General features: G+C 47.3%; 57 protein-coding genes and 1 riboswitch (1 of these 58 cut by a window edge). Of the genes, 48 read left to right on the top strand and 9 right to left on the bottom strand.

What is annotated here, in order from left to right; translation table 11 throughout:
• Window positions 1–386: 386 nt before the first annotated feature.
• The 16 genes from ACR8BL_RS09750 (at window position 387) to ACR8BL_RS09675 (ending at window position 14,809) form a co-directional block, all read left to right on the top strand.
• Window positions 387–812: an organic hydroperoxide resistance protein gene (locus ACR8BL_RS09750; RefSeq protein ID WP_434752434.1), complete on the top strand. Its 426-nt coding sequence runs from the start codon at window positions 387–389 to the stop codon at window positions 810–812.
• Between the two features lie 222 nt (window positions 813–1,034).
• Window positions 1,035–1,280, top strand: a complete 246-nt coding sequence (locus ACR8BL_RS09745) for a zinc ribbon domain-containing protein (RefSeq protein WP_434752433.1) — start codon at window positions 1,035–1,037, stop codon at window positions 1,278–1,280.
• Between the two features lie 104 nt (window positions 1,281–1,384).
• The gene (locus ACR8BL_RS09740) at window positions 1,385–1,663 is read left to right on the top strand and encodes a hypothetical protein (protein WP_090918103.1); all 279 of its coding nucleotides are present in this window, start codon (window positions 1,385–1,387) and stop codon (window positions 1,661–1,663) included.
• A gap of 151 nt (window positions 1,664–1,814) precedes the next feature.
• The gene (locus tag ACR8BL_RS09735) at window positions 1,815–2,237 is read left to right on the top strand and encodes a thiol-disulfide oxidoreductase DCC family protein (RefSeq protein ID WP_434752432.1); all 423 of its coding nucleotides are present in this window, start codon (window positions 1,815–1,817) and stop codon (window positions 2,235–2,237) included.
• A 130-nt stretch (window positions 2,238–2,367) separates the two neighbouring features.
• A complete protein-coding gene (locus ACR8BL_RS09730) occupies window positions 2,368–3,225 on the top strand; it encodes a DUF6612 family protein (RefSeq protein ID WP_434752431.1) in 858 nt (285 codons plus the stop codon).
• Window positions 3,226–3,456: 231 nt separating this feature from the next.
• Window positions 3,457–3,840 (top strand): VOC family protein, encoded by a 384-nt coding sequence (locus ACR8BL_RS09725; RefSeq protein WP_434752430.1) that lies wholly within the window; start codon window positions 3,457–3,459, stop codon window positions 3,838–3,840.
• 159 nt (window positions 3,841–3,999) lie between these two features.
• On the top strand, window positions 4,000–5,268 hold the full coding sequence (locus ACR8BL_RS09720; protein ID WP_434752429.1) for a hypothetical protein: 1,269 nt from the start codon (window positions 4,000–4,002) through the stop codon (window positions 5,266–5,268).
• Window positions 5,265–6,560 (top strand): CpaF family protein, encoded by a 1,296-nt coding sequence (locus ACR8BL_RS09715; RefSeq protein WP_434752428.1) that lies wholly within the window; start codon window positions 5,265–5,267, stop codon window positions 6,558–6,560. The genes ACR8BL_RS09720 and ACR8BL_RS09715 overlap by 4 nt, the downstream gene beginning before the upstream one ends.
• 42 nt (window positions 6,561–6,602) lie before the next feature.
• Window positions 6,603–7,388, top strand: coding sequence for a type II secretion system F family protein (locus ACR8BL_RS09710; protein WP_434752427.1), 786 nt, complete (start codon window positions 6,603–6,605; stop codon window positions 7,386–7,388).
• 12 nt (window positions 7,389–7,400) lie between these two features.
• A complete protein-coding gene (locus ACR8BL_RS09705; RefSeq protein ID WP_434752426.1) occupies window positions 7,401–8,270 on the top strand; it encodes a type II secretion system F family protein in 870 nt (289 codons plus the stop codon).
• A 53-nt stretch (window positions 8,271–8,323) separates the two neighbouring features.
• Window positions 8,324–8,518, top strand: a complete 195-nt coding sequence (locus tag ACR8BL_RS09700) for a Flp1 family type IVb pilin (RefSeq protein WP_434753065.1) — start codon at window positions 8,324–8,326, stop codon at window positions 8,516–8,518.
• Entirely contained in the window at window positions 8,496–9,173 is a 678-nt protein-coding gene (locus ACR8BL_RS09695) for a TadE/TadG family type IV pilus assembly protein (protein WP_434752425.1), read from the top strand. The genes ACR8BL_RS09700 and ACR8BL_RS09695 overlap by 23 nt, the downstream gene beginning before the upstream one ends.
• Window positions 9,174–9,263: 90 nt before the next feature.
• Window positions 9,264–11,381 carry a hypothetical protein gene (locus ACR8BL_RS09690; protein ID WP_434756651.1) on the top strand — a complete coding sequence of 706 codons (2,118 nt, stop codon included), beginning with the start codon at window positions 9,264–9,266 and terminating at the stop codon, window positions 11,379–11,381.
• A 95-nt stretch (window positions 11,382–11,476) separates the two neighbouring features.
• On the top strand, window positions 11,477–12,448 hold the full coding sequence (locus ACR8BL_RS09685; RefSeq protein WP_434753064.1) for a pilus assembly protein: 972 nt from the start codon (window positions 11,477–11,479) through the stop codon (window positions 12,446–12,448).
• A gap of 30 nt (window positions 12,449–12,478) precedes the next feature.
• Window positions 12,479–12,970: an A24 family peptidase gene (locus ACR8BL_RS09680; protein ID WP_434753063.1), complete on the top strand. Its 492-nt coding sequence runs from the start codon at window positions 12,479–12,481 to the stop codon at window positions 12,968–12,970.
• 165 nt (window positions 12,971–13,135) lie between these two features.
• Entirely contained in the window at window positions 13,136–14,809 is a 1,674-nt protein-coding gene (locus ACR8BL_RS09675; protein ID WP_434752423.1) for a DUF6382 domain-containing protein, read from the top strand.
• Between the two features lie 25 nt (window positions 14,810–14,834).
• Here the strand turns inward: ACR8BL_RS09675 and ACR8BL_RS09670 are convergent, their stop codons facing one another.
• Together ACR8BL_RS09670 and ACR8BL_RS09665 are read right to left on the bottom strand one after the other, a co-directional pair.
• Entirely contained in the window at window positions 14,835–15,746 is a 912-nt protein-coding gene (locus ACR8BL_RS09670) for a TIGR01777 family oxidoreductase (protein ID WP_434752422.1), read from the bottom strand.
• A gap of 175 nt (window positions 15,747–15,921) precedes the next feature.
• Window positions 15,922–16,389: a DUF2621 family protein gene (locus tag ACR8BL_RS09665; protein WP_434752421.1), complete on the bottom strand. Its 468-nt coding sequence runs from the start codon at window positions 16,387–16,389 to the stop codon at window positions 15,922–15,924.
• Window positions 16,390–16,557: 168 nt separating this feature from the next.
• On the opposite strand from ACR8BL_RS09665, the gene ACR8BL_RS09660 reads away from it, so the two are divergent.
• Window positions 16,558–17,664: a deoxyribonuclease IV gene (locus ACR8BL_RS09660; RefSeq protein WP_434752420.1), complete on the top strand. Its 1,107-nt coding sequence runs from the start codon at window positions 16,558–16,560 to the stop codon at window positions 17,662–17,664.
• Window positions 17,665–17,730: 66 nt separating this feature from the next.
• A complete protein-coding gene (gene purU / locus ACR8BL_RS09655; protein ID WP_434752419.1) occupies window positions 17,731–18,624 on the top strand; it encodes a formyltetrahydrofolate deformylase in 894 nt (297 codons plus the stop codon).
• Window positions 18,625–18,730: 106 nt separating this feature from the next.
• On the opposite strand, the gene ACR8BL_RS09650 is transcribed toward purU, so the two are convergent.
• Window positions 18,731–19,210: a hypothetical protein gene (locus ACR8BL_RS09650; RefSeq protein ID WP_434752418.1), complete on the bottom strand. Its 480-nt coding sequence runs from the start codon at window positions 19,208–19,210 to the stop codon at window positions 18,731–18,733.
• Between the two features lie 532 nt (window positions 19,211–19,742).
• Here ACR8BL_RS09650 and tkt point away from each other — a divergent pair.
• From tkt to ACR8BL_RS09625, 5 genes are all read left to right on the top strand, one after another.
• Entirely contained in the window at window positions 19,743–21,785 is a 2,043-nt protein-coding gene (tkt, locus tag ACR8BL_RS09645; RefSeq protein WP_434752417.1) for a transketolase, read from the top strand.
• Between the two features lie 90 nt (window positions 21,786–21,875).
• Window positions 21,876–22,193: a pyrimidine/purine nucleoside phosphorylase gene (locus ACR8BL_RS09640; RefSeq protein ID WP_110898659.1), complete on the top strand. Its 318-nt coding sequence runs from the start codon at window positions 21,876–21,878 to the stop codon at window positions 22,191–22,193.
• Between the two features lie 183 nt (window positions 22,194–22,376).
• A complete protein-coding gene (locus ACR8BL_RS09635; RefSeq protein ID WP_434752416.1) occupies window positions 22,377–23,732 on the top strand; it encodes a glucose-6-phosphate isomerase in 1,356 nt (451 codons plus the stop codon).
• A 167-nt stretch (window positions 23,733–23,899) separates the two neighbouring features.
• Window positions 23,900–24,532, top strand: a complete 633-nt coding sequence (locus ACR8BL_RS09630) for a YigZ family protein (protein WP_434752415.1) — start codon at window positions 23,900–23,902, stop codon at window positions 24,530–24,532.
• A gap of 5 nt (window positions 24,533–24,537) precedes the next feature.
• Complete coding sequence (locus ACR8BL_RS09625) at window positions 24,538–25,140, top strand: TetR/AcrR family transcriptional regulator (protein ID WP_434752414.1); 603 nt, start codon at window positions 24,538–24,540, stop codon at window positions 25,138–25,140.
• 173 nt (window positions 25,141–25,313) lie between these two features.
• On the opposite strand, the gene ACR8BL_RS09620 is transcribed toward ACR8BL_RS09625, so the two are convergent.
• Window positions 25,314–25,715: a secondary thiamine-phosphate synthase enzyme YjbQ gene (locus tag ACR8BL_RS09620; protein WP_434752413.1), complete on the bottom strand. Its 402-nt coding sequence runs from the start codon at window positions 25,713–25,715 to the stop codon at window positions 25,314–25,316.
• 408 nt (window positions 25,716–26,123) lie between these two features.
• On the opposite strand from ACR8BL_RS09620, the gene cysT reads away from it, so the two are divergent.
• The 10 genes from cysT (at window position 26,124) to ACR8BL_RS09570 (ending at window position 34,823) form a co-directional block, all read left to right on the top strand.
• Window positions 26,124–26,939: a sulfate ABC transporter permease subunit CysT gene (cysT, locus tag ACR8BL_RS09615; RefSeq protein WP_123063322.1), complete on the top strand. Its 816-nt coding sequence runs from the start codon at window positions 26,124–26,126 to the stop codon at window positions 26,937–26,939.
• A complete protein-coding gene (locus tag ACR8BL_RS09610; RefSeq protein WP_434752412.1) occupies window positions 26,936–27,733 on the top strand; it encodes a sulfate ABC transporter permease subunit in 798 nt (265 codons plus the stop codon). The genes cysT and ACR8BL_RS09610 overlap by 4 nt, the downstream gene beginning before the upstream one ends.
• A gap of 1 nt (window position 27,734) precedes the next feature.
• Complete coding sequence (locus ACR8BL_RS09605; RefSeq protein ID WP_434752411.1) at window positions 27,735–28,799, top strand: sulfate/molybdate ABC transporter ATP-binding protein; 1,065 nt, start codon at window positions 27,735–27,737, stop codon at window positions 28,797–28,799.
• 45 nt (window positions 28,800–28,844) lie between these two features.
• On the top strand, window positions 28,845–29,912 hold the full coding sequence (locus ACR8BL_RS09600) for a sulfate ABC transporter substrate-binding protein (protein ID WP_434752410.1): 1,068 nt from the start codon (window positions 28,845–28,847) through the stop codon (window positions 29,910–29,912).
• Window positions 29,913–30,246: 334 nt separating this feature from the next.
• Window positions 30,247–30,693, top strand: coding sequence for a hypothetical protein (locus ACR8BL_RS09595; RefSeq protein WP_434752409.1), 447 nt, complete (start codon window positions 30,247–30,249; stop codon window positions 30,691–30,693).
• 191 nt (window positions 30,694–30,884) lie between these two features.
• Window positions 30,885–31,679 (top strand): MBL fold metallo-hydrolase, encoded by a 795-nt coding sequence (locus ACR8BL_RS09590; protein ID WP_434752408.1) that lies wholly within the window; start codon window positions 30,885–30,887, stop codon window positions 31,677–31,679.
• Between the two features lie 133 nt (window positions 31,680–31,812).
• The gene (locus ACR8BL_RS09585; RefSeq protein WP_434752407.1) at window positions 31,813–32,778 is read left to right on the top strand and encodes an RNA polymerase sigma factor; all 966 of its coding nucleotides are present in this window, start codon (window positions 31,813–31,815) and stop codon (window positions 32,776–32,778) included.
• A complete protein-coding gene (clpP, locus tag ACR8BL_RS09580; RefSeq protein WP_434752406.1) occupies window positions 32,744–33,379 on the top strand; it encodes an ATP-dependent Clp endopeptidase proteolytic subunit ClpP in 636 nt (211 codons plus the stop codon). Before ACR8BL_RS09585 ends, clpP begins: the two co-directional genes overlap by 35 nt.
• 153 nt (window positions 33,380–33,532) lie before the next feature.
• Window positions 33,533–34,204 carry an AAA family ATPase gene (locus tag ACR8BL_RS09575; RefSeq protein WP_434752405.1) on the top strand — a complete coding sequence of 224 codons (672 nt, stop codon included), beginning with the start codon at window positions 33,533–33,535 and terminating at the stop codon, window positions 34,202–34,204.
• Complete coding sequence (locus tag ACR8BL_RS09570; RefSeq protein ID WP_434752404.1) at window positions 34,197–34,823, top strand: ABC-2 transporter permease; 627 nt, start codon at window positions 34,197–34,199, stop codon at window positions 34,821–34,823. The genes ACR8BL_RS09575 and ACR8BL_RS09570 overlap by 8 nt, the downstream gene beginning before the upstream one ends.
• A gap of 524 nt (window positions 34,824–35,347) precedes the next feature.
• Here the strand turns inward: ACR8BL_RS09570 and ACR8BL_RS09565 are convergent.
• Window positions 35,348–36,769 (bottom strand): PLP-dependent aminotransferase family protein, encoded by a 1,422-nt coding sequence (locus ACR8BL_RS09565; RefSeq protein ID WP_434756648.1) that lies wholly within the window; start codon window positions 36,767–36,769, stop codon window positions 35,348–35,350.
• A gap of 120 nt (window positions 36,770–36,889) precedes the next feature.
• On the opposite strand from ACR8BL_RS09565, the gene ACR8BL_RS09560 reads away from it, so the two are divergent.
• Window positions 36,890–37,813, top strand: coding sequence for a DMT family transporter (locus tag ACR8BL_RS09560; protein WP_434752402.1), 924 nt, complete (start codon window positions 36,890–36,892; stop codon window positions 37,811–37,813).
• 344 nt (window positions 37,814–38,157) lie between these two features.
• Here ACR8BL_RS09560 and ACR8BL_RS09555 read toward each other — a convergent pair whose 3' ends face one another.
• Window positions 38,158–38,961, bottom strand: a complete 804-nt coding sequence (locus tag ACR8BL_RS09555) for a Cof-type HAD-IIB family hydrolase (protein ID WP_434752401.1) — start codon at window positions 38,959–38,961, stop codon at window positions 38,158–38,160.
• 290 nt (window positions 38,962–39,251) lie between these two features.
• Window positions 39,252–40,256: a lipoate--protein ligase gene (locus ACR8BL_RS09550; RefSeq protein WP_434752400.1), complete on the bottom strand. Its 1,005-nt coding sequence runs from the start codon at window positions 40,254–40,256 to the stop codon at window positions 39,252–39,254.
• Window positions 40,257–40,518: 262 nt separating this feature from the next.
• Between ACR8BL_RS09550 and cobD the strand changes: the two genes are divergently transcribed.
• From cobD to ACR8BL_RS09495, 11 genes are all read left to right on the top strand, one after another.
• Entirely contained in the window at window positions 40,519–41,634 is a 1,116-nt protein-coding gene (cobD, locus tag ACR8BL_RS09545) for a threonine-phosphate decarboxylase CobD (RefSeq protein ID WP_434752399.1), read from the top strand.
• Window positions 41,631–42,413 carry an adenosylcobinamide amidohydrolase gene (locus tag ACR8BL_RS09540; RefSeq protein WP_434752398.1) on the top strand — a complete coding sequence of 261 codons (783 nt, stop codon included), beginning with the start codon at window positions 41,631–41,633 and terminating at the stop codon, window positions 42,411–42,413. Before cobD ends, ACR8BL_RS09540 begins: the two co-directional genes overlap by 4 nt.
• 47 nt (window positions 42,414–42,460) lie before the next feature.
• Window positions 42,461–43,441 (top strand): adenosylcobinamide-phosphate synthase CbiB, encoded by a 981-nt coding sequence (gene cbiB, locus ACR8BL_RS09535; RefSeq protein ID WP_434753062.1) that lies wholly within the window; start codon window positions 42,461–42,463, stop codon window positions 43,439–43,441.
• Entirely contained in the window at window positions 43,432–44,190 is a 759-nt protein-coding gene (locus tag ACR8BL_RS09530) for a histidine phosphatase family protein (RefSeq protein ID WP_434752397.1), read from the top strand. The genes cbiB and ACR8BL_RS09530 overlap by 10 nt, the downstream gene beginning before the upstream one ends.
• Window positions 44,191–44,364: 174 nt before the next feature.
• A riboswitch (cobalamin riboswitch) is annotated at window positions 44,365–44,501 on the top strand.
• Window positions 44,502–44,903: 402 nt separating this feature from the next.
• Window positions 44,904–45,899, top strand: coding sequence for an ABC transporter substrate-binding protein (locus ACR8BL_RS09525; RefSeq protein ID WP_434752396.1), 996 nt, complete (start codon window positions 44,904–44,906; stop codon window positions 45,897–45,899).
• Window positions 45,896–46,942 carry a FecCD family ABC transporter permease gene (locus tag ACR8BL_RS09520; RefSeq protein WP_434752395.1) on the top strand — a complete coding sequence of 349 codons (1,047 nt, stop codon included), beginning with the start codon at window positions 45,896–45,898 and terminating at the stop codon, window positions 46,940–46,942. Before ACR8BL_RS09525 ends, ACR8BL_RS09520 begins: the two co-directional genes overlap by 4 nt.
• Window positions 46,939–47,736, top strand: a complete 798-nt coding sequence (locus tag ACR8BL_RS09515; protein WP_434752394.1) for an ABC transporter ATP-binding protein — start codon at window positions 46,939–46,941, stop codon at window positions 47,734–47,736. The genes ACR8BL_RS09520 and ACR8BL_RS09515 overlap by 4 nt, the downstream gene beginning before the upstream one ends.
• A gap of 46 nt (window positions 47,737–47,782) precedes the next feature.
• Window positions 47,783–48,838 carry a nicotinate-nucleotide--dimethylbenzimidazole phosphoribosyltransferase gene (cobT, locus tag ACR8BL_RS09510; RefSeq protein WP_434752393.1) on the top strand — a complete coding sequence of 352 codons (1,056 nt, stop codon included), beginning with the start codon at window positions 47,783–47,785 and terminating at the stop codon, window positions 48,836–48,838.
• Complete coding sequence (gene cobU, locus ACR8BL_RS09505; protein WP_434752392.1) at window positions 48,835–49,395, top strand: bifunctional adenosylcobinamide kinase/adenosylcobinamide-phosphate guanylyltransferase; 561 nt, start codon at window positions 48,835–48,837, stop codon at window positions 49,393–49,395. Before cobT ends, cobU begins: the two co-directional genes overlap by 4 nt.
• The gene (cobS, locus tag ACR8BL_RS09500) at window positions 49,392–50,291 is read left to right on the top strand and encodes an adenosylcobinamide-GDP ribazoletransferase (RefSeq protein WP_434752391.1); all 900 of its coding nucleotides are present in this window, start codon (window positions 49,392–49,394) and stop codon (window positions 50,289–50,291) included. The genes cobU and cobS overlap by 4 nt, the downstream gene beginning before the upstream one ends.
• A 115-nt stretch (window positions 50,292–50,406) precedes the next feature.
• On the top strand, window positions 50,407–51,951 hold the full coding sequence (locus ACR8BL_RS09495; RefSeq protein WP_434753061.1) for a cobyric acid synthase: 1,545 nt from the start codon (window positions 50,407–50,409) through the stop codon (window positions 51,949–51,951).
• A gap of 217 nt (window positions 51,952–52,168) precedes the next feature.
• Here the strand turns inward: ACR8BL_RS09495 and ACR8BL_RS09490 are convergent, their stop codons facing one another.
• Window positions 52,169–53,869 carry a methyl-accepting chemotaxis protein gene (locus ACR8BL_RS09490; protein ID WP_434752390.1) on the bottom strand — a complete coding sequence of 567 codons (1,701 nt, stop codon included), beginning with the start codon at window positions 53,867–53,869 and terminating at the stop codon, window positions 52,169–52,171.
• A gap of 350 nt (window positions 53,870–54,219) precedes the next feature.
• Between ACR8BL_RS09490 and ACR8BL_RS09485 the strand changes: the two genes are divergently transcribed.
• From ACR8BL_RS09485 to ACR8BL_RS09475, 3 genes are all read left to right on the top strand, one after another.
• Window positions 54,220–55,617, top strand: coding sequence for an L-cystine transporter (locus tag ACR8BL_RS09485; protein WP_434752389.1), 1,398 nt, complete (start codon window positions 54,220–54,222; stop codon window positions 55,615–55,617).
• A 307-nt stretch (window positions 55,618–55,924) separates the two neighbouring features.
• The gene (locus ACR8BL_RS09480) at window positions 55,925–56,608 is read left to right on the top strand and encodes a queuosine precursor transporter (RefSeq protein WP_434752388.1); all 684 of its coding nucleotides are present in this window, start codon (window positions 55,925–55,927) and stop codon (window positions 56,606–56,608) included.
• A 225-nt stretch (window positions 56,609–56,833) separates the two neighbouring features.
• Entirely contained in the window at window positions 56,834–57,187 is a 354-nt protein-coding gene (locus ACR8BL_RS09475) for a hypothetical protein (RefSeq protein WP_434752387.1), read from the top strand.
• A gap of 140 nt (window positions 57,188–57,327) precedes the next feature.
• On the opposite strand, the gene ACR8BL_RS09470 is transcribed toward ACR8BL_RS09475, so the two are convergent.
• On the bottom strand, window positions 57,328–57,671 hold the 3' end of the coding sequence (locus tag ACR8BL_RS09470) for a M24 family metallopeptidase (RefSeq protein ID WP_434752386.1). 745 nt of this gene lie beyond the right edge of the window; the window shows 344 of its 1,089 coding nt (coding positions 746–1,089); its start codon lies off the right edge, out of view; the stop codon is at window positions 57,328–57,330.

Below are 57,671 nucleotides of genomic sequence, written 5' to 3'. Positions count from 1 at the left end.
GATGTGGTCGGCTTGCAGCCGAAATAAAATTCATTTTTTGGGGTGTGCTCTGGCACGAATACTGCCACAAATGAATGTGATGAAACGGCAGTCCATATATCTAAAATTTTATGTTCGCATTTACATTGTACACCCTCAATAATTTTTGTCTAGTGCAACTTTTGTGTAGTCGGACAAGATATAGGGTGATATTGAGAATTCTATTTTAGAAATGTCTCTTTGTATCGTACCCATTCTGCGAGAGAATACGACTTTTAACAGGGTACGCATGAAATGCGGATAAATGTAAAAGCTGATAAAGGGGACAATCTGGCGTTTCAAATCGAGCCAGAAGTTTAAAATGAATTGTAGGCAAATAAAACTTTAGTAGCGAAGGAGAGATTCTGATGGAAGCTTTATATACAGCAACAGCAACAGCAACGGTAAAAGGTGGACGTACAGGTTCGGTGGCTTCTTCGGACGGTGTATTGCAACATGATCTGAAAATGCCAAAAGAACTGGGCGGTGCTGGTGGAGAAGGCACGAACCCTGAGCAGCTGTTTGCAGCTGGATACGGTGCATGTTACGAAAGCGCCTTGGCTAATGTGGCTCGCAAAGCAGGTGTGAAACTGGAAAATGTCGTTGTGACTAGCAACGTATCGATTGGTAAAGATGCTACAGATGACGGATTCAAGCTGGCGGTGCGCCTGGATGTGAGTATGCCAGGAGTGGATCACAGTCAAGCGGAGGATCTTGCCCGTAAAGCGCATGACTTCTGTCCTTACTCTAAAGCAACACGCGGCAACATCGACGTTGTACTGAACGTAGTTTAATAAATAGGAGAACCCGAGCTCTTTCTTCAAGAGTTACAGGTAAATTAGAGAGCGGGGTATCCAGCGATACCTGATGTTCAAGCACCAAGCCCTGCTGGCGACCCAGCAGGGTTTTATTTTCTATATATGAAAATAGGGGAGGATTTTTCCCGTGTTAGCGCGTACTCTTTTACATAACAGTACAGTCACTTCATGCCACATATTCCATAAGGGGGAACGGTCATGAGTATTGAAGAGATGATCGAGAGGAAATTTGTATGCACCAAATGTCGGGGAACGGATTGCAGTATCAAGGAAGTTTCCATGTCAGGAGCGGGGCTTAGCAAGGTATTTGATATTCAGCATAATCATTATTTGTTTGTGGGCTGCACGGCCTGTGGATATGTGGAAGTCTTTAACCCGGATGTACTAAAAGGAAAAAAACAAGGACAAGTCGGTACGATTCTGGATATTCTGTTCGGTGGATAGACATGCGCGAGTTGACATCGACCTGAAATTTCTTTAATATGATTTAGTACTGAAAGTGTCAGTGTCATTAGCATGAACCAAATTTGAATTCACAGGTGATATCCATGTCTTATAGACCAAGCATTGCACAATTGCAAGTAGCCAGCAAAAACGAAAAAGACGGATTGTACGAATTTACGATGAAACTGGTAGATGGTACACAGTGTCGTGTATTCTACTCCAAATCTCCGGATTGGAAAATGACTGCGATCAGCCGTCTGCAGAAGACACCTTGTCCTGTATGTCGCAAAGACTTCATCTGCAAATGTATGGATCAATGGTCAGGTGACCTGCATCAGCAAATGATTAATGACGAGTGGATGGAAAAAGCACTGGCTGAGTAATTAGCTGACAGATATGAGCGTAGGCACTGAGCCTGCGCTTTTTTTCTATTTTCATAGTGAAGGAATGGAGATATAAAGTTCAGATCCAGTGAGAAAGATGGCTCAAAGTGGGTAAGTATTCTCACAGCACCTTATAGGAGGCCACTATACTATGACAGCAACTCAAAAGGATAAACACGAGGGACACCCGATTGTTCTTGTAGACGGGGTATGTCACTTCTGCCAGGGATTAACGAAATGGATTATTAAACGTGACCCCGCGGGGAAATATCATTTTGCTTCACTTCAGTCGGATGTTGCGAAAGGGCTGATGGAGAAGGGCGGCTTGAAGACAGATAGTATGGATACGTTTGTACTGATCGAGAATGGAAAATATTATACACGCTCAACAGCAGCGTTAAGGTTGGCCAAAGGTCTCAAGTTTCCTTATCCGTTACTCTATATGTTTATTGTTGTGCCCAAATTCATTCGTAATGCAGTATACAACTGGGTTGCACGCAACCGGTATCGCTGGTTCGGGAAGGATGACGCATGTATGTTGCCTACACCTGAGACTAAAGATCGATTTTTATAAGGATATAAGTAGCAGTTTTTCAGGAAAAGCTTCCATAAGAAAGAAGTTTCATGTAAGGTGATTAATATCGGGAATTATTGGGTAATAACAGTAGGCTGTATCATTTTTACATTATTAGGAGGATAACAACTTGAAGAAGTGGACGACATTGATCATTGGGGCGTTATTGGCAGTAAGCTTGGCAGCATGTGGAAACGATACAAACAAATCTGCAACGCCGCCAGCAGGCAACGAAACAACTAATGAAAGTAACAATACAGGGGAACAGAGTGCGGCTGTTCCTACACTGGATGAATTGCTTGCCAAAACAGGTGAAGCAACCAAAGCACTGAAAAGTTTCACTACGGAAGCTAACATTGACCAGAAGATCAAGCTGGATGCTGGTGAGCAATCTCAGGATCAGCAAGTGAAAACGTCTTTGAAAATGGATATTATTAAAGATCCGATGATGATCTATCAAGAGATGGAAATGGATATGTCCGGACAGAAGCAAAATGTAAAACAGTATATTACTTCGGACAAAATCTACTCCCAAGTGGGCGACCAGTGGGTAACTATCCCTGAAGCTCAAACGAAGGCACTCATCGAGCAGATGAAAGCAAGCATGAATCCGGAAAAAGAGCTGGATCAATTCAAAAAAGTAAAAGAAGATGTCAAGATCACCGAAGAGGGCGACAGTTATGTCCTGAATGCCGATGTATCGGGTGACAATGTCAAAGAGTTGGCTAAATCCGTTATGGAACAAAACGGCTCCGATGCCCAAATGCAGGCTATGCTTGATCAAATGAATATTAAGAGCATGAAAATGAAATATCTGATTAACAAAGAGACGTCTCTTCTGGAGAAGATCGATGTAGCGATGGTGATGGAAATGGAGCAAAACAATCAGAAAATGACGATGGACATGAAAATGGACACTTCGTTCTCCAACCATGACAAAGTTGCGGAAATCAAAATTCCACAAGAGGCTCTGGACAGCGCAAAATAAGTAAAGGCTTGAAACACCTTTGATTCTGTCTTCGGAATACCCTTAAGGGTAAGCCGGATGAGGATCGAGGGTGTTTTTTTGATTTTGATTTTGTCCGTTCTTTGGAGTGGTATAATATATCTATATATGATTTATTTATAAATATGGACATTAGCTAACAATGCGCACGGGTGTCCATTGTATCTGAGTAAAATTTATGCATCATTGTTGTACTGGGAGGGGGATACCGAGATGATTAGATATGCACATATTCATCACGTAAGTCTGGCTGTTCGAGATCTGGAGACGGCCAAAAAGTTCTATTCCGGCTTATTAGGTATGCAGGAAATCGAACGCCCGCCGTTTCGTTCTACGGGTACGTGGTACGCGATCGGCAGTCAGCAGCTTCATCTGTTGCAGCATCCAGAGGGGCATACGTTGCGGGAAGCAGGAATCGATACAACCGATGGGCATTTTGCACTTTGGGTGGTGAGTTATTCGGAGACGATTGCCTGGCTGGAAGAGCAAGGCATTGAATATGAAGCGAGACCGAATAGTGTGGCTGGTTTCGCCCAGATTTTTATCCTTGATCCTGATCGGAATATTATCGAGTTTGGGGCACCATATGCTTCCTAGGTCAATGGGATAGAATAAATCTCTTGCTCGTCCATAAATTGTATGTTATAGTGTGCATACATTCATAGCACGTGACGGAAGCACCGTCCATATCCTGCAACTTTATGCGGGTAATGGGCGGTGTTTTTTTGTGCTTTTTTGCAGGGAGGGAAGGAGAAATTGATTGTACTTAAGGCGGTACTGGTATCGAGGGACAAAGACTATATTCATGCCTGGCTTGATTATGTACAGAGTAGCTCATCAGGGGAGCACATGCGATTTACTGCCTTTTCCCAATGGGAGGCATTCAGAGATCATATGACGGAACAGGAAGAGCACGAAATGCCTGATTTGATTATTGCTGAACCTGAGTTTTTGAATCTGTGGCTAATGAATGGAGGGGAGGCCACAGGTGTGTCTTGGCTCATGCTCAGTGAAGAGGCTGACGAAGGACACGAGACAAAGCGGCTCATGAAGTATCAGCCTCTACCCGTTCTGCTGGAAGCCGTGAGGAATGCTGGCCGGCAACCGCGAAGCAAGAGGAACCAACGTCCAGGCCAAGAAACGTTGGCAATCGCAGTATTATCCGCATCAGGCGGGAGTGGTAAAACGGCTGTAGCTATGCATATGGCGAAGCAGCTTGGGCTTGCCGGGTATGCTGTGTTGTATCTCAATCTGGAGACACTGGACAGCTCGTTTCCTTTTCTGGAGAAAGGATTGAGGCAGGGCAGTCAGAGGCAACATACAGACGCAGAGAAGGGTTTATCACGGCTGTTATACGATCTGAAGGCTCATCGAAGGGAAGTAAAGGGAGGGCAGTTACAAGGACATGGATTAAGGAATGAATCAGGCTCTACACAAGAAAGAGGTGCGGGCTTACAAGCAGCAATTGAGTATGTTGTTCCACATGAGGCCTTGAAGTCGGATGTGTTTTGGCCGTTAGCTAACCGCAAGGAAATGTTGCAGATGTCTAAAGCAGACACGACGGATCTAATCTCCTATCTGGTCGACTGTGGACAGTATGAGGTGTTGATTCTGGATGGAGATTCAGGCTGGAATGAACGCAGCAATGGGATACTGGAAGCGGCAGATACCTACGTCTGGCTGGTAGAGGATGACATTGCTGCGATGCATCGCTGGGGGCAATGGCTGCAGCACGCTGAGCGTACCCAGGCGGATGCGCTTGGAATTATGCTTGAGCATACATATTTTGTCATCAACAAATATCGGGAGCAAGTGATGAATCCTTTGCCAAGGCCTGATCTGCGTGTAGATGCGGTATTGCCTTATATCCCTTCATGGAAGCAGCTGAATCAGGAAGAGGTCATGCTGAGCTCGCCTATCTTCCAGCGTGAAGTGAAGAAATTATGTGCACTGCTGATTCAAGGTGAGGGAGAAGAGAGGCGGCAGATGGGACGCATGGTTCAACAGGAGTCTCGGTCGTTATGACGGATCGTTCATGGAGCATCCCGGACCGTGAAGAACAGTTTCAGTTGATACGCAGGGAGGTTCGAGCATCGCTTGATCTGACTGCCTCTGCGGGCGACGAGGAGTTGTGGCGAGGAATTGAGAGGAAAGTCCTAGGTGATCCGAATCTGGAGGATTTGACCTCAGGAGAACGCCATACACTGGTGCAGCGACTGTTTGATTCTTTTCGCGGGTTGGATATATTGCAACCGTTGGTAGATAACCCGGACATTACGGAGATTATGATCAATAGTCATCGAGAGATCTTTGTGGAGCAGGAAGGAGAGGTTAGGCAGATTCCGTTGCAATTTCAGTCCAGAGAGCGGCTGGAGGATATTATTCAGATGATCGTGTCTGGCGTGAACCGGATTGTCAATGAATCTTCTCCAATTGTGGATGCACGCCTGAAGGATGGTTCGCGGGTTAACATTGTACTTCCGCCTATTGCGCTAAAGGGTCCAACGATGACGATCCGGAAGTTTCCAAGTGAGCCAATGAAGATGTCTGATCTGATTGAGAAGAGAGCCTTGCATCAAGAAGCAGCTGTGTTATTACAACAGTTAGTGCGGAGCAAATACAACATTTTTATCGGAGGAGGCACAGGTTCCGGCAAAACGACCTTTCTGAACGCGTTATCCCAATTCATCCCTGCCGATGAGCGGATTATTACGATTGAGGATTCAGCGGAGTTACAGATTGTGACGGTACCCAATCTCGTCTCTCTGGAGACCCGGAATGCCAATACAGAGGGCAAAGGTCTTATCTCCATCCGGGATCTCATCAAATCTTCCTTACGGATGCGTCCAAACCGGATTGTGATTGGGGAAGTTAGAGGAGCGGAAGCGCTGGATATGTTACAGGCAATGAATACTGGACACGATGGAAGCTTGTCGACTGGCCACGCCAATACGATCTCGGACATGATTAGCAGGCTTGAAACGATGGTGCTTAGTGGAGCGGAACTTCCAATTACCGTTGTAAGGCAGCAGATTAGTTCCGCCATTGATATATTTGTGCATCTGTCTCGCCTTCGAGACCGTTCACGCCGCGTGACAGAGATTAGTGAAGTGATAGGTATGCAGGACGGTGAAGTACTCCTGAACCCGCTGTTTCTTTTTCAGGAGCAGGAGGAACAGGAGGGACATATCATCGGTGGACTTGTCAGGGTGGGAAAACTCATGAATGTCGATAAGATTCGGATGGCTGGACTTGGAGAATGGCTTGATGGATACATAGAGCAGATAAATGAACAGGTCGTACAAGAAAACCAGTAGTAGCGTAAGGAATAACATGAGAAATAGGATGAGATTCAAAACATGATTATGGGGAGGGAATGCAATGTGGAGCAAGGCAGGCAGGAGTTAACGGATTACACCGTGTATATGCTCAGTTCAAGGCAACGTTTAATGTGCATGCTGGTCAGTGGTTTATTATTTTTCGGCGTGGGATTGTTATTTTATCATCATTGGTTGGCCGGGATAATGCTGGCTGCAGGTTGCATATGGGTGCCCAGGTTTTGGACAAAGGTACTGCTGGAACGCAAAAGGATGACACTTAGCCTGCATTTCAAGCAAGCTCTCTACGCACTATCCTCGGCATTGGCGGCTGGAAAATCAGTGGAGAATGGTTTTAAGGAGTCTGTTGAAGACCTGCGGATGTTGAACCCTGAAGCAGATACAGACCTGATTCGAGAGTTCACAATATTGCGAATACGTATGGAATACGGACAGCCGATTGAAGAGGCGTTACAAGATTTCTCTGAACGGGCACAGATTGAAGACATTACAAATTTTGCAGACGTGTTTGTTACTTGCAAACGAACGGGTGGTGATCTGATTGAAGTGGTACGCCGCACCTCCGCAGTGATTGGAGAAAAGCTGGATATCCAACAGGATATTATGGTTGCCGTGGCTCAGAAAAGATTTGAATCCAAGGTAATGTTTGCAGCACCCTTCATTTTTCTGTTATTTCTCAACCTGACGGCCAAGGATTTTATGGAACCACTCTACAGCGGGATAGGATATCTCATCTCCACGGGTGCACTTGCTGTATTAGTCTGCTGTTATTTATGGATTCATCGCATTATGGATATCAAAGTGTGAGGAGTTGAGAAGATGCTGCTTCCCCTCATCATTGGAGGAACACTTGGCGCGGGCTGGATTGTGCTTGATCGAGCCCGGGGGCAAACCTACAGACATTTGCGGAAGCTGACTATGGAAGGTTTACGTTTGAAAAAAATGCATGGCCCGTTTCTGTTTATGCTGGACAAGTTCGAGATCGGCCGCAGATTACCTGTACTCATGTTTCGAATGCAGCACGCCATACAGAAGATGTATGGCATACAGCACAGCGGTGAAAAAACGTTGCTCTATTGTGCTGAGATGTTGACGTACTCATGGCTGATGTTGATGGCAGGGTGTTTGTTATCGTTGGTCGGGGATGCAGGAATGGGAGGATTAGCCGGAGGATTTATTCTCGGGATCGCTTTGCCGCTTGCGATGTACAAGGATCTCTATACAAAAGTAAAGCGGAGAGATCAGGAGATCCTCATAGAGCTGCCTGAGCTGCTCAATCGAATTGTGCTCCTGGTTGGGGCAGGAGAAACAGTGCAACGTGCAATCATTCACTGCGTGAATAGCCAGAAGGAGCGAGATCATCCATTGTATAACGAACTGCGGAAAGCGGTAGCAGACTGGAATAACGGCTACTCGTTTCAGCAATCTTTGGAGCAGTTCAGCCGCCGCTCTGGTGTACAGGAAGTGACGATTTTTACAACGACGGTGCTGCTGAATTTCCGGCGTGGGGGAGGTGACTTTGTATTGGCATTGCGAGATCTGTCACATGTTTTGTGGGAGAAACGCAAGGCGGTTAGCCGGGCCAAGGGAGAGCAGGCCTCTTCGAAACTGGTGTTTCCGATGGTGTTAATCTTTTTTACAATCGTGGTTATGATCGGAGCGCCTGCTTTTATGATGATGAATATGTAGGAGGAATTGAGACGATGGAAGTAAGGGAGCAAACGATGGAAGTGAAAAGTCAGATGAGTGAAGTGGTAAAGAACAAGGCAGCTGCATTATGGAAAGAAGAGGACGGGTTGGGTACGCTGGAACTGATTCTAATTATCGGTGTGATTATCATTATTGCGCTGATTTTTAAAGATCAAATTACACGATTGATTACAAGTCTGCTTAGTAAAGTGGATACAAAAAGTAATGAATTTTTCCCGGGTAAATAAGCTGGAAAAGGAAGAAGGGAGCTTCACCGTCGAAGCTTCCCTGATCTTCCCGATCATATTGTTTATCCTTGTGCTTCTGCTTTTCTTCACCATGTACATGTATCAAAAAACATTTTTGAATCAGCATGCCTATGCGGCTTCAGAACGAGCTGCCTATAGCTGGGACAACAGTAGCAAGCAGGCACTGACAGGTGAGTATGCTGCTGGAGATTATGACCACCTGTACTGGCGGTTAACCGATGATCGGCTATTGGGCGCATTGTTTGGATGGGCAGGAGCGGATAATGAGATTAGTGTTTCTGTACCTGGAGGTGAAGATGGTAATCTTTCGGAAAAGAAGTTAATTCAAGCCTCCAGTCATATGCCTTCAGCCATGAAGGGCACAATGATGTATCAAAATACACTGATCCAGCGGAAGGTCATAACCAGGCTTGAGCAAGTCATTTCTCTGCCTCTGCCCTCATTTTTATTCAATTCAGGTAATGGTGTGCTCACACAGGGTTCCTCTGCAGTTGTAGAACCGGTTGAGTTCATCCGGACGGTGGATTTGGCCCGTTATTACGGTGCGAAGTTTAAAGGTAAAGGCGGAAAGGGAGCCGCTTCGGCTGCAGAAGCAGGACAAGTTGTACAGTATTTTGGTAAAAGCAAAAAATAAGCAAAGGAGGAGGGAGCGCTGTTTAGAAAAAAAGATGGTGAATCTGGCGCGGTAACTTTATTTCTCATCTTGATCTTGGCTGGAGTGTATATGTTTGTAGCTATTTTCATTGATTATGCCCGAATTGCGGCTTTCAAAGTTCAAACGGAGCGTATGGCACATGCTGCGATGAGATCGGTTATGTCAGCTTATGACACTTCACTTCGAGAGTATGGATTGTTTGCATATGGGGATAGCAGCGGGGATGCAATCATGGCTAAGGTATTGAATGATAGTGTGAAACCTTCGTCTGTAAAGGACGGTTTCCCGATTCTGGATATTCAATGGGACACGACTTCACTCCGCATGGAACGTGAACTGGGCAGGTATGATATTTTTAATCGTCAAATTCAGGAAGACATGAAGTATAGAGCTCCGGTTGATTTTGCTATTGAAGTGATTAATCGATTCAAGCCCATGTCGGACGAGATGAAGGAAGCGGCGCATACGGTTGACCTATTGAAAAAATTGCAAAAGCTCTATGACAAACGTGAGAAATTGCTGGATGAAGCCATCGCCAATCAGGTGAAATCCGCCGAGAAGCTGATGAAACTTCCGGACCTGATTATGAAACCGCCTGCCCAGGCCATCTATGAAGAAATGCTTGAAGTAACACCAGAGACAGCAGCAGAAGGAGCTGCACGTTATGTCGATTACTTAAGCAAGAAACAGGCAGATGAAGCATTACCTTTGAATGAACAGCAGTACATATTGGAATTGGGGCGTTACCGAACAGGTGTAAATCAAATTGTGACAGGTATCAGCATGATTATACAGCCAGCGCAGCAGGCACATCAGTCCAAGCTTACGGAAGCGCAGGCCAAGATTGAAGAGGCTCAAGAGATTAATGAAGAAATGAAACGAGTGATTGCAGAAGGAGAAAGTCGTTCCGAGAGTGCCAGTTATGAAAACGTAGGAAATTCTGCCCTGCCTGGAACAACTCCTCCATCAGCAGGTTCAGGCGATGAAGCCAAAAGTGCTCGTTCGCTCGCTTCGGAGCTTGTGAGAGAGGATACTCTGTTTGAACGGTTAAAGTCTCGTATTCATTCGCAAAATGCAGACTTCTCCAGTGTGCGAAAAGATAGCCTGGAACTCAATACACAGCTTCGTAATGTGACGGGGATGAGTGGTGTCCCCATTAAACCAGTGGTCAGGCAGGCAAGTCTGACTACAGAACGATATATGGATGCCTACGGGAGATCAGGCCCTTCCAATCTCATTACACAAAGTAAACGGGAACTTGAAAACGGCCGTGGATCGGATGCCCAGCGTAAAGAGAATGACAAGCAGTCTAAAGGGAAATTGAAAGAAATGAAACGAATATTGACCCAAATTGAAAAAGGAAGTTCCGGTTCGAGACATGCATTCAAACAGCTTGAACAGTTTTATGAGTCCAACATTGCGTTGAATGAAAGGACCTCCGAGCAAGCGGAAAAGGTAGGGATTGAAAGTGATCCTTATGACTCCAGTGGAAGCGCGATGAAGGGCATGGATCATCTGTTTGGCGAAATGTCTGGACTACTGGATCGCCTTGGGGATGAGTTGTTTCAGAATGAATATGCGCTTGCTTATTTTAACTCAATGGACTTTGGTCAACTGTTCTCTTGGACGGAAGGCAGTGGAGATGCTAAGGAGGTGTTTAAGCTGGAGAATCAGGAGCTCGAATATATCATATACGGATTCCATAATCCTTCAGGTAACATCGCGTCTGCGTATGCTGAAATCTTCGGCATGCGCCTAGCCATTCGCACAGCTGAAGGACTTGCCGAGAACAGTAAGCTGGGTAATCCGCTCCTTGTTTTGTCTGCAGCGATCCTATACGGAATTACGCACGCTATAGAAGATATGGTGAAGCTGGCGAAAGACGGTAGTGTTGAACTATCCAAATATATCAAGGTGAAACTGACGTACAAGGATCATTTGCGATTGTTCCTGCTTATACACAGCAATAATGACCGCAAGATGTCACGAATGCTTGCATTGATCCGGTTGAATACAGGTGTAAACCCGGATGAGAAGCAGACCTATGCATCCGGACAGATGCGCAGCAGCGTCAAACTATGGTTTTTACCCGGGATCGTGCGAAGTATTGGCGCAGCTATGGGCAGTGAGGATCAAGTACAGGATGGACGGTTTTTCATTGAGCGGAAGGCGGATTATTCCTATTGAACAGGTGGAAACATGTTAATGGAGGTGCGATGGATAAACGGGTTCAGGCTCAGGATGAAAGGACAAGTGTGCAGATGCAACATCGGATCGAACGGATGAGCAGATTGGAGCGCTTGAAGTCATTGAGAAAACAGATGATTGAATCCCAAAAAGAACAGGGCAGTATGGTGTTAGAGGCTTCATTGGTTCTACCTGTTTTTTTATTCTTTATTCTGTTCCTTATCTTTATTGTTCAGATGACGCTGATCTCAACTGCTCTGCAAAGTACAGCGGGTGAAACGGTAAAACAGCTGTCAACAAAGGTATATCCGGTCTCACTAGTATTCACCCCTTCCGATTCTGCAGGAGGCGAGAGCTCGAAGGAGAGTTGGAAGTGGCCTGAGCTTTCCCTGACAGAATGGGCAGATGATTACGCTTCTTCTTTACCAGTACCTCTAAGTGACTGGGTGCGAGCGGCTGCGAAGCATGGTGAAGAACCGTTACAACGAATCAAAACGTCGGCACTGGAAGCGGCACTTGACCCTGTCTTGAAGCCGTTGTTGCAACCTTTTGTTGAAACTACACTGCTGTACATGGAACGAATCCATGTTAACGGAGTGTCCGTTCCTGATCTGAAGAATAAAACAAATCCATATTTCATGCTTGAGCTAAGTTATGAGCTGCCTGTGAAGATTCCTTTTCTTAGTAATCCTCTGCGTATTCAGGCTGCTGCGGCAGAACGGATATGGATTGGTGATACAGGAGAGGGGACTGGTAACGGAGACGGGAAAGGAAATAATGCCGGAGCAGCAACCGTTTTATCGAAGCCGGATCCTGCATTTATAGGGAACAATGCAACGATAAAAGTCCAAGTCGAGCCGGGATCAACGGCTAATCTCACGATTTTTTACAAGTCTGGTGAGAGTTCTGCGAAGCATATTGGCTGGGCTGTTGCTGACGAGAATGGAATCATAGAGTGGACCTGGTTTGTCGGCACGCGAACAACGGAAGGGGTATGGAGTTTTGTTGTAGAGACGGCAGAAGGTGCCACGACGGAAACTTCGTTCACAGTAGCATCCAGAAAATAAGGAGAGATGATGTAGGTGGGATGGTTTTATATGATCTGTTGTGTATATCTTCTGGTCGCCTTCGTAACGGATATACGCTCTATGAAAATTCCAAATCGGCTGACTCTGCCCGTAACGGCAACAGGTGTGGTAACACATCTTGCATGGGGAGGTTGGGATGGTATGGTGTTCTCTTTGGCTGGATTTGCCGCCGGTTTCGGGATGTTGTTTTTGATGTACGCAATTGGTGCAGTCGGAGCAGGAGATGTGAAATTGTTTGGGGGTATAGGTGCGTGGACGGGATTTACATTTGGTGTACATGTGATCATATACTCGATCCTGTACGCTGGTGTGATTGGTTTAGTCATTCTTTTATTTCGCAGAGATGCGGCGAAGCGAATACGTAGCATGGCACTATATCTGATCAGTTTCTTTAAGCTGGGTTCTCTTCAACTGGTAAGTCACGAAAAAACGTTAAAGTTTCCGTTTATGCTTGCTGTGCTGCCGGGTTTCATCAGCTCATGGATTTATATGACTGGATAGTTATTCTGTCACAGAAGTGCTGGAGATAACAGATTTTGGAAGGTTGTTCTATTCGTCGAAGTAACTGTCCTAATCATCATTCGTTCGACTTATTAATAGCAATGGAAAGTGAGGATCGGCATGTATGGATTAACGAGGGATTTTGTGCGTAATGGTGGAGCATTTATGATTTTGGAAAAAGCAGACGGACTGCGTATGGAGGAGCTCAGCAGGGTACAGATCGGTATGTTATTGTCCAATCGAATTCCCCGCTTTCTGTCAGTACATACACGAGAGATTGATCAAAATGTTACGCTGCAATATGACATCTCTGGTTATAAGATGTTGTCCCAGATGTTAAAGTCAGGTCAGATCGGCTTGCCGGTGTTGTACCATCTTTTATTCCAGTTGGCAGATACGCTTGTAGAATGCAGACAGTACATGCTGGAGCCGAAAAATTTATGGATTCAGGAGGATTATATCTTCATTCAAGGATCTATTGAGCAGGGGGAGCTTGGTTTAGTTTACGTACCCATGATGAACACTCAGCAGAAGGATTATACTTCGCAGTTATTCCGTGATCTGGTGATCAGGCTTATGGCACATGTTCAGGAATTACAAGGCGAGGGCATACAACGTGTGTTGCAACTATGTGATGACGAGCGGTGGGATATTCAGCGGTTACGTGAGCTATTACTGGAATTGTGTACAGGCCATTTGGTACGACCAAGAGACTTTCAGCAGCTAGAAAAGGAAAACGAGGTCAACTTTAATTACAATAAGCTTGATACAGAGCAGTCAGAGGTTCCTCTGCGTCGGCAACAGCAGTTTATCCAGCGGGATTTAGATGTCGAAGATATTAAGCTCCGTCCGAATTCTTTTTTACACAGGCGAACAGCGGGGCAGACATCTGTAGTTAACTCAACCCATATTCATCAGAGACAGAACGCTACTCGCATAGAGTCTTCTTCACCTTCATTTGTTTCCATAGAACAAGAAAACGTGGAGATTGAAGAGCAAAGTTCGGCTCCTAACTCATCCCGCACAACCTATATCTGGCTAGGGTGTATGCTCACCATGGCATTAGTATGGAGATTTATCTACATGGAACAGCCAGGGCAGAACGGGATGATTCTCTCTATATCGCTAAGTCTGGGGTTAATTGCGGTGGCAAGCTGGATGTGGAAGAAAACAAACCATTTCCGAAATAAACCTGGAATTCAAAATTCTTTATCTTTATCCATCCTGGGTAGGAAAAAAGATAAGGGACCTCAAGCAGAAGAGGAGATGTTTCAGGAGGGCTGGCGCTGGAATACGGTTGACCAGATCAAAAAAGAAAAGAATCCCTCGATAGATGTTTCACCTGTAGATTCTCTTTATGAAGAGCGTATACCTTCTCGTCCAAATCTGCCTGAAACGTTATATACAGAGGAGCAGAGAGGAGAGAGCAGTACCACTTCTCGGCTCAAATTCACGGCTCCAGCCGTAGAGGCAACAGTCAATCTTCAGCAACTGGCGTCCTCAGCGACGGAAGGTAAAAGTTCTAATGTAGCATCTTATTATCTGGAACGAAACTTAAACAAAGGTGAACGGAGCGAACGTGTTGATGTGAAGGGGGCTTCATTTGTTATTGGAAGGGCTGCGGATATGGTTCAATGTGTAGATAGTTCGACAGGTGTATCCCGTGCTCATGTGGAATTGAGCCGAAGCCAGTCCGGTTATGTAATTAAAGATTTAGGCTCCGTTAACGGTACGATGCTTCAAGGGAATCTGCTGGCTCCCTACAAAGAATATCCACTGACGGACGGGGATACGTTCATCCTGGCCGAATCGGTCTACGTTTATCGAGTGGCAGGATGAACATTACAGTGCACTGTTTTCCCGTTTAATCAGACAAGCCGCGATGCTTCAAGTCCTCCAGAGCCTGGGTCAATGTAGGGAAGGTGAATTTAAACCCGTGATCCAAAGCTTTTTGCGGAATGACTCGCTGCCCTTGAAGCAGGACGACGGATAGTTCACCAACCAATGTTTTGATCAGGAAGCTGGGTACAGGGAACCAATGAGGACGATGGTAGACTTTACCTACGGTACGGCCGAATTCATCATTAGTCACCGGGTTGGGAGATGAGGCATTAACCGGGCCTGAAATTTCCTTGTTGTGAATAGTAAAATCGATCAATCGAACGATATCCATAATGTGAATCCAGCTGGTCCATTGTTTACCACTGCCGATCTTGCCGCCAAATCCCAGCATATACGGCAGTTTCATCAATGGGAATGCCCCTTTTTTGTGACCCAGAACGAGGCTGACACGGATTTTGACCAGTCTTACATCCCGGATGGCATCGGCAGCAACTTCCCACTGTTCCGAGACGCGAGAAGGGAAATTCATCGACCTTTGCGGACTGCTCTCATCAAAGGTTTCATCGGGTGAAGTTCCGTAGATTGCCATGGCCGAAGCCTGAACAACGACTTCCGGCTTTTGTTTTAGCGATTCGACCAGCCTGGCAACCCGGGCAACGGTTGTAACCCTGGATTCTACAATCTCCAGCTTAGCCTTCGTTGTCCAGCGCTGGTTCAATGTTTCACCTGCAAGATTCACCAGAGCGTCAAAACCTTCCAGTTCCTGTGGCGTTTCTTCAAGCTGTTCCCAAGAGATATATGTAAGGTTTTTACTCGGATTATGCATGTCAGGAAGTTTGCGAGTGATTACTTTCACATGATATCCGGCCTGTAGCCAGTAATCCACAAGAGCGCCTCCTACAAATCCGGTTCCCCCGCAAATGGCAATTTTCATATGGAACATCCTCTCTAATGGGGTCAAAAAGCCCCGCAGGGTAAGTTGAAAAGGTGAAGAAGACTTACCGAACGGAGCTAATATGTGTTTAATTTAACCAAATTGGTGCCATATCTAACGATGCTGGCCTGTTTTATTTTTCAACCTGTTCCACTCTGTATATTTACTCCAATGATTATTTCATCAAATGGCGATAGGCTGTATAGTCAATTTTATTTTTCTCAAGAAATTTCACCAGAAATTTGTTGTCCCGCTTTGGTGTCGCAATGATGTAGCCTTTAATGCAATGATCTCTGGACACTTCGGTGGCATGATCTTCCACGGCAATTTTACCAATCTCGGCAGCAATGGAATGTTTGGCGATGTCGCGAAAAGGGCCAGGCACAGGCTCAACGAGCTGATCCAGAAAAGCCTTCGCTTCATCCGTCCACAAGTGCCGGCTTGTTTCCACCCAGTGATTCTGCCAATCGAGCTTCGACTTTCCGTCAGCCTTCGGCAGCACCTTGAGGAACTTGCGCATCATGAAAAATCCACCTATGCACATGCTGCCAAGCAGCAAAAGCGTCCAAAACGCAATCGTATTCATAAACCAGTTACTGGGAGAGCTGTTCGTTAAAAGCTGGGCGTAGGTATTAAAAATCATCGCGGAATCACCTCGGTTTATTGATTTTCACGGCAAGATCAAAATACATCTTATGTTCCGTAATCAGCTGCCAAAAATAGCCTCTCATCTGAATTATATCGCATTTCTAGATTTATTTCGATAATCGCGTTATGATAAGGGATAATTCAGAAAAAGGGGGATCTATTGATGCTGAAAATCGGCTCCCACGTGTCCTTTTCGGACAAGGGATTATTAAGTGCAACGAAGGAAGCGTCCTCGTACGGTTCCAGTTCGTTTATGATATATACGGGTGCACCACAGAATACACGCCGTAAGCCTATTGAATCCATGTTTATTGAGGAAGGCAAGCAGGAGATGGAGGCAGGTGGATTCGAGGAGATTGTTGTTCATGCTCCCTATATCATCAATCTGGGATCGTACAAGGACAGCACATATGGACTGGCTGTGGACTTCCTTCAGGAGGAAATTCGCCGTACTCATGCTATTGGTGTGAAAAACATTGTATTACATCCCGGGGCATTTACGGACAAAGATGCTCATTACGGCATTGAACGCATTGCACAAGGTTTGAATGAAGTGCTGGATGGCATTCAGGAGACGGATGTGAATATTGCGCTGGAGACGATGGCTGGCAAAGGAACCGAGATGGGACGCAGTTTCGAGGAACTCGCACAGATTATTGAGAAAGTGAAACATAACGAACGTCTGACTGTGTGTATGGATACATGTCACATTCATGATGCAGGTTATGACATTGTCAATGATCTGGATGGAGTACTTGATCATTTTGATCGAACGGTTGGACTTGATCGTATTGCTGTAATGCATATTAACGATAGCAAAAATGCTATCGGCGCACACAAAGACCGTCATACACCGATTGGGTCAGGCTGGATTGGTTTTGAAGCCATCAACCGCATTGTAAACCATGAAAAACTGCACAATCGTCCATTCATTCTGGAGACGCCGTGGATTGGTAAAGACGCCAAAACGCAGCGGCCAATGTATGAAATTGAAATCGCATTGTTGCGAGGCGATGTGGAAGGCCGTTTTGGTCAGGAGTTCCTGAGTGAAGTAGAGCAACTGAAGCATTTCTTCAAAGGCAAAGAGCTGGATTCCCGTGCTTATGTGCTTGATGTGTGGACATTGCTCAAAAATGATGCCAAAGCCAAAAAAGCTGATCCGCGTGAACCGCTGGAACGTTTGTATGACATGGTAACGGAGGCATCATTGTTCCCGCATTTGAATGAAGAACAAATCAATCATCGCTTGATTGCTTGGCTTGCAGGGTAATCCCTGCAAGTCTTGCCTGATATAGTTCATGTATGTTTTGTCTAATTAAGGAGGAAGATTAACCCGATGGAGATTCATGCGAAACAAACACGACCTGATGATCAAAACCGCGCCAATCGAGCGCGTATGCTTATTTCCTGTCCGGATGGTCCGGGAATTGTAGCTGCGGTATCACACTTTTTGCACCAGCACGGTGCCAACATTGTACAGTCTGACCAGTATACGATGGACCCGGCAGGCGGCATGTTCTTTATGCGGATCGAATTCGATCTTCCGCAGCTGGAGAGCAATCTCGCGAAGCTGGAGGCGGATTTTGCCGAAGTTGCAGCACGCTTCAAGATGGAATGGTCTCTTTCCGCGGTGAGTCGCAAAAAAAGACTGGCTATTTTTGTATCCAAAGAGGATCACTGTCTGGTAGAGTTGCTCTGGCAATGGCAGGCGGGTGATCTCGACGCTGATATTGCACTTGTAGTCAGCAACCACCTGGACATGAAGGACTATGTGGAATCATTTGGCATCCCGTATCACCACATCCCGGTTACAGCAGATACGAAAAAAGAAGCGGAGCAGCGTCAGCTCGAAGTGATCGGCGATGATGTGGATGTCATTATTCTTGCCCGTTATATGCAGATTATCTCTCCGATGTTCATCGAGCATTACCGCAACCGCATCATCAACATTCATCACTCGTTCTTGCCGGCCTTTGTCGGAGGAAAGCCGTATGCTCAGGCTTATAACCGTGGTGTTAAAATCATTGGCGCAACGGCGCATTATGTAACCGAAGAGCTGGATGGTGGCCCGATCATTGAACAAGACGTACAGCGTGTAAGCCACGGGGATAATGTGCCTGAATTGAAACGCATTGGACGTACCATTGAACGTGTTGTGCTTGCGCGTGCTGTGAAATGGCATGTGGAAGACCGTGTTCTTGTACATGAAAATAAAACAGTTGTATTTTAAATCTAAGTTTACACTTTAATACTGCGCAAGGTTGATCCGTAACCTCGTAAGAGAATGACACGTAATCACTCAGAGAATGAAGCATTATAAGCCAAGCGGCTCCGGTTCAACGATGAACCGGGTGCCGTTTTTTGGCGTGCATGTATTTTCCACACAGACCTAGCAAAGCACCAAAAAGAAGATGGCCAACTACCCAATAGGAAATCGCAACCGCATCATTCAGATCAGGCACACGTGGGGATAACGGAGACAGAGGAAGATACAACAGGGAAGAGGCGGCACCGATAAATATTCCTCTACTGACTGGACGGCCTGAACGTCTGATCCACCATATGTAGAAAATCCCGATGACAACGGATACAGCAAGATGCAGGGAAAATTCGATCCATTCCGGCAAACGCGGAGGGAGCCCAGGCACAAAATCAATGTTCAACAACAAGGTATATACCTTTTCACCAGTTAATGTCTGAACAGCTTTCAGAAACAGTCCCAGAAAAACGCCGCTGACGATTCCGGTTATGATCCCGGATAACAAGGGTAATGATGATTTTAACGAACGAGACGGGTGCTGCACTGCATCTGACATTTCAAGCCCTCCTTGGAATGAAGCATATCTACTATTTGAAAATTAAACCGTTCACCTTGCTCTCGAATCCGGAGATACAGACAAGAACATGCAAATTTCACGTTAACCTCTAAAATGTGTATGGTTTTCGGGTTAAAGGTTATACTTCATCCGATGGATTAGGGCGTATCTTGAAACCGACTGAAGTGCATCTTTTACCGCCTTTTCGCCCCCTGCTGCGTCACTTTCCTTTGACGTGCCCCGGCACGCCTGCGGTAAACTTCCTGGCTTGGAACGAAAATTCGGCAAAATCTGCTTCCTTCAGTGTTTTCAGACACACCCTAGCAAGGTTTCATGATGATCACCTGATTTTTCCGTAACTTTCTAAAAGAAGGTTATGGAAAAGCTTCACGTCAAGTGATACAATACAAAAGTGAATAAGTCAAAATGAAACATTCAAGCGGATTCACTTATTGTTTATGCGGTTTGCTTGTATGATGAGAGGGATTCGCTTGCGCACCCGACTTATCTAAAGACATGAGGAGGACAAACCATGACTGACAAGAACGAAGCGATTCAAAAGGACGAGAACACTACAATCGACAACCTGTCGATTACAACCGTACGTACTTTGGCGATTGATGCAATTGAGAAGGCAAACTCCGGACACCCGGGCATGCCGATGGGCTCCGCTCCAATGGGATACCAGCTTTTTGCAAAAACGATGACTCATAACCCGGACCACCCGACTTGGATTAACCGGGACCGCTTTGTGCTGTCCGCAGGACATGGCTCCATGTTGCTGTACAGCTTGCTGCACCTGAGCGGATACGACCTTCCAATGGAAGAGTTGAAACAATTCCGTCAATGGGGAAGCAAAACTCCGGGTCACCCGGAATTCGGACATACAGCTGGTGTTGATGCGACAACCGGACCACTGGGTCAAGGTATTGCTATGGCTGTTGGTATGGCAATGGCTGAAGCTCAACTGGGCGCAACCTACAATAAAGACAAATTCAACGTTGTTGATCACTACACATATGCAATCTGCGGCGATGGCGACCTGATGGAAGGCGTATCTCATGAATCAGCTTCCCTGGCTGGACGTCTGGGTCTTGGCAAACTGATCATGTTGTTCGACTCCAACGACATCACGCTGGATGGCAAACTGGATCTTTCTTCTTCCGAAAGCATCGCTAAACGCTTTGATGCGTATGGCTGGCAAGTGCTGCGTGTTGAAGACGGTAACGATCTGCCTGCAATTGAAAAAGCAATCAAAGAAGGTCAAGCAGATACAACGCGTCCTACATTGATCGAAGTGAAAACCGTTATTGGTTACGGTAGCCCGAACAAACAAGGTAAAGGTGGCCACGGCGGTACTCATGGATCTCCACTGGGTGCAGAAGAAGCTAAATTGACCAAAGAATATTATAAATGGGTGTACGAAGAAAACTTCCACGTACCAGCTGAAGTTCGCGATCACTTTGCTCAAGTAAAAGAGAACGGTATTGCTGCAAACAAAGCTTGGGACGCGCAATTTGCTGAGTACAAAAAAGCATACCCTGAACTGGCTGCTCAGTTCGAAACAGCGATCAACGGCGACCTTCCAGAAGGCTGGGATCGTGATCTGCCGAAATATGCGGCAACAGACAAAGCATTGTCTACGCGTGTAGCTTCCGGTAACGCTCTGAACGGTCTTGCACACAATGTGCCTCATCTGACAGGTGGTTCCGCTGACTTGGAAAGCTCCACAATGACTCACCTGAACAACCTGACCAACTTTAGCCCGGAAGACTATTCCGGCCGTAACATCTACTTCGGTATCCGTGAATTCGGTATGGCTGGAGCGATGAACGGTATGGCACTGCACAGTGGCGTTAAAGTATTCGGCGGTACGTTCTTCGTATTTACCGACTACCTGCGTCCGGCTGTTCGTCTGGCTGCTCTGATGGGATTGCCTGTAACGTACGTCCTGACTCATGACAGTATCGCTGTTGGTGAAGATGGTCCTACGCATGAACCGATCGAGCAATTGGCTTCCCTGCGTATCATCCCGAATCTGACAGTGATTCGTCCGGCTGACGGTAACGAAACTTCGGCAGCTTGGGCTTACGCGCTTGAGAACAAGAGCAACCCGGTTGCCTTGGTGCTGACTCGTCAAAACTTGCCGATCCTCGAAGGAACGGTAGAGGGTGTACGCGAGAACGTGAAACGTGGTGCTTATGTGGTATCCGATGCTAAAGACGGCAAAGCGGTAGCACAAATTATAGCTACTGGTTCTGAAGTACAGCTGGCTGTTAAAGCTCAAGCTGCACTGGCTGAGCAAGGCATTCAAGTCCGCGTAATCAGCATGCCAAGCTGGGATCTGTTCGAGAAACAAGACAAAGCTTACAAAGAGTCCGTTCTTCTTCCGGATGTTAAAGCTCGTCTGGCAATCGAAATGGCTTACCCAATGGGCTGGGAAAAATATGTTGGAGATCAAGGTGACATTCTCGGAATCAGCACATTCGGTGCTTCCGCGCCTGGCGACCGTGTAATCCAGGAATATGGTTTCACAGTGGATAACGTAGTTAGCCGCGTAAAAGCATTGCTGTAATAGCGTTATTTCCGCAGATCAAGGGCGGCCAAGGCTGCCCTGATCTGTGTTTGCCTTTTGTTTTGATTAACTTCAGGGGAGCGGGTACGCATGTCACAATTCGATCAAGTCAGTGTAGTGAAAAAGGCCAACATTTATTATGATGGTCAGGTAACCAGTAGAACGGTTATTTTGGGGGATGGCAGCAAAGTGACGCTGGGCATCATGCTTCCAGGCAGTTATGAGTTCGGCACAGATTCTCGCGAGATCATGGAGATTCTGTCCGGCGATCTGAAAGTATTGCTTCCTGGTGAAGAAGAGTGGCAAGAGATTCAAGGCCAAGCTACATTCCATGTGCCTGCCGAATCCAAATTCAAACTGGAGATACGCAGCGTTACTGACTACGTCTGCTCGTACCCGGCGGAATAACACAAGAAGGGGAACTCGAACCGCAGTACCGCGGTTTCGTTTTGCCCTTTTTGCATCTTGACTGTTAACAGCGAAGTTCATGAAGTAAGCTTGTCAGCCCGATGGATTTGAAGTATCCTTAGGACAAGTTGTTTAACATGGAAAACGGAAATATTATACCGATATCAGGAGGTTTTTGAGATCATGGCAAAAAAAGTAACATTTGACTATAGCACAGCTCTGCAATTTGTGAACCAGCACGAAGTAGACTATTTCGCTGAACCAATCCGCTTGGCTCACGAGCAGCTTCATAACGGTACTGGAACAGGTGCTGATTATCTGGGATGGATTGACCTGCCAACAGCATATGACAAAGAAGAATTTGCCCGCATTCAAAAAGCGGCTGCAAAAATCCAAAGCGATTCCGAAGTGCTGATCGTTATCGGTATCGGTGGCTCCTACCTGGGTGCCCGCGCAGCGATCGAAATGCTGACACATTCCTTCTACAACAACTTGCCGAAAGACAAACGCAAAACACCTGAGATTTATTTTGCAGGTAACAACATCAGCTCTACGTATGTGACACATTTGCTTGATCTGGTAGAAGGCAAAGACTTCTCCGTGAACGTTATCTCCAAATCCGGTACAACAACTGAACCGGCAATTGCATTCCGTATTTTCCGTGCAGCTTTGGAGAAGAAATACGGTAAAGAGGAAGCTCGCAAACGCATCTATGCAACAACAGACAAAGAGCGCGGAGCACTCAAAAAACTGGCGAATGAAGAAGGTTATGAATCTTTCATCATCCCGGATGATGTAGGTGGACGTTATTCCGTACTTACAGCAGTAGGTTTGCTGCCAATTGCAACAGCGGGTATCAACATCGAAGAAATGATGCAAGGTGCAGCCGACGCATCCAAAGAATACAGCAATCCAAATGTAGCTGAGAACGAAGCATATCAATACGCTGCCGTTCGTAACGCATTGTATCGCAAAGGCAAAGGCACAGAGATCCTTGTAAACTATGAGCCATCATTGCACTTTGTATCCGAGTGGTGGAAACAGCTCTTTGGTGAAAGTGAAGGTAAAGACTACAAAGGGATCTACCCGGCATCCGTAGATTTCTCCACAGACTTGCATTCTATGGGGCAATTCATTCAGGAAGGTAGCCGGAACATTTTTGAAACGGTTATTCAAGTCGCTGAAGTATCCGAGCATATTTCCATTGAAGCTGATGCAGATGACTTGGATGGGCTGAACTTCCTGGAAGGCAAAACGATGGATTTCGTCAACAAAAAAGCATTCCAAGGAACGTTGCTTGCACATACAGATGGTCAAGTTCCAAATCTGATTGTGAACATTCCAGATATGACTCCATATTCGTTCGGATATCTGGTATACTTCTTTGAAAAAGCATGCGGCATCAGCGGATATCTGCTGGGTGTGAATCCATTTGACCAACCGGGTGTGGAAGCATACAAGAAAAACATGTTCGCACTGCTGGGCAAACCGGGCTTTGAAGAAGAGAAAGCAGCGCTTGAAGCGAGACTTTCCGAATAATTCTTGGTTCTGCTCATATAGTTAAATAAGGATTGTTAAGTCCATCCGGGAATGCGCCCCTTTGCAGGGGGGGTTCCGGGATGTAAATTAACCGAGGCAGTTCATCCGCAATATGCGGGGAACTGCTTTCTTGTAAAATGGATGATTTACGGAAAGTTGGATTGGAAATGATAGAACGTTATCGAACGGTTCGGGGATCAGGGCAGCTGGAAATCGTGATCAAAAAATCACGGTTTATCGGTCATATTATGCCGGTCACAACCGAGGAGGAAGCTATTGCTTTTATTGATGATATCAAGAAGAAACATTGGAATGCGACACATAACTGCTCGGCGTACATGATTGGTGAGCGGGATGAGATTCAGAAGCAGTCTGATGACGGGGAACCGAGCGGTACAGCAGGTAAACCCATTCTTGAAGTGATCAAGAATCAGCAATTAAAGAATGTAGCCATTGTGGTAACCCGTTACTTCGGTGGAATTATGCTTGGTGCTGGCGGGTTGATCCGTGCCTATACGGATGGAGCTGTGGCAGCAATTGAGGCAGGAGAAGCAATTACCAAGTTGCTGCATCGAGAAGTGTTTGTAGAGCTGGATTATACGTGGCTTGGAAAAGTGGAAAATGAGTTAAGAAGCCGGGAAGTGCGTACAGGTGAAACTGCTTTCACCGATAAGGTTACGTTAACTTGTCTTCCGCCGGATAGTGAAACCGAGGCATTTATGGCCTGGATCACGGATTTGACGCAAGGGCAATCCCGGATCACGGAGGGACAGCGGCTTTATTTTATTGAAGGGGAATAAAATATATGGCTAGAAGAGCAGTCGAACAGGAGTTGTCGAGGGAGCGGATACTGGAGGCGGCGAGGCACCTTTTTATTACCAAAGGATACCGCGCCATTTCGATGCGAAGCATCGGCCAGCATCTGGGCTATAGTCATGGGTCGCTGTATTATCATTTTAAGGAAAAAGCAGAGTTGTTCTATGCGATTGTGGTGGAGGATTTCAACCACTTGGGGCATTTGCTATTACAAGCCATGGTCAGGCCGGTTGCAGGCGGTGTGAGCAAGGTCGAGCATATCTTAATGGAGTTTATCCGTTTTGGTCTGGAGAATCCGTATCAATACGAGATTATGTTTATGATTCGGGACGAGGAACTATTGTCTTATTGTCGTACCGAGCAAGGACGTTGTTTTGAGCTGTTTGCGTCCATCATCAGGCAGTACATGAAGGATGAAGGCTGTACAGAAGAGGATATACAGCATGTGCCACGTACCTTGTTTCTAGCTATGCATGGATTCATATCTTATTATATTCAAGATCGTTTGACGTTTGGGGAGATTGAATCCTCTGCGCTGTCTCATGTGAAAGTATTGTGCCGTAACTTGGGCCAGCAGCCTGGCGAGCATTAATTGCCGCTTTTGCCTGCGCCCCTACACTTCAGGACGGTGATTGGTCATAACATTAACTCTTTATTACGTTATCATGCGAAAGATATTATTTTCATACGCAGAAGACGAAGACAGGCGATTCCAAACCCAAGTAAAGGGTGGATCGCCTGTTTGTCTTTTTCCGAAAACGAGACCTAACCTTCCATGATCTTGATAAAATACTCCCGGCTACGCGGTCCATCAAATTCGCAAAAATAGATGCCTTGCCAGCGTCCGAGGAGCAGTCTGCCTTCGTGCAGGATAACGGTCTGTGACGGACCGCTAGTTATTGATTTGAGATGAGAGGCTGTATTGCCCTCAGCGTGACGATACTCGGGATGGTCCCAGGGGTATACCTCATCAAGACGTAACAGTACATCATGTTTTACATCGGGGTCTGCATTTTCATTAATGGCAATCCCGGCTGTAGTGTGGGGACAGTAGATAAGCACGGTTCCATTCTGTACACCACTGCTTTGCACAACCTGTTTGATATCCCGTGTGATATCCTTCATTTCATCTCTTGCAGATGTTGATATGCTTTTCGTATATAACATCACAGATCACTCCTTCACGTTGTAATAGCTCCTCCATTTTAACTCTTTCGATTGTAACTTAAGCACGTAAGCGAAACAAACCGCACGGAATAACGTGTGTACATAAAGGATTTATGTATGCGTGCTAACACACAAATGTTTGATCGTATTGAACAAATTTTCGCCAATGAAATGCATTAAATTCACTTAATAAAATAAGGAAGATTTGTTTAATCCAGCATTAAACAGTTCGAATAAAAGCATTGACGATTAGCACTGCAAACTGGTAAAGTATCAGATAAGCAAAAAAACCAAGTAGACTAATGGGAATAATAATAAAGTAAACTTATCCAACTTAGGAAAATGTCGTATGAAGTCAGGTAGACTGCCGACCGGAGCTAAAGCCGGAGGCTGGGAGGGAACACAGTAATGAACACCGTTCTTCGTCACAAAGGATGGACTTGGGGTTTTCGCAGTACCGTATTGTTATATTTCATCGTACTTATTGTACTTCCAATCATCGGTGTGTACGCCAATTCCTTCTCTGAAGGATGGAGCAATTTTGCTGAGAGCATCATGGACCCGATCGCATGGAAGGCCGTGCTGTTAACGGTTCGTTTGGCCGTAGTCGCCGCACTGATTAATGTGATTCTCGGAACCATGATTGCCTGGGTGTTAACCAGATATCGATTTGTTGGCAGATCATTTCTTAACAGCCTGGTTGATCTTCCTTTTGCTCTGCCAACCGCTGTAGGTGGTCTGATGATTATGCTGTTGCTCGGACCGATCAGTGCTGTTGGGAAACTGGCTGAATCGATGGGGTTTGAAATTGTATTTCATCAGCCTGCGATTGTGATCGCAATGACCTTTGTTACCTTTCCTTTTGTCATTCGGGCAGTGCAGCCTTTGCTGGAAGAGATTGATCCGTCTGAGGAAGAGGCTTCCTACACGATGGGCGCTTCCAAGGCTCGTACATTCATGCAAGTCATTCTGCCATCTATGGCTCCTGGCATGATCAGCGGCGGGATGTTAGCTTTTTCCAGAGCGCTCGCTGAATTCGGCGCCGTTGTACTGGTTGCTGGCAATATTCCGGGCAGAACGCTAACGGCTTCTGTTTTTATCTATGGTGAGATTGAAAGTGATAACCCGACAGGGGCGGCCGCGGTATCCGTGTTGCTGCTGACGCTCTCCTTCCTGATCCTCTGGCTGATCAATCTGGTACAGATGCGGGGGAGAAGACGATGAGGAAATGGTTAATCGGACTGACATATGCTGTATTTACTCTGCTGCTGATCATTCCACTTGGTCGTATATTGATCGGAGCATTTGAGGATGGCGCAGGTGGTTTCATTAAAGGTATTATGCGTCCCGAAGCGTTGCACGCACTGATGATGACAGGGCTTGTCGTTCTGGTGGTTACCCTGTTAAATACATTGTTTGGTATCATGATGGCGCTCTATCTGGTTCGCGCAGGCTGGCTGAGTGATCGGTTGAAAGGTCTGTTGAACAGCGTTGTGGATCTGCCCTATGCCGTATCACCGGTTATTGGCGGTTTGATGATTGTTTTGATGCTTGGACCGAACAGCATCATGGGGGGATTTTTTGAAGGCATCGGATTTAATGTGGTATATGCTTTCCCGGGCATGGTAATTGCCACGTTGTTCGTTACGTTCCCGCTGATGGTGAGGGAGGTTATGCCTGTCCTGCAGGAGCTGGGTTCCCAGCAGGAAGAGGCAGCTTCGACGCTTGGAGCCTATGGCTGGCGAACGTTCTGGAGTGTTACCTGGCCTTCAATCCGCTGGGCGGTGGTTTACGGTCTGGTTCTGACGGTAGCACGCTCATTGGGAGAATTCGGGGCGGTATTGGTCGTATCCGGTAACATTATGAACAAAACGCAGACGGCAACAACGCTGGTATATCAGGATGTGGAGAATTTTAACGTGTCGGCTGCAAACGGTGTGGCATTGGTGCTGGTAACCTTCTCCGTAGGACTGCTGCTCCTGATGGAATGGGCCAAGAAGCGAAAGGAAGTGCATTGAGATGCATGTAGAAGTTCGTGATCTGAACAAACATTTCGGTGATTTTCATGCGGTGAAGGATGTCTCGTTTGATATTGCCAAGGGCCATCTGATCGGTCTGCTTGGCCCCAGTGGAGGCGGGAAAACGTCCATTCTGCGTATGCTTGCAGGGCTCGAAAGTCCGGGTTCGGGAGAGATTCGTTTCCACGGACAGGTCGTCAATCATCTGCCGCCACAGGAGCGGGGGATTGGATTTGTATTTCAGAACTATGCGTTGTTCAAACATATGAGTGTTTTTGATAATATTGCGTTTGGCCTGAAGGTGAAAAAAACACCCAAAGCCCAAATTCGTGACCGTGTTATGGAACTCGTTGAGCTGACTGGGCTGAAAGGTTTCGAACAGCGTTATCCGCACCAGTTGTCGGGTGGACAGCGTCAACGTGTAGCCTTTGCCAGAGCGCTCGCGCCTGAGCCGCAACTGCTCTTGCTGGATGAACCGTTTGCCGCCATCGATGCAAAGATTCGACAGGAGCTGCGTTCATGGCTGCGTGAGCTGATCGAACGGGTGGGCATTACATCGATCTTTGTTACCCACGACCAGGATGAAGCGATTGAAGTGGCAGACGAGATCATGATTATTAGCCAGGGAAGACTGGAGCAGAAGGGTACACCTTGGGATATTTATAAAAATCCGCAGACTCCATTCGTGGCGACTTTTATTGGTGAGTCCACGGTGGTAGAGGATGCTGCTCAGCTGAAAGGTTTTGAAGATGCGGTACAAGGTGGCAATACACGTGCGCTGATCCGACCGGAGTACATTGAGATCGGGTTGAAGAATGAATTTACGATGTTGTCTGCAACGGAAAAAGGGATCGTGAAACATCTTCATTTCCGTGGTAGTGAATGGATGGTTGAAGTTGAGGTGGAGGGCCACAAGCTCATCACCTATCGCTCTCTGGAGAAAACGACGCTGGAGATCGGGCAAACGATTCGTGTGCTTGTGCACCGCGCCTATATGTTCAACGACTCGGAGAGCTGGGTTGTTGAGAACCGACTGAAAGAAGATCCGATGCCTGTCATGATCTAGAGCCTTTTATTTTAGAATAAAGTAGAAATGAAAGAAGGAGCAGCCATGCAGACGAGCCAAAACAAAAAGAAATGTATACCTCTATACGTGATCCTGATGCTTGTGCTCGTCTGTGTGACTGCCGGATGCAGCAAACAGGAGCCTGGGCAACCAGCCACAGTATCGAGTGGAGATTCTTCGAACACGCTGGTTATCGGTGCATATAGCGTAGCGAAGGATGCGGTGGGTGAACTATTGCCCAAGTTCCAGGCAGAATGGAAGGCCAAGACGGGACAAACGGTTAACTTCCAGGAGTCCTATGAAGCTTCAGGAACACAAGCCAGAGCCATCGTTGGCGGGTTTGAAGCGGATGTAGCCCTGCTTGCCATGGAAAGCGATATCGATAAACTGGTGAAGGCCAAGCTGGTCACTTCGGATTGGAAACAAACGCCGTATGAGGGCATGATTACTCGTTCAATCGTTGTGCTGGGTACACGAGCAGGCAATCCACTGGGGATTAAAGATTTCCAGGATTTAACCAAGCCTGGCGTGAAGGTGTTGTATCCTAACCCGAAAACATCCGGCGGTGCACAGTGGGATATTAATGCTATTTACGGTGCAGGATTGAAGTTGTCGGAGGAGAAAGAAGGCAAGAAAGACCCTACCGCAGCGAAAGCATTTCTGGAAGAGGTACACCAGAACGTTGAATCGCTGGACAAGAGTGGCCGTTCCTCGATGGCTGCGTTTGAATACGGTGTAGGAGACGTTATCGTAACGTATGAAAATGAGCTGCTTGCCCGAATTGCCAAGGGTGTAGATTATGATATCGTAGTGCCAAAACATACGATACTCATCGAAAATCCTGCAGTGGTGGTGGATAAATACGCCGACAAACACGGCAATCGGGAGTTGGCTGAGGCTTTTATCGCATACTTGCGAACGCCTGAAGCACAGCGAATTTTTGCGAAACATGGCTTCCGCTCCGTAGACCCGGACGTATTTGCCGAAACAAAAGAATCATTCCCCACACCAGCGGGGTTGTTCGATATCAACTATCTGGGTGGATGGGATGAGGTACGTAAGACGCTCTATTCCAAGCGCGGAGTCTGGTATCAGGTGCTGGCGGGACTGTAGCTTATTGAACAATGAACTATATAAGTTGAACTATTTATTTACACAATAACGGAGAGGACAGAAAAAACCTGGAAAAGCGTAGCGCTCGCCTTTATCACCGGATTTTTCCCTTTGGAAAAGGGAATCCAAAAAAATCTGGGGATAACAGCGATTGGAAGGTTATTCTGTCATCGGAGTGTTCCGTGTAAGGGATATTAGTTCAACTTATATAGGAATGTGAACCTTCATTTTGCGGCATACCGTGATGGAGGTTTTTTACTGCAAAAAGGTTATAATAGGAAGTAGACTAATGCACATGTTGGCATAATTGTATTTGCAGAAAGGCGTGACAGCAATGAGTACAGAGATCAAATTATCCCAGAGCACAGCGATTCGACTGGAGCAGGCCCGAGGTAAGGGCATGCCTGAAGTGGGTATTCTAAAAGCGATTCAAGCCAAGGATGTAGCAGCATTTGATGCCGTATCGGAGGAGCATTATCGGTACGATACGTTTTTCTCTTATGCGGACGAGCATGGTGAGAATCTGGAAGCTGCTCTGCAGAACGGGTATCGAATTACGTTTAATACTCGCGGCGGACTTGGCATCTGGCTGGAAAAAGCATTTAATCTGCAAGCAGACAAGGATTTCACGGTGGGTGAGGGCATCATCACCGGTTTGCAGTTGACCGCAGCGCAGGCTGAGGTGCTGGAGCAGCGCCTGGCATGGAACTGGGTCATCACGGATGCCAAAGAAGTTCCTGTTGGCCGTGAACTGACGTTGAAACTGCGTGCGCTGGTATGAGCGGACGCATCCGGCACAATGATGTCTGAACTAGAGTCCTCTCGGGTCAGACGACAGACTTTCCCGGCCAGCAGTGATGAGCTGCAGCGGGAGAGTCTTTTTTTTGCAAAAGCGGAGGTAGGAGATTACAATTTACATAGAATATTTGGACTGAGCTGAATCGGCTTCAGGGATCGAGAGGGGAATGCGGAATGAATCAGCTCACATTTCTGGGAACGGGCGATGCCATGGGAGTTCCACGGGTGTATTGTGATTGCGAGGTGTGTACGGAGGCAAGGCTTACAGGTGAAAATCGCCGGAAACGCTCGTCTGTTCTGATTCACGAGGGCGGTGACGTTCGAGACAGGCATGAAGACAGAATGTTTATGATCGACTGCGGGCCGGACTGGCGTTCTCAGATGGAAGATCAAGGGATGCGGATGGTACACACGCTGCTAATTACACATGCGCATTTTGATCATATTGGTGGTTTGCCAGAATGGGCAGATGCGTGCCGCTGGTTAGGGGTGAAGGGCAGGCTATATGCTCCGCGTGAGGTGATTGTCACGATTCAGGGACAGTTCCCGTGGCTCGCTCGTCATATGGATTTTCGGGAAACGGACAATGGGATTGAACTCGGCGGATGGAAGGTGCGCTCATGGAAGGTGTGCCATGGGCAAAACGGATTTTCGTATGCTTATAGGCTGGATCGTAAGGGGTATGCGTGGGCGTACTGTTCGGATGCTATCGATTTGAAGCAAAATGAGAAGGAACTGTTACATGGACTGGATCTATTGGTACTGGGTACGAGTTTTGTGCATGAGCTGGCGGAGTTTTCGACGCGTTCGGTGTATGATATGCAGGAGGCGCAGGAGCTTTTGCGAGAGTTGAAGCCGGGACACACCTTTTTTACACATATGTCCCATGATATTGATGTACGGCAGGGTTATGATCTGGATCAGGGCATTACGGTAGCACGTACGGGGATGACGGTGAAGCTGGGATAGGATGCGATTGGAAAATGAGTTATTAGAAAATAAAAGAAGAAGAGCGTATCCTTTACGGGAGGTTCTTCGTTTACATAGTGAAAGTCATCTAAAATTACCATCAATCAGGAACCAGCAAAGGGGGGCCCCCGAGATGGCCTTTGTGAAGTCCGTAGAATGCGAAGTCAACAAACTACAGCATGAATGGAGTAACACGCATAGTTACTACACGACAAATTATGTTAAAAATGCAGAAAAAACCAATGGGATTTACGGAACGGTAGCAATGCATGAAACAAATCTAGCTGACAGCACAAATGACGTTGATAAGAAAAGCAGGCCAGACCTTACGTTACATGATGTATTGCCTGATCTGATGGGTTCGCTCTATGCATATTGCATGTCACTGACTAAATCGGTGACGGAGACGGAGGATCTGGTACAGGAAACCTGTCTCAAGGGCTTATCGTCTGCGGCAGTGCAAGCTTCGGAAAGAACGGTAGCGTTTAACTGGGAGGCATATCTGATCCGTATTGCACGCAATACATGGATTGATGGAATTCGTAAGCAAGAGAAGCTACGCTCTATTCTGGCAGATATGAAACTTGTCATGTCCGAATTTACGGAAGAAGAATCATTTGAAGAGCTGGAGTCTGCGGTGCAGCTTCTCGTTCACACCTTGTCACCGTGGCAGCGGACGATCTATATATTACGTGAAATAATGGGATATAAGGCGGCAGAGACGGCTGAGATGTTGAGTACAACGGAAGGTGCGGTAAAAGCGGCATTAAACCGTGCCCGCACAACCCTAAGCAAGGTGAGATATCATTCCGAGCAAGTGGGGATGGATGCTGCGTTGGAACAGGGTGCGATGGAAGGGTGTACTCAGCTGGATCAAGAGCAGCTCCGCAGCTATCTGATGGCGTTTCGCCTGGGAGATACGGCACGTCTTATTGATTTGTGCCTTAATCGCACGGATGATCCGATGGCTGTGGCGGGTACAATCCTGCAGCAAACTCTACCGTCTCTATCCATGCAGCCAGTGATGTACGGAAATGCTACTTCCGGCATGAATTTGAAGCCATATGGAGGCGGGTACACGGTCATCATGGCTGCCTAATGATAAGGAGGCGACACATATGAACGTAGTACCTTACGTTGTGGAACAGACCGCTCGCGGTGAGCGGAGTTATGATATTTATTCACGTTTGTTGAAAGACCGCATCATTATGGTGTCGGGTGAGATTGAGGATCAGATGGCCAATGCCATCGTGGCTCAATTGTTATATCTGACTGCAGAAGACCCGAATAAGGATATTCAGATGTATATTAACAGTCCGGGGGGATCGGTGACAGCAGGATTCTCGATCTATGATACGATGCAGTTAGTGCAGCCGGATATTTCGACGATCTGTACCGGTATGGCGGCGAGTTTCGGTACGATTTTGCTCGTGGGCGGCACCAAGGGGAAACGATTGGCGTTACCGAACAGCGAAATTATGATTCACCAGCCGCATGGCGGCACACGTGGGCAGGCATCGGATATGTTGATACACGCTAACCGTATTATCCAGCACCGCCAGCGTTTGAATCAGTTGCTTGCAGACCATACGGGCCAGTCACTGGAGCGGATAGAAAAAGACTCCGACCGTGATTACTTCCTTACCGCAGCCGAAGCAGTGGAATACGGTCTGGTGGATAAGGTGATTACAGGCGCATAGCATGATTCGAGATGAAAGCGAAAAACTCGACAGATAGAAAAATGAATAAATCGAATACAAGCTGCGAGAGCAACATTTGCTCTGGTTCAGCGTTCCTTAAGGGATGACAGGAGACTGTTGTCCTTTTTTTTTGTGTTATAGAAGAGAAGCGATATGCCGAGTGGTGAAGTGCATGTGAAGCAGCGACTCGGGGTTGTGTCGGATGAATGCTTTTATTATGAACATCTGACGATCCGGGAGATGGCACGTAGGATTGCTCCTTTTTACACTCGTTGGAATAAGGCCTTGTTTGAGAATTACTTGGAGCAGTTCGAATTGTCTCCCAAAAAGAAAATCAAGGATCTGTCTAAAGGCATGAAGATCAAATTTTCGCTGGCTGTGGCCTTGTCACATGAGGCTGATCTGCTTGTGATGGATGAACCGACATCCGGTCTCGATCCGGTATTTCGGCGGGAGTTGCTTGATCTGCTGGCCGACATGATTCAGGACGATACCAAATCTATCATTTTCTCGACCCATATTACAACCGATCTGGAGCGGATCGCGGACTATATCGCTTTTGTTAATCAAGGCAAGCTGATTTTTAATGAGGCTAAGGACGATGTGCTTGAATGGTACACCATTGTTAAAGGGGATATGGAACTGTTGGATGCCGATACCCGGCGTCAGTTCGTTGGCATACGTGAAACAACGGTTGGTTTTGAAGCATTGTCGGATAACAAGGAAGAGGCGCAACGATTGTTTGGAAGTGAGGCTCTTTTGCACAGACCAGCCCTGGAAGACTTGATTTATTTCACGGCAAAAGGAGGACGTCAGCATGCTTAATCTGCTTCGCAAAGACTTTATTGCACTGAGAAGTTCGTTGTGGATTATTGCTCTGTATGTGGTGATTTTCAGCTGGGCGTTTATCCCGAAGATGGAAATGTCCATGTATCTCGTAGGGATTTATACGGCTTTTGGCTCGATTATGATAACTACGATGATTGATATCAAAAACAATAATCATAACTTTTTAGTTACACTTCCAGTCAGTCGCAAACAGATCGTGCAAGCAAAGTACCTGTCTTCCATTCTCTATTCCCTGTTTGGAGTGCTGGTATCCTTCGGCATTCACAAGATTGTTAACCTGAATTATCCTGAACTCAACAAACCTCATTATTCCCTGTTGGATATCCTTATTTCTATGGGGTTGGTATTTATACTGGTATCTATTTATATGCCACTTTTCTATGCACTCAGCAAAAAGGGAGCAGGCATTATTAATACGGTTTTCTTCGTTTGTTTAATTGTTCTTGCTCAACCGACTGCGTTCATTCTTGATGTTGCGGGTAAAGAAGGGCTGATTACAACACCCATTATCGTGGGGATTGCCATAGCCATAGTGGCTTTGCTTTTTGTTTCGTATGTCTTCACGATCCGGTTATTTGAGAGAAAAGATTTGTGAGCGGAATTGACTTTAGCTATCGACTTATATAAATCTAGGTGTGTTCATGGGGAGTCGGGTGCTAACGATCACAGATGAGCCTATTTTCTACAATTCAGGTGATTTGAAAATGTAACGATCTCAGGAGACGCTATTTTAGTTATTTCTATGGAAAATGGGTAAAAATCACATGTTTCCATTGAAATAAGGTCACTGGTGATCGTTACATTTTTTAGGTTGTGAAAAACGTCAAAATAAGGTTTCTGGTGATCGTTAGCATTGGCATGAAGTGGACATCGATGTGCCCACAGAGGAAACAGCCATTTTGATGATAGACAAAAAGTTGTCTAACCTAAGCCTTTGACACATTTCCCCATTTTCGTTGACTCACTGTCAGTGGTACATTTTCAGAATTCTGCACTCTTCTAAGACTTGCCGAGGTTCAATTCACTCCTCAAACTTCCTTATCCGGCCTGGACTCCGCTACTCCTTCGTATCTCTGTTGCTCTTAGGCTCTCAATGTCGATCCCAAACGAAGTTTCGTTTTAACTTCTCGCCGCCAAGGTGATCAGTCTGTCCATACCTTCCCGAATCTGTTGCTCTCGGACGTAGGAGAAGGAGAGGCGGAGCTTGCGGCTGCCCGATGCGTGCGAGGGATCAAACACGGTGCCAGGTACAAAAGCAATGGAGTGCTCCATGCTTTGGTGCAGTAGCCTACCTGTGTCAATCCCCTCGGGAAGCTCGGCCCAGATGTTCAGACCACCCTCGGGGCGTGTCCACGTCCAGTCCGTCTCCAGAAGACACTGCTCCATCACTTCCATTCGCAGCTGAAGCGCGGTTCGCAGTTTGGACAGATGCTGATGCATGCGTTCGGATTGAAAATATCGTAGAAACAGCTTCTGATTGAGTAGCGGTGACCCGTTGTCGGTCAAAGCTTTGATCGCTTGTAGCCCTGGCATGAGATGTGGACGGCACATAATAGCTGCGATACGCAACCCCGGAACTACGTATTTACTGTAGCTGCGAATGTACAACGTATGCCCGGAGGTATCGTAAGTGAAGATGGGTGCTGGCGGTTTCTCTTTAAAATAAATATCATACGTGCTGTCGTCCTCCACCAGATAACAGCCATACTGTTCAGCCAGTTCGGGCAGCTGTTTGCGCTGCTCTACAGAAATGCTGATCCCCGTTGGATTTTGAAACGTCGGTGTCATATAAAAGAGACGTGGCTTCTCTGTTTTCATCAGATGCTCAATCTGCTCCAGATCATACCCCTCGGGATGGATATCGGTAAAAACAAGCCGTGCGCCCTGTTTGCGGAAAATTTCCATGGCAGGCCCGTAAGTTGGTCGCTCAATCAGTACCCGATCTCCGGGCTTGACCAGTGCACGAGAGATGACATCAATCGCTTGTTGTGCACCGGAAGTAATTAGCACTTCGTCAGAGGACAGGTAGAAACGTTCCTTCGCCGTCAGATGACTTGCCAGACTGCTACGCAGTTCCAGATCACCTTGAATGGTTGAATATGTGCCCAATAGACGAGGGTATTGATCCAGCAGGTCGCGCATTAACTCCCCCCAATACCGGTTGGGCAGTAGCGCAGGATCGATCAATGACTTGGAGAACTGATATTCAGCTTCCAGCGATTGCACACGATCCAGTGTATCCCAATGGAGCCATGCCGACACAGACGGATCATCCGCTTGATCCGTAAGCGCTAATGGTTTCGCAGGACTGACGAAATAACCGGACTTGTCTTTGACGTAGACAATCCCGCGTTGCTTTAATTCCTGATACGCTTTGAATACCGTAAGCCGATGTACGCCGAGCAGTTCGGACAGGCTTCGCACCGAAGGCAGTTTTTCCTGTTCAGCCCACTCACCTGCTTCGATCCGCACCATGAGATAATGGATGACTTGCTCGTACCGTTTCATGCTGTTATCTGTCATCATTAACGTTTTGCCCACCCGATCCACGCTCCTTTTGATCTTCATTGTAACAGCTAATGGGAGATAACTGTTCTGTTTTATTCATTCTGTTCTGTAGACCATGAGCTATGATGGAGAACAGATAAAGGAGTGGTTAACATGGTGGGGATTGCATTTACCGTAATGTGTCTTGTTTTTGGCACAACGTTTCTGGCGATCAAAATTGGAGTAGAGGCAGGCATGCCGCCTTTTCTATCCGCTGGACTGCGGTTTCTGATCGCAGGAGCTTTAATGTTTACATGGATGTGGATGAAGGGGAAAGTGAGCTTGTCCCTGTTGTTCCGCAAAGAAATGCTGATTACGGGTACAGGGCTGACATTTGGAACCTTTGCCACGTTATATTGGGCTGAACAGCATGTCAGTTCCGGTGTTGGGGCTATTCTATCGGCGACAGGACCGCTGATGATTATGCTTATGCAAACGGCAGTGTTACGGCAGAAAACATCTTCGCGTATGATTATAGGCTGCCTGATTGGTTTTACAGGTGTGGTACTCGTCGTATTACCAGGAGTATCGCTTGGCGCGGGTTCACTATTTTTATGGGGATGTATCGCTGTGTTAGTGGGGGAAATCTGTTATTCAGCAGGTACCTTATACTCCAAGAAGGTCATTCATCAGTTTAGCGAGATGAGTCCTGTTGCGATCAATGCGGTGCAGATGATGTATGGTGGTGTGTTGTTATTCATCCTGTCGGCGTTGACGGAATCCTGGAATATGTCGGCACTGGATGTACTGCCAGCGGTGTCCTCCGTGATCTATCTGACGGTAGTCGGCTCGATGGTCGGGCACAGTCTGTTCTATTGGATTATGTCACGCACAAATCCGCTGTTCCCGGCAACCTGGTTATACATATCACCACCAATTGCGGTTGGGCTCGGTGCGATCGTGTACGGAGAACATGTCAGCTGGGTGACGTGGGTCGGTGTGGGTCTGGTTATCTCGGGACTGCTGGCAATGAATGAGAAGGTGAGCGGTTGGTTGTGGAAAGGGAAACGTACGAAGGTGATCGTGCAAGGTTCCTAGAATACCAGGTAAATCTCCTCTATAGTATGATAGGAAAAAGTCTTACTTTGAGGAGTCGTGTAAAAATATGAGAAAAGTTTTCTTGAATTTCATCGCCAGCGTTATCATTACTATCTTTGTATTCTTTCTTGTTATATTTTTCGTTCATATCTCAGATTCCACGAATATTATGGTCTCGGTTGGGATTACTGTTTCGTTACAAATTTCTTTCTTAACGGCGGTATTGCTTGCGAAAAATAAGAAAAAATAAAAACAAAGCCCGGAACCACAAATCATGGTGGTATCCGGGCTGTTTTTTGTAACGGACTGTACTTGCTCAGAAATACTCCGTAAATACTATACCTTTACTCTGCGTTCAGTACAAACTTCTCGATCACTTCTTTTACGCCGTCTTCGTTGTTGCTCGCTGTAATATAGTCTGCCAGATCTTTCAGCGCAGGGATGGCGTTGCCCATCGCTACACCCAGTCCAGCCACTTCCAGCATCTCGTGATCGTTCCAGGAGTCACCGATGGCGATACACTCACTAAGCTGATGACCGAAATGGTCAGCCAAGAACGTCAGAGCATGGCCTTTGGTACCTTCTTTGTGCATAATTTCGAGGAAATACGGTTTGGACTTGGTGATGTGTACTTCAGATCCCAGCAGTTCACGAAGCTCAACAGCCACTTGATCCAGATAGTCTGGCTCGTCGATGATGAGCAGCTTTGGTGTTGGTTGTTCAATGACTTTGATGAAATCAGATTCGATGTAATATTGTGTGCCGTTTAACTTGGCATAATCGAGCAGCTTTTGATTTTCTTCACGAGCATAGAGCTTGTCGTCGATGTACGTTTGCAGATGCAGGTTTTTCTCCAGGCAGTAGTCGAACAATTTACGTGAAGCCTCTTGCGGCACATAGCGCTCATAGAGTACTTTTTCGTCAAGCAGGTTTTTCACCAAAGCACCTTGATAGGTGATAATCGGCACGTTCAACTTGGTTTGGCGTGCAAGTGCTTGTGCGGAAGCGTAAGCACGTCCTGTAGCGAGGGTTACCACTACATCGTGTGCCACGGCTTGTTCCAAAGCCGTTTGTGTAGCAGGTGTAACTTCTTTGTTGTCGTTGATGAGGGTGTCGTCGATGTCGATAGCAATGAGTTTGTAAGTCATGTGATGTTTCTCTCCTTTTTTATCTGGTTCTATATTTATTGAACGAAACAGCCTCACACAAAAACTCCGATGACGAATAACCTTTCAATCACTGTTATCCCCAGATTTTTTTGATCTTTATATTCTATAAGGAGAAAATTTGGTGATAAGCATATGCTTCCGATGTAGCTTTCTTGCAGAAAGCTTTTAGGCGAACGCTTTGCTTTTCCAGGTTTCTTCTGTCCTCTTCGTTGCTGTGATTCTATTTCGTTCAAACAATCTATATCCATCTATATTTCGTATTTCCTTTGTTACTCCTCCAGGAAAACAAGGCCGATAAAGTCTTCCAGCTCCAGGTTGCCGAAGTAATGTTTCACATCCAGACCTTCCAGTGCGGAGCGCACTTCAGTCTCGTCATAACGCTTGCCACGTAGCATGTCCTCGATATCTGCCACATCGCCAACCCCGAAGAAATCGCCGAAGATTTTGATATCTTCAATGCGTCCATCCTTGATGTTCATGCGCAGATCGATGATGCCAACCGGGAATTTGCGAGTGTGTTTCACATTGCTTTCCGGTGACAGACCGTAGTTCCAGTCCCAGTTGTTATAACGCTCGGCAGAGATTTCTTTGATTTTGTCCCAGTCTTTCTCGGTCAGCTTGTACTGAGGAACGTCCTGCGGCTCCATGCGGAAGATATGACGTAACAACTCATCGCGGAACTCTTCAATCGTCAGATTGCTGTCAATCAGATCACGAATGTTGGCCACCCGGCTGCGCACCGATTTGGTGCTTTTGGATTTGAACTTCTCCGGATTGACATTCAAGGATGCCTGAACATGCTCCAGATTCAGATCAAACATCAAAGTACCATGACTGAACATGCGACCACGGGTAGCAAATTGGGCGTTGCCCGAAATTTTCTTTTCGCCGACTTGCAAATCATTGCGCCCGGTCAACTCGGCATTAACACCAAGCTCGTGCAGGGCTTCAACCACAGGCTGGGTGAATTTGCGGAAGTTATGGAAGGATTGACCGTCATCCGCCGTAATGAAACTGAAGTTCAGGTTGCCCAGATCGTGATACACCGCGCCGCCCCCGGAAAGACGACGAACCACTTGTACACCGTTATCCTGAACGTACTCGATATTAATTTCTTCAATGGTATTTTGGTGTTTACCGATAATGATCGATGGACGGTTGATGTAAAACAATAGATAGCTATCATCTTCCATCGGCAGATGCTTCAGAATGTACTCCTCAATCGCGAGGTTTACAGAAGGATCTGTAATGCCCTGGTTATCTACAAACAGCATGGTCATTCCTCCATTAATGTATGTGAGAGGCGTGAAGCCCCCTATGTAGTGATGCTTGTACAAAAGAATCAGAAAAATGAAATTCCTGAAATTCCTCTTCTATTGTAAACGAATTGTCGTTGGGACACAAAGAAAACACGTTGATGCCATTTATTTTGATACAACTCTTTACAGGCGGATGAATTCAAAAGCAATCCAGGATTGACCCATCCCTCATATGCCATCCATAATAAAAAGAACAGACAGAGAGGATGACGGAAGAATGACCGGTAATATTGAAGTGTTCGGACATGGCGGAGATGTGGAGACGGCAGCTTCGCGGTTTGGAGGCCATGCGGCAGATTTCCTCGATTACAGTGCCAATATTAACCCGTTAGGACCGCCCCAAGAGGTGCTCGAAGCATTGCAGCAAGGTCTGCATTCGGTGCTTCGTTATCCTGATCCGGGCCATCGGGGATTTAAAGCACTCTTGAGCGAACGTTTGGGAGTAACGCAGGAGCAGATTTCCGTAGGGAATGGTGCGGCTGAAAGTATGGCGCTGATTCTGCTGGCACTTGCTCCGCGTAAGGTTGGAACAGTGGAACCAGGTTTCTCGGAATATCGCGCTCTGGCACAGCAATTTGGTGCAGAGGTCATGCATACTACAGGTCGGGAAGAGTTAAATTGGCAGGCGAGACCCGAAGATATCGAACAGTTGATGGAAAAGGTAGATCTGCTTTTTATCGGACAGCCAAACAATCCAAATGGGGTGCAATATCCGGCGGAGGTGATTCACAGGTTAGCTCGCAAAGCCGAAGCAACGGATACGGTGCTCGTTATGGACGAGGCCTTTATTGATTTTATTCCAGCGGCCCAGCGTCAGTCTCTTGCTCCGCATTTGCATAAATACCCGCATGTGATCATCATCCGTTCAATGACCAAGTTTTATGCGATTCCAGGTCTGCGACTTGGATACGCTATGGGCAGCGCGGAATATATACGGGCGATGACGGAGAAACAGGTCACTTGGAGTGTGAACGGATTGGCACTCATCGCAGGAGAAGCTTGTTTGCGCAGCGGTGAATGTTTCGAACAGGACACGATATCGCAAATTACGCATGAACGGACACGATTAGTTACCTCGCTGGAGGCACAGCGATTTAGCGTGATGCCGGGTGAAGCGAATTTTATTCTGGCGCGTGTGCCAGAACCTTGGACGGCAGCTTCCATGCAGGAAGCTTTGGGGCGACAGGGAATTCTAATTCGCAACTGTTCGATGTATCCGGGCCTTGATGCAGGGCATGTACGCTTCGCAGTCAAAGGGGCAGAAGCCAACGAAAGGTTGATTGAAGTGCTCAGAAGTGTGCTTGAACGAAGAGAGGGAGGGAAGCGGTTGTGACACTCCCGTTTTATAACTATTTTACATATGGAAAAGTAGAAGATAATACCTATGCGTCTTCTTCCTGGCCGGGTCTGCACATATCTGCTCATGAACGGCATATTAAAGCTCAGAGCGCAGATCCAGCTCTTGCGCTGTCCAGCGCGGTTTATGGCGGCGGGATGCTCGAATTGAACCGCGTCTTTAACATCTATGTGGACAAACACTACCGCTGTGATGATCCGCCCCGTGATATCGCGGAGGCGTTGCAGGATTGGCAGGAGCAAGCCGATCAATGTGCCGGATTATTAACTGCGGTCAGGCTGGAGCATACCTCCATTCAGGAATATAGAAGTTCGGAATTTGGGCTGTTGTGCTGTACAACTGCCGGTGTATCGAATGCTGCAAGGGCAGGTTCGGAGAGAACTGTTTTTGATGTGCATGGGAAAAAAGAAAAGCCGCCATATATCCCTGGCACGATTAATATCATGCTCTGGTTTAATGGACAGATGACCCCAGGGGCAATGGTCAATGCGGTTCAGACGGCAGTGGAGGCGAAAGCGGCAGCGCTTGCGGATGCAGGTATTGCTGATTCAGAGAACGGACTTCCTGCCACAGGCACAACAACCGATGCTATGGTGTTAGCTGTAGGTCAGCCTGCAGATCATAGCCAACCACTTCACACCTACGCGGGTACAGCTACAGCTTTGGGTGCGGCTATTGGCAGACTAGTATATGATACGGTGAAAGAAAGCCTTGAAGCTGGACTGCAATGGAAAGAGAGGGTCGGGCAGCAATGATGACATTGGAATTGGAACAGTTATGGGCATCATCGTTCTGGGTTGGCATGGCGGGAGCCTGGATCATCATTCTCGCGTACATATTAGACCGATGCATTGGAGACCCGCGCTGGATTCCGCATCCGGTTATTGGTATGGGGAAAGGCATCTCGGCACTGGAGCGTGTGATCCGGGCACGTGTGAACACAGACGCGGGGTTGAAAAAAGCCGGAGTCCTGTTCCCCTTCTTGATCGCAGGGGGTTCTTTTGCCGTCACTTGGGGGCTTTTGCTTCTGCTTGGTATGATTCATCCGATCTTAGCGATCGCAGCCGAAATCATTCTTATCGCGACGACGACTGCGTCCAAAGGTCTGCGTGATGCAGGCATGGAAGTGTACCGCCACCTGAAACAGCAGGATTGGCCTGCTGCACGGCGTTCACTCGGTATGATTGTTGGACGGGATACAGCACATCTGGACGAGCCTGAGGTCGTTCGGGGGACAGTGGAGACGGTTGCGGAAAATATTGTGGATGCCATTGTATCACCTCTATTCTATGCACTCATTGGTGGTGCTCCGCTGGCTATGGCCTACCGTGCCGTCAACACGCTGGATTCCATGGTTGGTTATAAAAACGACAAATATCTGCATCTCGGTTGGGCCTCTGCCCGGCTAGATGATTGGGCGAACTGGATTCCTGCGCGCGTTACTGCTGCGCTGTTAATTCTAGGTGCGTGGGTGTTGAAGCTGGATCCCAAAGGCGCAGCCCGAATGGTTGCCCGGGACGCGAGATTGCATCCTAGTCCCAATAGCGGTTTTCCCGAATCGGCAGTAGCTGGAGCGCTCGGCATTCGGCTGGGCGGCCATAATGTGTATCATGGTGTTGCTTCGTTTCGTGCTTATATGGGAGAGGTTACACGGCCGATGGAGGCTGAAGATATTGTGCAAACGACACGGCTGATGTTCTGGTCAGCTGGAGCCTTTGTTGTGTTTTGTTTCTTGGTGACCTTGGGTGTGTGGCTGGCAGGAGGGGCACTGTTATGGCAATAAAGGGAGGGCACGAGCAACGAGAGTCAGAACCGGATAAACCACAACAGGATAGATCACAACACTCTGGCCCGCAGCGTAGCATTGTGCTGATTCGTCATGGAACAACCCGGTGGAATGTGGAAAAAAAATATTTGGGGCATACCGACATCGGTCTGCTGCCTGATGCACAAGATGAGCTGGCTTCGCTACGGGAACAGTGCCGCGACATCACTTGGGACGATGTGTATTGCAGTGATCTGCTTCGCTGCCGACAGACGCTGGCACATATTACGCCACAGGTTGCTGCGCAGACGAAGTTTGATGCGCGCCTGCGCGAGAATGATTTTGGACTGTGGGAAGGCATGAACTACGAGCAACTGAAAAACAACCCTCAGTATCGGAACTGGATTGATCATCCACGGGAGGTTACACCACCTGAAGGTGAAACGTGGCAGGTATTTGCGGGACGGATTGATTCTTTTCTTCATGATCATATTTGGTCTGAGGTGACTATTTCACAAAGAATTCCACATAAAACGATACAAAAAACTTCACATCAAACGACACAAAGAATTTCATATGGAAATTCACATAGGACACTGATCGTGACACATGGCGGAGTTATCCGTTATATGTTATCCAGGCTCATGGATAGCGTAGAGTTCTGGGATACACATGTAATCCCCGGACAAGCCATTCAGGTTGACATGGAAAAGCAGGGGGAACACTGGCTTGGCAGACGAGTGAATTTTCCACCTGTCGGGTTGTAAGGTGATGCAATATACCCTATAATCACAACAGAAGTGTGACTCCCGTACGGACATATTTTGTGTGATGGCTTATGATGCCTGAGCTGACGTGATTCGTGCGAAGAACACTGCGACAAGTTTGATCTGAGTTAACCATCTATAACGACCAAGGGTCCCGAGTGCAACGCAGTTGCTCATGATGAGCAAGGACAAGCTCCACTATGCGCACAAGGGTAAAATGGGGAAGCTGGTGCAAATCCGGCACGGTCCCGCCACTGTGAAACAGGAGCAATCCTGTAAGTCAGATTACCAGCCCTGGACGTACAAGCCGATGTTCCTTCGAGGAAAGGACAACGTTTCGGGCTATTTCTATGCGCATGAACAGCTACCTTGCTGCACATGTACAGATGGCCATATGCGAGACGTCATCCCTGATCCCTGAATGAGGATTCAGGGATTTTTCTTGTTGCACACGATGTGATGGAGTCATCTTATACACGTATAACGGAGAGTGCAGAACCAATTTGGAGAAACGAAGTGCTCGCTTGAAAGCTTTCTGCAAGAAAGCTACATCGAAAGCATACGCTTATCACCGGATTTTCCCCTTTGAATAAGGGAATCAAAAAAAATCTGGGGATAACAGCAATCGGAAAATGGTACTGCAATCGGAGTGGCATCGTGTATATAACAAAAGCAACAACAATAGCACAGATAGAGAAGGGGAGAATGAATCAATGATTAAGAACTGGAAATCACTAGCATCCTTGCTGAGCGCAGCGATGCTGGCACTCGCGCTGGCTGGATGTGGTAATGCTGCAACAAAAGAAGGGGCGGGTAGCTCAAAGCAACCTGCACAGGAGCAGTCTCAGGAACAAACGCAAACCGACCTCAAAACCCAATATCCACTGACAATTACGGATGCAACAGGTGAGTCTTTCACTTTTGAAAAGGCACCAACCAAAATTGTTTCGGTATCTCCGGCTGAAACGGAGTCTTTGTTTGCTCTCGGACTGGACAAAGAGATCGTAGGTGTATCTGATTATGACGATTATCCAGAAGCGGCAAAAACAAAAGCGAAAATGGGCGGCATTAACAAACCGAATGAAGAAACGGTTATTGCAGCAGATGCGGATATCGTATTCACAGGTATTTCAATGAGCGAGGATGCAGTGAAAAAGCTGCGTGATCTGGGGATTACCATTTTCAAAACCAACCCTAAATCCATCGACGATGTCATGAACAATATCGAAACATTTGGTAAAATTACCGATCATCAAGAGCAGGCACAGAAGCTGATTACACAGATGAAGCAGGATGTAACAGATGTCACTGAAGCGGTGAAAACCGTAAAACCAGAGGACAAGAAAAAAGTATACATCGAGTTCTCCCCAGGCTGGACAGTAGGTAAAGGTGAGTTCATGGATGAACTGATCAATGTAGCCGGGGGTACCAATATTGCTGCTGACAAAGAGAGCTGGTATGAAATTAACGAAGAAAATGTCATTGCTTCCAACCCGGATGTTATTTTGTACGCAAATGATGTTGTAGACGAGAATTCCAAAACGCTGGATCAGATCATCAAGTCGCGTAGCGGCTGGGATCAAATTACAGCGGTGAAAAACAATGCTGTGATTGGATTGGATGCCAACTTACTGAGCCGTCCAGGACCACGTGTAACCCAAGGTTTGAAAGAAGTAGCCAAAGCGATCTATCCTGACCTGTTCAAATGAGCAGAAAACTGATCCTGTTCGGAACGATGGGCATGGCGCTGCTGGTGCTTACCGTGCTCATCTGCACGGGCATTGGTTCAGTAGCGCTGCCGATCCGGGACATCGCAGGTATTCTCATTCACAAAATGCCATGGGTGGGTGAGTGGATCACACCCGATTGGAGCAAGGCGGCCGAACAGATTATCTGGAAAGTGCGCTTCCCGCGTGTCTTGCTGGCCGTGCTTGTCGGTGCTTCGCTAGCGATTGCAGGTGCAGGTTTTCAAGGTGTGCTGCGCAATCCGCTCGCTGATCCATTTACACTGGGGGTATCCTCAGGCGCTTCAGTGGGAGCGGCGTTCCTGATATTTTTTGGACTGCAGTATGCGCTGATTGGCATTTGGACGCTGCCGCTGGTTGCTTTTTTGACCGGGATCGTTACGTTATGGTTTGTGTTGTCGCTGGCTCGTGAAGGGCGTAAAATACCAACGCATAGCCTGATTCTGGCAGGTGTGGTTATGCAAAGTTTCCTGGGTGCTGTCGTTTCTTTTCTGTCGACGATGTCTAAGCAGACGATTAATGAAATTATATACTGGACGATGGGAAGTCTGGCATTACGCGGGTGGTCGTATACGGCCATCCTTTTCCCGTATTTCCTGCTTGGGCTAATCTTTTTGTGGAGCCGTGCACGTTCACTAAATGTTCTGGCACTGGGTGAACGTCAGGCAGCACATATCGGTGTGGGGGTGGACAGACTCAAGTTATCCGTACTTGCTGTGGGTACTCTGCTCACGGCAGGGGCTGTCTCCGTTTCGGGTGTCATCGGTTTTGTTGGCCTGGTTATTCCCCATATTTTACGGTTAATTGTAGGGCCGGACTACCGACTATTGTTGCCTCTGTCTGCAATAGGTGGGGGGATCTTTATGGTATGGGCAGACACGATTGCCCGCTCCTTGCTCGCGCCAACGGAAATTCCGCTGGGTGTCGTGACCGCTTTTGTTGGCGCTCCGTTTTTCGCCTACTTGCTGCACCGAAACAAAAAGTTGCAGAGGGGGATGATGCCGTGAGTGGTGCAACAGTGCTGGTATCTGTTACAGAGGCTGGAAAAACCTATGGTGATCATTGCGCCTTACAGTCTATCGACTGGCAAGTTAAAGAAGGAGACTGGTGGGGTGTCGTCGGTCCGAATGGAAGTGGTAAATCGACATTGCTCCAGCTTATAGCAGGAACGGAATCGCTAAGTGAAGGTCAGATCAGCATTGAGGGTCGTGATATCGGATCATACAGCCGTAAGGATCTGTCACGTATGATCGCGGTTTTGCAGCAGGATGGTTTGCCTGCGATCTCCTATCCTGTCCGAGATGTTGTCGAAATGGGAAGATACCCGTACCAGAACTGGTTGGGCCGGGAATCGGCGGATGGAGCACGGGTGGTGGACAGAGTGCTTGAAGAGTTGGGACTCACGGAGCTGGCGGATCGGCCGCTCGATTCCCTGAGTGGTGGACAACGGCAGCGTGTAGCTCTTGCCAAGGTGATGGCACAGGAGCCGCGTCTGTTACTGCTGGATGAACCAACGACATTTCTTGATATCAAATATCAATTGCAATTTATGGAGTTACTGGCTGCATGGCAGCAGAAGAGCAACATTACGATTGTAGCGGTGCTGCATGATCTCAATCTGGCTGCATTGTTTTGCGATCATATTTTGGCTTTACGAGAAGGCTGTGTAGCAGGCAAAGGTACACCTCACAGCTTGATGACGAAAGAGCAGATTCATGAGGTTTTTCGTGTCAAACCTGCGATGGTGCCCCATCCGGATCATGCCGTTCCTCAACTGCTACTGCGGCGGGACAAGTATTGAATGAAGCGGGAGAACCCCCTATTTTGAAGAAGGAAGTGCGAGTTGTATGAAGAATGAACAGGTGTTGGGACAATTATTAAACAAGATTACGGCTCCTGACCAAAATATTGCTGCGGAAACGTCTGCTCATGTGGATATATTGACGAAGCCACCCGGCAGTCTCGGTAAATTGGAAGACCTGGTGATTCGACTGGCAGGCATGACAGGCAATGCACGTCCACGCTTTGATCGCAGAGCTGTTATCGTAATGGCTGCTGATCATGGTGTAGTGGCAGAGGGGATAAGTGCTTTTCCAGCCGAGGTTACACCTCAGATGGTCATGAATTTTCTGGCTGGAGGTGCTGCAGTCAATGTACTTGCTCGTCATGCCAGAGCAGAAGTGATCTGTGTTGATATCGGCGTGAATGCTGACCTTGAACATGCAGACCTGCTCTCCCGAAACATCCGTAAAGGCACTGCCAACATGGCCCAAGAAGCAGCGATGACTCGGGATGAGGCAATTCAGGCTATTTTAGTAGGCGTGGACGTAGTTACGGCAGAGGTTGCCAAAGGAACACAATTATTTGTCACCGGAGAGATGGGGATTGGTAACACCACGGCAAGTGCTGCAGTGATGAGTGCGCTCACTGGGGTTGAACCCACGGCTGCGGTTGGACGAGGAACAGGTTTGGATGATGCAGGGGTGCTTCGCAAGGCTGCTGTCATAAGTCAGGCTCTGAGTGTAAACACCCCAGACCCCGAAGATGCGCTGGATGTGCTATGCAAGGTAGGTGGACTGGAGATTGCCGGACTCACCGGTGTTATTCTAGCAGCTGCGGCCCATCGCTGTCCGGTTGTTGTTGATGGCTTCATCTCTACAGCTGCGGCATTGATCGCGAGACAACTGGCCCCGCAAAGTACAGCTTATATGATCGCTTCCCATACTTCACATGAGAATGGCCATGCGGCTCTGTTGCGTGAACTTGATTTGAAACCGATGTTGGATCTGGACATGCGTCTGGGTGAGGGAACAGGTGGAGTGCTCAGTCTGCATCTGATTGATGCGGCATGTTTGATTTTGAATGAGATGGCAACCTTTGCAAGCGCGGGTGTGTCCCGATGAGTGTATTGGTTACTGGCGGGGCGCGTAGTGGTAAAAGTTCATTTGCCGAGCGTCTCTGCATGCAGCGTTCCTCTGAGGCTTGGTATGTCGCAACAGCTCAGGCGTATGATGACGAGATGCGTGAACGCATTGCCAAGCACCAGAAGCAGCGCGAAGAATCGGGTTACCTGTGGCGCACGATGGAGGAACCGCTGGCTCTGCCTGCTCTGATCAACCGAATGGGTGAAGGGCATAGTGGGACTTCCGCCCCTACGATCCTGGTGGACTGTCTGACGCTCTGGCTAACGAATGTTTTGTTGGCCCATGAGCATGACGAAAGTCATGTATTACAAGGTCATTTGGATGCGCTGGTTGAAGCGATTCGAACCTATCCCGGTTTACTTGTGCTGGTTACCAATGAAGTAGGGGATGGCATTGTACCGGAGTATAAGCTTGGCCGCGTTTATCGTGATCTGGCAGGTGTGCTCAATCAGCGGATTGCAGCAATCTGTCGTGAAGTGTTTCTCGTTACAGTGGGCATTGCAATTGAATTAAAAAGCAAGGAGTATCGTTTATGAAAGATAGCACAGCGGGCTCAGCCGTTCCGCAGCCGAAACATGCGGCTGCAGCGGCCTTTCAGTTTCTGTCCCGATTCCCTGTGAAAATGCAACTCGAATTTGTGCCGCCATTGCTGCGTGAAAGCGTGGTGTATTATCCGCTGGTCGGCGCTGCCATCGGTCTATGCGTCTGGCTTGTCGGGGCTCTGAGCGGTGCCCTTCTTCCGGCTTTTCCCGCAGCGGTTCTGACCTTGACCGTATGGGTCTGGCTTACCGGGGGATTGCATCTCGACGGATGGATGGATACAGCGGATGGCCTGCTCAGTCACCGTAGCCGTGAGCGAATGCTGGAGATCATGAAGGACAGCCGCGTGGGAGCCATGGGTGTCATTGCCTGTGTGCTGTTGCTAATGATGAAGGCGTCACTGATCGCGGACTTTATTGCTCGGGGTAACTGGGTGTATGGTGCGCTGCTGGTTCTGCCCATGATCTGGAGCCGGTGGTTTATGGTCTATGCCATGTCAGCTTGGCCTAATGCGCGCGAGGATGATGGACTTGCCGTTTTATTCAAAGGTCTGGGTGAGCGGAAGGAAGTTCAGCGGGCACGCAGCGCTGCCATCGGACTGACGTTGATCGCAGGAGTTGTGACCATTGCTGCCGTGTGGCTGATTAAACCAGATACAGCGATCGCCGATGCTATGGTCAGCGGTTTTGGATCACTGCCGTGGTGGTTGTATCCTGTAACGGCAGTCATCATACTGCCTTTGGCTTGTTATTTTATCGGGCGATTTGTCGCTGCGCGGATTAGTGCACGGCTCGGAGGTCTAACTGGAGATACATATGGTGCCATGAACGAACTGTTGGAGGCGGCTTTATTGATGTTATTAAGCGTGCTTCAAGGGCTGTTTTGGTTGTAGAGATAAGCTGTTGGGAATTTTCGTCTGATAGTTTCGTTACACAGTAAGTTCATCTTACGGAAGACTGGGGTGAGGAAGCGTGGAGGATCAGGTCAAACAACCAGCGGCTGTACTCATGCTGCAAGGAACGGCTTCCGACGTAGGTAAAAGTGTCATTACAACAGCACTGTGCCGGATTTTCAAGCAAGATGGCTTCAAACCTGCTCCGTTCAAGTCACAGAATATGGCGCTGAATTCTTATGTCACGGAAGACGGCAAGGAGATTGGACGGGCGCAGGGTGCGCAGGCCGAAGCCTGCGGAATTGAAGCAACGACTGATATGAATCCGATTCTAATCAAACCCGTGCGAGATATGCATTCACAGATTGTGGTGCATGGTGTACCTTTTGCCCAGATGAGTGCGTCGGATTATCGTCAGCATTTCTTACCTGAAGCGAAGCAGACTGTAATGGACGCATTAAATCGGTTGCGTGACACTTACGACATCGTATTAATGGAGGGTGCAGGCAGTCCGGCTGAGATTAATCTGAAAGATCGGGATATTGTTAACATGAATCTGGCGGGCTGGGCCGATGCACCGGTTATTCTGATCTCGGACATTGACCGCGGCGGTGTATTTGCCTCGATTGTTGGTACACTGGAACTGCTGGAGCCGCATGAAGTAGCACGTGTAAAAGGGTTTATTATCAACAAGTTCAGAGGTGATCTCTCTCTGCTGCAGCCTGGACTGGACTGGCTTGAAGAACGGACAGGCATCCCTGTCCTGGGCGTGCTGCCATACATAAGAGATATTCAGATTGAAGCAGAAGATTCGGTGGTGCTGGACTCCCTGCGACATGGCAAAAAAGAACATACAGAACTGGATATCGCCGTAATCCGTTATCCACGCATTGCTAACTTCACGGACTTTGATACGTTGTCCCGTGAACCGGACGTGAATGTGCGGTACGTGACTTCGCCGGAGGAATTGGGTAGTCCAGACGCCATTATTTTGCCGGGCACAAAAGATACGATCGGTGATCTGTTATTTCTAAGGGAGTCTGGATTGGAACAAGCGATTAATAATCAGACCAGACATGAGCATGTGCAGCTTGTGGGAATATGTGGTGGGTATCAGATGCTGGGGCAACATTTGCTTGATCCATATGCAGTTGAAGCAAATCAGGCTCAAGAAGCCCTAGGGCTTGGCAGACTGCCATTATCGACAACGTTTCTCCAGCATAAACAGACAGTCAGAGCTTCGGGAAGTGTACAACCTGCACATCCCATCCGGCTGCATGGTGGAAAACAAGTTAAACCTTTTGCAGTACCTGTTAACGGTTACGAAATTCATATGGGTGTAACAGCATGTCACGAACCTGAACAGGTAACCGCCTTGTTTGAAATCGCTCATGCTGGTGGATCAGCCTTCCTGGAAGGCTGGGGGACAACAGACGGTAAAGTGTGGGGGACGTATCTGCATGGTCTGTTTGAGAGCGACCAGTTCCGGCGTTCCTGGCTGAACGGTCTACGTGAGGCAAAGGGACTAACACCGCTGGAGGAAACCTACAGTGCACAGGAGCGCAAGGAAATGGAATTTGATCGGGTAGCTGCGTCACTCCGTTCGTCACTGGATATGAAGCGAGTGTATGAGATTGCAGGTGTGAGACAGCCTGAATAATGGATTAGCGGACTTGATACGATAATGATCGAAATAGATTATCTGAAAAGTTAGTATGAGTGAGTCATAAGCGAAAAACACCCCCATGATGGGCAACCCGTTCATTCTGAACGAAATTGCTGTTATGGGGGTGTTTGTTTATTCGAGGATTCACACTGTTTAGTTTAGCTAATGTAGGGTTAAAGATATTTGTTCGTTATGGATGATGCGTAATCGTTTAGTCGATTTTAAATTTCTTCATAGCGGTTTGTAGTTCAACCGCTTGTTCATGCAGATGACGAACCGTATTGGAATGAGAGTCCATCTCACCCAGTTGCATTTCTGCGGTAGCTGCAATCTGCTCCATGTTCTCACGGGACTTGGATGTAATCTGTGCTGTTTCTTCCACCGAAGCGCTGACTTCTTCTGCGCCTGCAGAAACCTGTTGTGTGGAGGAAGAGACGGTTTGAATCGTGAGATTCACATTCTGGATCAATTCATTCAGCTGCTGGAAAGCTGAGCCTGCCTGCTGTACGACGACTGTGCCTGAACCGATCTCTTCCGTTACCCGGTTCATCGCACTCACGGAGCGTTCTGCATCTTCACGGATTGTACCGAGATAATCAGAGATTTCTTCTGTCGCCGTCTTGGATTGTTCCGCCAGCTTACGGACTTCTCCAGCGACAACGGCGAATCCACGTCCGTGTTCACCAGCACGGGCAGCTTCAATGGAAGCGTTAAGGGATAGCATATTAATCTGTCTCGTAATTTCAAAAATGGAACCGAGAATGGTACCGATTGCGATGGAGCGTTCATTCATTGTTTCAATGTAACGCAGCGATTCGCTGGCCGTCTGTCCGACACGTTCCATCTGATCCACTGCATTCTGAGCCAGTTGATTGCCGTTAAGCGCCTCGCTTGCAGCTTCATTGATCTGTTCGGATACTTCTGCAGCAGAAGTAGCGATATGCATAATTCCTTGTGTGATCTCTTCCATGGCTCTGGCGTTCTCAGATGCACTGGAAGCAATGCTGACGCTGCCCTTACCGGCTTCTTCTGCAGCCTGGCTTGAGTTCTGTACCATACCGGACATGGATTCGACACGCTCAAGCAAGTCATTCGAACCCACAACCACTTCATTGGAGGTAGAGAGGGCACGACTGATCATTTCTTTGAGATTATGTGTCATTGTCTGGAAGCTGAAGGCCAGTTGGGCGATCTCATCCTTGCCCTTAAACTGAAGCTCAGCCGTCAGATCACCTTGGGAGATTCGTTTGCTATGTTCTACGAGTGCAATGATCGGTTTCGTTACTCTTTTGATCATACTAGTAGAAATGAGCCAGCCAAGGACAAACACCAATGCTGTAATGCCCAGGCACAACCAGAAAATCTGAGCAATTTTATCCTGGACAAACTTGGCATCCATGCTGACGGCCATAAGCATATTGCTTCCGGCAATCGGTATATAAGCTGCTTTATGTATTCCGTAAGAATCAGAGAAAACAGGGCTGATAACCATTTGTTTTTTCTCGCTTGCTTCCATCATTGCAGGTTCTACATCAATAGGATCCCCGGCTTTAAGCTTGGAGTCGATGTTAGCTACAACAATGCTTGCTTTACCATCCTGCACAGCAACGACGTATGCAGCATCCAGACTATGTTCTTTGGATTGATCTGCCAGATAGGAACCTACCGTCGTAGCTGCACCTTCAGCGCCTGCTCCGCCGCCTTGGATCTGCAATATCTGGGATGAGGATGTATTTTTGTAAATATCCTGAATGGACGTATTCAAAACCTTGTCGAACTGAGGAAGCACGTAACTTTGAATAATATTCATCGATACTGCATAAAAACTGATACTGAACAACAGGGAAGCAACCAGCAACACAAGGAACAGCGTCCCTCTGATCTTGCCGGCAACGGTTCGTTTGCGAAACATAGAATCATCCTTTCACGTCATCTTGATAAAGATTCTCCCTTATTCAGTTATCTTGTGGCCTTTTTACTAACGAATAAAGACCTATTTTTCGTGTTTGTATAACTTTGTAATAAGCGGATATACCTATTTTACAAAATTAACCGAAGGTTGAATAGAAGAATTTTCATAAAACTGCATAAAAATTTTCATGATTTATGAATCCATAACATGTTTATTACATAATATCAATTAATACCTACCAGAATAGTTTGATATGTGTTATATTGTTCATTGTCTCACTTGGAGGCAGCATTTAAATAGAAAAAAAATCGGTTTAACCGGTTATACATGTCTGAGGAGGAACAAAGGTAATGAGTACATTTCAAATCATTGTGAATGTAGTGGTCATGCTGGCGCTGCTGGGTGTCCTCTACTGGATGCAGAAGAAACACATTTCGTTTACAAAACGTGTATTCGCGGGTCTCGGTATGGGGGTTGTGTATGGTGTCATACTGCAACTGATCTATACATCGGGTTCCGATGTCATTGTAAAATCAGTCGATTGGTTCAATCTGGTCGGTTCAGGATATGTTCGTTTATTACAAATGGTCGTGATTCCACTCATCATGGTGTCGATTATCTCGGCAATCATGAACCTGAAGGGCAAACAAAACCTCGGTAAAATGAGTTTTTCGATTATTGCGATTCTGTTGATTACCACAGCAATTGCTGCAGGAGTCAGCATTGTTACAAGTCTCGGTTTCAACTTGACTTCCATTGAGATTCAAGGAGGAGATCGGGAGAACGCTCAGATTCAAAAAGTGGAAGAGCGTCTGGCTGATGTGAAAGATCAGACGATTCCACAGCAGGTGCTGGAGTTTATCCCTTCCAATCCATTTGCGGATATGACAGGTGAACGCCGTACATCTACGCTCGCTGTTGTTATTTTCTCAGCCTTTATCGGAGTTGCTGTACTGGGACTGGATCGTAAAAAACCGCAGCAGGCGGAAACATTCCGCGGTATGGTGAATGCCGTCTATGCGGTTGTGATGCGAATTGTGACGCTGGTGCTGAGGCTTACGCCTTACGGAATTCTCGCACTTATCACGAAGGTCACGGCAACAACCAATGCGGAAGAAATCTTGAAACTCATTAAATTCGTGATTGCGTCTTACGTGGCACTTGCGGTCATGTTTGTCATTCACCTGATTATCATCACCCTGTCCGGCTTCAACCCGGTTACGTACTTGAAAAAGGTACTGCCAACGCTGGTATTTGCTTTTACATCCCGTTCAAGTGCAGCAGCCATTCCACTGAATGTGGAGACACAGACGAAGAAGCTGGGGGTATCGGACGGGATTGCGAACTTGGCTGCAAGCTTTGGGGCGACCATTGGGCAAAACGGCTGCGCCGGGATCTATCCGGCCATGCTGGCGGTGATGATCGCTCCGACGGTGGGGATCGACCCGCTGAGCTGGGACTTCATCGTAACGTTGATCCTCGTGGTCATGATCAGTTCGTTTGGTGTGGCTGGCGTCGGTGGTGGGGCAACTTTCGCTTCCCTGATCGTGCTGTCCACAATGAACCTGCCAGTAGCCTTGGTTGGACTGCTCATCTCTGTTGAGCCGCTGATCGACATGGGTCGTACAGCGCTTAACGTGAATGGTTCCATGACATCCGGACTGCTGACTAGCAAAATCTTGAAAGAAAACGATCGGGATACGTTTAACGATCAAAGCCGTCAATTGGATTCTCCGGCTCACGCGTAAGCTGGACGAAACTCGCGCCGCACAGCTTGTGTGCTTGGTGATGCAGAGTGCGCAGAGCGATCTGCAATAGAAGTTGATGCAAGGCCGTCCTTCGGAGACATTCCGAAGGGCGGCTTTTCCGTTTGAGATTACACGAGAATGTGCAGGATAGGCACGGGTGGTGGAAGTCTTTTTTTATAAGCTGGAGGGATTTAGTGCTGTTCAAGGGGGCAGAAATGTGATAGAGTATTCATGTTTTGGCGCTGCGTCAAACCGCGGTTCGTAACCATCCCGCGTAATCAAAACTAGGAAGGCAGTGTGTAAGTTCATGTTTAATTTGGTTTGGGGAGCGGTATTCGTTCTCGTGACGTACGGATTTTTTCTATTGTGTTATCGCTTGTTTGGCAAAAAAGGCTTATATGCCTGGATTGGTGTAGCAACAGTGATTGCCAATATTCAGGTGACCAAAACGATAGATATTATGGGGATCGTCCTGACGCTGGGGAACACGATGTATGTGAGCATGTATCTGACCAGTGACCTTCTTAATGAGAAGTATGGGGCGGATGAGGCACGGAAAGCGGTGTGGTTTGGGTTTTTCACGCTGATTATGACCACGGTTCTGATGCAGATGGTATTGTTCTTTAATGCGGCACCGACGGACTTTGCACAGGAATCGATGGAGAAATTGTTTGGCCTGCTGCCACGTTTGGCGCTCGGCAGTCTGTCCGCGTATTTTATCAGTCAGTTTCTGGATGTCCGGTTGTTCAGTTGGCTGCGTAAAATAGCACCAGGACGTAATCAGTTATGGATTCGCACCAATGGCAGCTCCATTATCAGTTCTTTTGTGGATACACTAGTTTTCTGTACGGTTGCTTTTGTGTTTATCTATCCATGGGATATTTGGCTGGAAATTTTCCTGACGACATATCTGATCAAGTTTTTGCTGACCGCGGTCGGAACGCCATTTCTGTATGCCGCACGTAACTTTAAGTTTAATGATGAGGCGTAATGCCTTAAATAGGATTAACCATTAACATCCCCCTGCGTAGCCAGTTGCAATTTGGGCTCCGCAGGGGGATAATTTATAGAGAGAACGTTCCTCGGATAGAAGGAACAATCTTTTAAGTTTTTATAAGATATTTTATAAGAAAGCTAGGGCTTATATTATGAATGATTCGTTCGTATGGGCGGTGTACCTAAGCCAGGCGATTACATAAAACAAGGGGGATTGAGCATGTATTCCACACTGCGCTATAAACTGGAGAGTAATGGCACAACCTATGAGAACGAGAGTCTTAATGCCTCGGTATTTGTGGATTTGATCACTGATCTGGAATTGCATGATTTTGTAGTTCTGCAACCGTCAGATCTGGTAGAGGGAAGTATGTATTTGCAGGCAGCTTCGCTTGAGGAACCGGGGCAAATGGTGGTAGAGACCCGTTTGCAGGAAGGAGAGGACGGATTTCGGCATTACAGCTACACGACGGCAGATACAACGAAGGTGATTCAGTGGTTTTTGGATTACTGGGGGAAACAAGAGCTTCCAAAACTGGAGGAGTGGCAGGATATAACTCATGAAATGAACTAACGGATAGTGAGCTTGAGTAACGTGTAATATGTGAAACAAGCCATAAAAAATCCCGCAAACCATGAAAATATGGCTTGCGGGATTTTTTGGATTTTGTTGTCTTTATGTTCGCGTATGTTCTGCGATATTCCGAATACAGCTCAGTCCGTCAGGATTTGCAGTTCTTTTGGATACGTGGTAAGCACTTCTACACCTGTCTCGGTGACAAGTACATCGTCCTCGATCCGCACACCGCCTGCGGCGGTATAAATACCCGGTTCAATGGTAAACACGGTTCCGGCCTGAAGCAGATCCATATTCTCTCCATGCAGGGAAGGATACTCGTGCACATCAATACCGAGTCCATGCCCAACACGGTGCATAAAACGCTCGCCGTATCCCGCATCAATCGTCACCTGACGAGCTGCACGGTCAACAGATGCGCAGGTAATCCCCGGCTTAACTACCTGAATAGCGGCTTGGTTGGCAGCGAGTACTGTATTAT

It is taken from the genome of Paenibacillus amylolyticus, assembly GCF_051136285.1.
Classification (GTDB): domain Bacteria; phylum Bacillota; class Bacilli; order Paenibacillales; family Paenibacillaceae; genus Paenibacillus; species Paenibacillus amylolyticus_F.
This window is presented reverse-complemented; position numbering and strand designations above follow the sequence as displayed.

Bases quoted from the DNA above. Each gene is read 5' to 3' on its own strand.
- ACR8BL_RS09670 (WP_434752422.1), bottom strand. From the start codon at position 15,746: ATGAAAATTGCCATTTGCGGGGGAACCGGATTTGTAGGAGGCGCTCTT.
- ACR8BL_RS09690 (WP_434756651.1), top strand. From the start codon at position 9,264: ATGTTTGTAGCTATTTTCATTGATTATGCCCGAATTGCGGCTTTCAAA.
- ACR8BL_RS09640 (WP_110898659.1), top strand. From the start codon at position 21,876: ATGTCACAATTCGATCAAGTCAGTGTAGTGAAAAAGGCCAACATTTAT.
- clpP (WP_434752406.1), top strand. From the start codon at position 32,744: ATGGAGGCGGGTACACGGTCATCATGGCTGCCTAATGATAAGGAGGCG.
- ACR8BL_RS09675 (WP_434752423.1), top strand. From the start codon at position 13,136: ATGATTTTGGAAAAAGCAGACGGACTGCGTATGGAGGAGCTCAGCAGG.
- ACR8BL_RS09620 (WP_434752413.1), bottom strand. From the start codon at position 25,715: ATGTTATATACGAAAAGCATATCAACATCTGCAAGAGATGAAATGAAG.
- cobU (WP_434752392.1), top strand. From the start codon at position 48,835: ATGAGTGTATTGGTTACTGGCGGGGCGCGTAGTGGTAAAAGTTCATTT.
- tkt (WP_434752417.1), top strand. From the start codon at position 19,743: ATGACTGACAAGAACGAAGCGATTCAAAAGGACGAGAACACTACAATC.
- cobS (WP_434752391.1), top strand. From the start codon at position 49,392: ATGAAAGATAGCACAGCGGGCTCAGCCGTTCCGCAGCCGAAACATGCG.
- ACR8BL_RS09740 (WP_090918103.1), top strand. From the start codon at position 1,385: ATGTCTTATAGACCAAGCATTGCACAATTGCAAGTAGCCAGCAAAAAC.
- ACR8BL_RS09665 (WP_434752421.1), bottom strand. From the start codon at position 16,389: ATGATTTTTAATACCTACGCCCAGCTTTTAACGAACAGCTCTCCCAGT.
- ACR8BL_RS09485 (WP_434752389.1), top strand. From the start codon at position 54,220: ATGAGTACATTTCAAATCATTGTGAATGTAGTGGTCATGCTGGCGCTG.
- ACR8BL_RS09710 (WP_434752427.1), top strand. From the start codon at position 6,603: ATGATTATGGGGAGGGAATGCAATGTGGAGCAAGGCAGGCAGGAGTTA.
- purU (WP_434752419.1), top strand. From the start codon at position 17,731: ATGGAGATTCATGCGAAACAAACACGACCTGATGATCAAAACCGCGCC.
- ACR8BL_RS09605 (WP_434752411.1), top strand. From the start codon at position 27,735: ATGCATGTAGAAGTTCGTGATCTGAACAAACATTTCGGTGATTTTCAT.
- ACR8BL_RS09685 (WP_434753064.1), top strand. From the start codon at position 11,477: ATGAGCAGATTGGAGCGCTTGAAGTCATTGAGAAAACAGATGATTGAA.
- ACR8BL_RS09600 (WP_434752410.1), top strand. From the start codon at position 28,845: ATGCAGACGAGCCAAAACAAAAAGAAATGTATACCTCTATACGTGATC.
- ACR8BL_RS09560 (WP_434752402.1), top strand. From the start codon at position 36,890: ATGGTGGGGATTGCATTTACCGTAATGTGTCTTGTTTTTGGCACAACG.
- ACR8BL_RS09570 (WP_434752404.1), top strand. From the start codon at position 34,197: ATGCTTAATCTGCTTCGCAAAGACTTTATTGCACTGAGAAGTTCGTTG.
- ACR8BL_RS09610 (WP_434752412.1), top strand. From the start codon at position 26,936: ATGAGGAAATGGTTAATCGGACTGACATATGCTGTATTTACTCTGCTG.
- ACR8BL_RS09745 (WP_434752433.1), top strand. From the start codon at position 1,035: ATGAGTATTGAAGAGATGATCGAGAGGAAATTTGTATGCACCAAATGT.
- ACR8BL_RS09595 (WP_434752409.1), top strand. From the start codon at position 30,247: ATGAGTACAGAGATCAAATTATCCCAGAGCACAGCGATTCGACTGGAG.
- ACR8BL_RS09695 (WP_434752425.1), top strand. From the start codon at position 8,496: ATGAATTTTTCCCGGGTAAATAAGCTGGAAAAGGAAGAAGGGAGCTTC.
- ACR8BL_RS09525 (WP_434752396.1), top strand. From the start codon at position 44,904: ATGATTAAGAACTGGAAATCACTAGCATCCTTGCTGAGCGCAGCGATG.
- ACR8BL_RS09705 (WP_434752426.1), top strand. From the start codon at position 7,401: ATGCTGCTTCCCCTCATCATTGGAGGAACACTTGGCGCGGGCTGGATT.
- ACR8BL_RS09480 (WP_434752388.1), top strand. From the start codon at position 55,925: ATGTTTAATTTGGTTTGGGGAGCGGTATTCGTTCTCGTGACGTACGGA.
- ACR8BL_RS09735 (WP_434752432.1), top strand. From the start codon at position 1,815: ATGACAGCAACTCAAAAGGATAAACACGAGGGACACCCGATTGTTCTT.
- ACR8BL_RS09635 (WP_434752416.1), top strand. From the start codon at position 22,377: ATGGCAAAAAAAGTAACATTTGACTATAGCACAGCTCTGCAATTTGTG.
- ACR8BL_RS09490 (WP_434752390.1), bottom strand. From the start codon at position 53,869: ATGTTTCGCAAACGAACCGTTGCCGGCAAGATCAGAGGGACGCTGTTC.
- ACR8BL_RS09550 (WP_434752400.1), bottom strand. From the start codon at position 40,256: ATGCTGTTTGTAGATAACCAGGGCATTACAGATCCTTCTGTAAACCTC.
- ACR8BL_RS09585 (WP_434752407.1), top strand. From the start codon at position 31,813: ATGGCCTTTGTGAAGTCCGTAGAATGCGAAGTCAACAAACTACAGCAT.
- cbiB (WP_434753062.1), top strand. From the start codon at position 42,461: ATGGCGGGAGCCTGGATCATCATTCTCGCGTACATATTAGACCGATGC.
- ACR8BL_RS09520 (WP_434752395.1), top strand. From the start codon at position 45,896: ATGAGCAGAAAACTGATCCTGTTCGGAACGATGGGCATGGCGCTGCTG.
- ACR8BL_RS09475 (WP_434752387.1), top strand. From the start codon at position 56,834: ATGTATTCCACACTGCGCTATAAACTGGAGAGTAATGGCACAACCTAT.
- cobT (WP_434752393.1), top strand. From the start codon at position 47,783: ATGAAGAATGAACAGGTGTTGGGACAATTATTAAACAAGATTACGGCT.
- ACR8BL_RS09715 (WP_434752428.1), top strand. From the start codon at position 5,265: ATGACGGATCGTTCATGGAGCATCCCGGACCGTGAAGAACAGTTTCAG.
- ACR8BL_RS09575 (WP_434752405.1), top strand. From the start codon at position 33,533: ATGCCGAGTGGTGAAGTGCATGTGAAGCAGCGACTCGGGGTTGTGTCG.
- ACR8BL_RS09725 (WP_434752430.1), top strand. From the start codon at position 3,457: ATGATTAGATATGCACATATTCATCACGTAAGTCTGGCTGTTCGAGAT.
- ACR8BL_RS09700 (WP_434753065.1), top strand. From the start codon at position 8,324: ATGAGTGAAGTGGTAAAGAACAAGGCAGCTGCATTATGGAAAGAAGAG.
- ACR8BL_RS09660 (WP_434752420.1), top strand. From the start codon at position 16,558: ATGCTGAAAATCGGCTCCCACGTGTCCTTTTCGGACAAGGGATTATTA.
- ACR8BL_RS09750 (WP_434752434.1), top strand. From the start codon at position 387: ATGGAAGCTTTATATACAGCAACAGCAACAGCAACGGTAAAAGGTGGA.
- cobD (WP_434752399.1), top strand. From the start codon at position 40,519: ATGACCGGTAATATTGAAGTGTTCGGACATGGCGGAGATGTGGAGACG.
- ACR8BL_RS09530 (WP_434752397.1), top strand. From the start codon at position 43,432: ATGGCAATAAAGGGAGGGCACGAGCAACGAGAGTCAGAACCGGATAAA.
- ACR8BL_RS09625 (WP_434752414.1), top strand. From the start codon at position 24,538: ATGGCTAGAAGAGCAGTCGAACAGGAGTTGTCGAGGGAGCGGATACTG.
- ACR8BL_RS09495 (WP_434753061.1), top strand. From the start codon at position 50,407: ATGCTGCAAGGAACGGCTTCCGACGTAGGTAAAAGTGTCATTACAACA.
- ACR8BL_RS09630 (WP_434752415.1), top strand. From the start codon at position 23,900: ATGATAGAACGTTATCGAACGGTTCGGGGATCAGGGCAGCTGGAAATC.
- cysT (WP_123063322.1), top strand. From the start codon at position 26,124: ATGAACACCGTTCTTCGTCACAAAGGATGGACTTGGGGTTTTCGCAGT.
- ACR8BL_RS09680 (WP_434753063.1), top strand. From the start codon at position 12,479: ATGATCTGTTGTGTATATCTTCTGGTCGCCTTCGTAACGGATATACGC.
- ACR8BL_RS09555 (WP_434752401.1), bottom strand. From the start codon at position 38,961: ATGACTTACAAACTCATTGCTATCGACATCGACGACACCCTCATCAAC.
- ACR8BL_RS09590 (WP_434752408.1), top strand. From the start codon at position 30,885: ATGAATCAGCTCACATTTCTGGGAACGGGCGATGCCATGGGAGTTCCA.
- ACR8BL_RS09650 (WP_434752418.1), bottom strand. From the start codon at position 19,210: ATGTCAGATGCAGTGCAGCACCCGTCTCGTTCGTTAAAATCATCATTA.